The following is a 56806-nucleotide window of genomic DNA, read 5'->3' as shown; positions in this document are numbered from 1 at the left end:
CATCTCCGTCAGAGCGCCGCGGCTGGCCTCCGAGATGACCCGCAGCGCCTCGTAGGCGTGCTCGGGTGAACGCACGTGTGCGGCGTTGCCGGCCTGCACGGCGATCAGGGAGAGGTTGTGCGCCACCACGTCGTGCAGTTCGCGGGCGATGCGCAGGCGTTCGTCGGCGAGGGCCTGTTCGGCCGCTGAAGCACTCTCCCGCAGCTGGAACGAGCGGCGCAGGCGGGTCGTGTAGCCCATCGCCCACACCGCGCCCAGCACCGCGACGCCGACCAGCCACGTTTCGGGCTCGCCGCCGGAGACGCCCGACACGCAGACGGTCGCGAACACGAGGCCTGCCAGCGACCACGTGCGGGAACGGTCGACCGCGACCGTGTAGAGCGTGAAGCCGACCGCACCGACCGGGGCGCCCAGAGCCGGAACGGGGACCAGCTGGCTGATCACCACCGCCACCGTCGCCAGCGTGCTCACCACCAGGGAGGCCATCGGCCAGAACCGGCGCACCGCCACGGGCAACGCCACCAGGAACGCACCCGGCACGACGAGCCACCACGGTTTTTCCTGGTACTCCACCATGGCGTAGCCGACGAGCACGCCGATCACCACGCAGGCGGCCGCGTCGACCAGGTAGAGGTGCAGTCTCGCGATCACGAAAGCACCGTAGCGAGCCCTGAGCCGCACCACCTCGGACCACGGTCCGATTCCGGGGATCGGAGCACGGGCCGATCCGCGCGGGCCTCGAAGCCGGAACCCTCGTCGGCATGATCGAGGTGCGGAACCTGACGAAGAGATACGGGGACGTGAAGGCGGTCGACGACCTGTCGTTCACCGTCCACCCCGGACTGGTGACGGGCTTCCTCGGCCCGAACGGCGCCGGGAAGTCCACGACGATGCGCATGATCCTCGGCCTGGACCGGCCCTCCGGTGGTGAGGCGCTGATCGACGGCCGCCGCTACGCGACGCTCGCCCGGCCGCTCACGCACGTCGGCGCGTTGCTCGACCCGGCGGCGGTGCACCACGGGCGCGGGGCGCTCGACCACCTGCTGTGGATCGCCGCGAGCAACGGCATCGGCCGGAAGCGCGCCGTGGAGCTGCTGGAGCAGGTCGGGCTGGGAGGCGTGCGGCACAGGCGGATCCGGACGTTGTCGCTGGGCATGAAGCAACGGCTCGGCGTCGCGGCCGCGCTGCTGGGCGACCCGCGGACGCTGATGTTCGACGAACCGGTCAACGGCCTCGACCCCGAGGGCGTGCGGTGGATCCGCGACCTCATGCGCGGGCTCGCGAAGGAAGGCCGCACGGTCTTCGTCTCCAGCCACCTGATGAGCGAGATGGCGCTGACCGCGGACCACGTCGTGATCGTCGCAAGAGGACAGCTGGTCGCCGAGACGCCGATGGAGGCGTTGACCCGCAACGGTTCTCTGGAGGACGCCTACCTGGACCTCACCTCGGGGAGGGGACTGTGAAGAACGCGCTCGCCGCCGAGTGGCTGAAGCTGAGGACCGTCAGGGCGCCCAAGGCGCTCACCGCTGTGATCGGCCTGATGGTGCTGACCGGAGCGTTGCTGTCGTGGTTCATGGTCCGCGACTACGACACGTCGACGGCCGCGGAGCAGCAGACGTTCGCCTCCGCCGACGCCACCGTGGTGATCACGCCGGTGATCCAGTTCCTGGTCGCCGCGCTCGGCGCCCTGGTCGCCACCTCCGACCCCCGGCTCACCGCGCTCACCGCCGTGCCGGACCGGAAGCGTTTGCTGGCGGCCAAAACGGTGCTCGTCGCCGCCGCTGCCCTGGTGCTGGGCACCGTCGCGCTGGCCCTGAGCACCACGGCGAGCTGGCTGATCATGGGGGACCGGCCGCCGCCGATCGCGCCGTGGGACGGCCTGGGCGACGTGCTGCCGTGGCAGGGTGCCGCCGTGCTGTCGATCCTGGTCACCGGTCTGGCCGGGCTCGGGATCGGGCTCGCGGCGCGGTCGACGGCCGTCACGATCGTGGTCGTCGGCGTGCTGCTGTGGGGACTGCCGGCCATCACGCCGATGCTGCCGGACCCGTGGAACGTCGACGTGTCCGCCGTGATGGTGCCGTACCTGGTGTGGCAGGTCGCGGGCGTCATCGAGGACGCCCCGTTGAGCCCGTTGGCCGCCATCGCATGTTTGGCGATCTACGCACTGGTGACCCTGTGTACCGGAACTGTGACTCTTCTGCGACGAGACGCTTGACTCCCTCTTTAGGCGGCCCTATGGTCATCTATACCTTTAATCGGTAAGGAAACTTACCTAACTAACTCCGCCGCCGCAGTCCGAGAGGAGACGCTGAATGTCCTGGCAGAAGTCTGTGGTGGCGCTCGCCGCGGCAGTAGTGCTCCCGTTGACCGGTGCGATGGCGGGCAGTTCCGTCGCCGCCGCTCCCGAGGGTGACACCTTCGCCGCCGCCGCGCTGCCGCCGGGTTCGCCCGCGGCGGTCAACGGGCAGCTCAAGGTGTGCGGCGTCAAGCTGTGCAACAAGAACGGCAAGCAGATCCAGCTGCGCGGCATGAGCACGCACGGCATCCAGTGGTACTCGCAGTGCGTGAAGACCGCGTCCCTGGACGCGCTCGCCAACGACTGGAAGGCCGACGTCCTCCGCATCTCGATGTACATCCAGGAAGGTGGCTACGAGTCCAACCCTCGCAAGTTCACCGACATGGTGCACGGCTACATCGAGGAGGCCACGAAGCGCGGCCTGTACGCGCTGGTCGACTGGCACCAGCTCTCGCCGGGCGACCCGAACCACAACACCGCGCGCGCCAAGACCTTCTTCAAGGAGATCGCGCAGCGGCACAAGGACAAGACGAACATCATCTACGACATCGCCAACGAACCGAACGGCGTGACGTGGGCGCGGGTCAAGACCTACGCGGAGGCCGTCATCCCGACGATCCGCGCCGAGGACCCGGACAGCCTCGTGCTCGTGGGCACGCACGGCTGGTCGACGTTCGGCCTGTCCGACGGCCGCAACATCAACGAGGTCAGCCAGAACAAGGTCAACGCGTCGAACCTGATGTACACGTTCCACTTCTACGCGAAGGACCACCGCGACTCGTACCTCAACGCGCTGAAGACCGTGTCGAGCCAGGTGCCGGTCTTCGTCACCGAGTTCGGTTCGCAGGAGGCCTCCGGTGACGGTCCCAACGACTTCACCATGGCGAACAAGTTCATCACGTTCATGAAGGACGCCAAGATCTCGTGGACGAACTGGAACTTCTCCGACGACCACCGCACGGGCGCGGTGTTCAACAGCGGCACCTGCTCCGGCAGCAACTTCGCCGGTGAGGGTGTGCTGAAGGAGGCCGGCAAGTGGGTGCGCAACCACATCCGCACTGCCGATGACTTCTGATCTCTCTGGTTGACCGACCCCGGCGGGTCACGTGAACGGCGGTCCCTCGGGGCCGCCGTTTACCGTTGTCGGCATGGCTCAACTCGCGCTCGGTCTCGCCTCCCTCGGTCGTCCCGCGTACATCAACCTCGGGCGTGAGGGCGCGCTGCCGGCCGTGCGCGACGTCGAGTCCATGCGCGCGCAGTGCCACCGGGTGCTCGACACGGCCTACGAGGCGGGCATCCGGTGGGTCGACGCCGCCCGCTCGTACGGGCTGTCGGAGGACTTCCTGTCGTCGTGGCTGCCCGGCCACGACGACGTGACGGTCTCCAGCAAGTGGGGGTACGCCTACGTCGCGGACTGGCGGCCGGACGCCGAGGTGCACGAGGTCAAGGAGCACTCGCTCGCGCGCTTCACGCGGCAGTGGGCCGAAACCCGCGCGTTGCTGCCGCGCGTCGACCTCTACCAGGTGCACTCGCTGACCGCCGACAGCCCGTTGTTCGCCGACCGCGCATTGCAGGACGCGATGGTGGAGATCGGGGTGCCGCTGGGCTTCTCGACGTCGGGACCGCGCCAGTCCGACGCCATCCGCAAGGCCCTGGAGCTCGGGATCTTCTCGTCCGTCCAGTCCACTTGGAACGTTCTGGAGACCTCGGCGGGGGAGGCGTTGCGGGAGGCGCACGACGCCGGCCTGCGGGTGATCGTCAAGGAGGGCGTCGCGAACGGACGGCTCGTCGTGCAGCCCCCGCAAGCGGTTGCGGCACAGGCGGAGGCGCTCGGTGTCGGGCCGGACGCCGTCGCGTTGTCGGTGATCGCGCGGCAGCCGTTCGTGGACGTCGTGCTGTCCGGCGCGGCGAGCCCGGAGCAGCTGCTGTCCAACCTGGACGCGCTGAAGGTCGAGGCAGACCTGCCCGACCTGGCCGAGCCCGCCGAGCAGTACTGGAAAACCCGTTCCGGGCTCAGCTGGAACTAGTTACGGTGACGCCGTGAGCGACGCACCCCTCCCGGCCTTCGAACCCCCTTACTACGCGGCGATCTTCACGACCGTGCGCACCCAGGACCAGACCGGCTACGCCGAGACCAACGCGCGCATGGAGGAGCTCGTGCGCGACATCCCCGGCTACCTCGGGATGGACCACGCGCAGAACCCCGGCGGGCTCGGCATCACCGTCGGGTACTTCCGCGACGCCGAGGCCCTCGAGCAATGGCGCACCGACGCCGAGCACCGGGTGGCGCAGAAGCGCGGCCGCGCCGACTGGTACGAGAGCTACACGCTGCACGTGGCGAAGGTGGAGCGCAGCCACGGGTTCACCCGGTCGTAGTGCGCCGCAACCACTCTTGGGAGATGACCCGGCCATCCGGCACCAGCGCCCAGTCCGGGTCCTCGATCTTGCCGCGCAGCTCGGCGAGGTCCATCCACCCGCCCCAGGCGACCTCCTCGGGCTGGTGGGTGAACGGTCCGTCGGTGCGCGTCTCGTAGATCCACGCGTGGTAGCGCGTGAGCCCGTCCACGTAGGTGGTCTGGAAGAGGAACGTCAGCGGCGACTCGACGCCCAGTTCCTCGCGCAGCTCGCGTTTCGCGGCCACGGCGGGACTCTCACCCGCGTCGATCACACCGCCCGCGGTGCAGTCGTACAGGCCGGGGAACGCGTCCTTGGTGTCGGTGCGGCGGTGCACGTAGACCCGGTCGCCGTCGACGGACCTCACGACGATCGTGGCGCAGCCGTGCCAGAGGTTCTCGGCACGCATCCGCGCGCGCGTCACCTCGCCGATGACGTTCGCGTCCTCGTCGTAGAGGTTGATCATCCCCGTGTCCTCCTGTGGTCGTACGCGAGCTTGCTACCCCAGTCCGACGCCCGCTGATCGCCATTCTTCCTACCTTCGGGGACGTCAGACGTCACCGAGGAGGATTCGTGTCCACTTCCCTGCGGCTCGGCGTCGCCGAGTTCCGCGCCCGGCCGGGCCGCGCGCTGCTGCCCGGCGTCGCGCTCGTCGTCGGCGTGGCCTGCCTGCTGGCCGCCCTGGTGCTGAGCGACGCGCTCACCAGGTCGGTCGACGAGGGCGCGCCCCTCACCCCCTCCTCGGTCGGGCACGTGGTGGACGTGCGCAACGTGCAGGGCGGCAGTCCCGCGAAACTCGACGACGCCCTGATCGCCAAGCTCTCCGCGGTCGGCCGCGCGGTGCCCGTGCAGGTCGCGCAGGCGGACCTGCTCGACGGCAACGGACGCGCGGGGGAGCACCGCGCCGAGGTCAACGTCCAGCAGCCCGACCTGGTGCGCTGGCCGCTCGCCGAGGGCAGGCAGCCCGGCGCGGACAACGAGGTCGCGGTCGACAAGATCACCGCGTTCGAGCGCGGGCTCAAGCCCGGCGACAAGATCCAGCTCGCCGCGGCGGACGGCAAGCCGTTCGACGTGACGGTCAGCGGTGTCATGAAGCGCGGCGGGCTCGACTCGCGGCCGGTGCTGGTGTCCGGTCCGGACCTCGCGCGCAAGCTCGACCCGCAGCCCTTCACCAGGGAGGTGTGGGTGATCGGCGGGTCGCGCGAGGCCGTCACGAGCGCGGCCGGCGCGGCGTACTGGGTGTCGGACCCGGCGCCGGACGCCGACAAGATCGGCAACGACCTGACGTTCATCCTGCTGCCGTTCAGCGTGCTCGCGCTGGCCACGGCGGTGTTCGTCGCGGCTGCCACGTTCCGGGCGGTCTACGCGCAACGGCAGCGGCAGACGGCGCTGCTGCGGTGCATCGGCGCCCAGCGCGGGCCGTTGGTGCGCCGGAGCCTGTTCGAGGCGTTCGTGACGGGCGCGCTCGCCGGGGTGGGCGGGGCGTTGCTCGGCGGGCCGATGGCGTGGCTGCTGGCGCGGACGTTCGACGCGACCGGGATCTCCGCGCTGTTCGGGGCCGTGGAGCTCAGCCCGGAACTGCTGCCGTCGCTCGGGTACGTGATCCTCGGAGTCGTCGTCGCCGCGGTCTTGAGCGTGATGGCGGCCATCAGGCCCGCTGTCAATGCTGCTCGTGTGTCGCCTCTTGCTGCTCTGCGTGACGCCGACAGCGAGGTGCCGACACGGTCCGTGCGTCGCCTTCGGCTCGTGTTCGGCATTTTGTTCACGGCTGGCGCTGGGTTCCTCGCGCTGGTCGCCATCGCCGCCAAGGGGACCGTGGGTGCTCCGCTGGCCGTGACGTTCTCCGCGATCGCCGCGGTGACCGGGCTGTTCTGGATCCTCGGGCCCGTCACGGTGCCGTTCATCGCGCGGTTGTTCGGCAAGATCGGTGGCACCCAGTGGAAGCTCGCCGGCGCCGAGGTGCGCCGGATGCCGCAGCGGTCGGCCGCGGTGGCGCTGCCGTTGCTGCTGGCCAGTTCGATGGTGACGTTCTTCCTGGTCCTGCTGGGCGGCGCGCAGGAGATGACGTACTCGTTCGCCAACGAGCAACGGCCCGACGCGACCGTCGTGGACGCGGGGCAACGCCCGTTGCCGAACATCCCTTCGCAGCCCGGCGTCGAGGCGTCGGTGGCACTGCACAAGATCGACGACGGCGTCTCGGGCGCCGACCCCGCGCAGTTCAACGCGTGGCTGAAGGCGCAGGGCGTGACCGGTGCCGGACAGCTGACGGACGGCAACGCGCTCGCACCGGACTGGTACGACCGGCCGTTCGTGGAGGCGGACGGCAAGCAGTACAAGGTCGTGGGCACGATCCCGGGGCGGCTCACGGGCTACTCGTCGATCGTCGGCGGCCTGACCTCGAGCCCGGCGGAGAAGGTGCTGGTCGCGTTGAAGCCCGGCGTCGACCCCGCCGAGTTCCGGGCGGGACTGCAGGCCGCGCTGCCCGCCAACCCGACCGTGATCGTCGAGACCGACGCGGACGAGCGCGCCGAGGCCGAGCGGTACATGCACCTCGGCACCGTGCTGATGATGGTGCTGCTCGGACTGTCCGTGGCGGTCGCCGTGACCGGTATCGGAACGGCGCTGACGATCTCCGTTCAGGAGCGTCGCAAGGAGCTCGCGCTGCGCCGCGCCTTGGGCGTCACTCGGGGCGGGCTACAGGGCGGAGTCATCGCTGAAGCGATCATGTTGGCCCTCGTGGGCGTGATCGGCGGCGGCGTGCTCGGGTTCGGCTACGCGCAGATCGCGATTCTTTCGACGGGAATCGACATGTCACTGCCAGGACTGAAAGTCGTGTTGCCGCTGGTCATCGGCGCGGCGGCGGTCGTGGTGCTCGCGGTGGTGGCCGCGTTCGGGCCTTCTCGCGGCGCTTCGAGGATTCGGCCTGCAGCAGGATTGGCGTCTGGGTGAATAGGGTGTGGGGAGCTTCAACGCGAGGCTCCCCACACGCTTTTGCCGGGGTCAGGTCATAAGGTGTTGCGCATGCGGCGGATCATGGGAACCGAGGTCGAGTACGGCATCGCGGTGCCGGGCGACGCGACCGCGAACCCGGTGCTCACTTCGACACAGGTGGTTCTTGCGTACGCGGCGGCGGCGGACATACCGCGCGCCAGGCGGGCGCGCTGGGACTACGAGGTGGAGTCGCCGTTGCGCGACGCGCGCGGGTTCGACCTGGGTTCGCCCGGTGGTCACCCGGCCGACTCCGACGTGGAGGACCTGGGCGCGGCGAACGTCATCCTCACCAACGGCGCGCGGCTCTACGTCGACCACGCGCACCCCGAGTACTCGGCCCCCGAGGTCACCAACGCGCGGGACGCGGTGATCTGGGACAAGGCGGGGGAGAGGGTGATGGAGGAGGCCGCGATCAAGGCGGCGTCCGTGCCCGGCCAGCCCCGGCTGCAGCTCTACAAGAACAACGTCGACGGCAAGGGCGCGTCGTACGGCACGCACGAGAACTACCTGATGCAGCGGTCGACGCCGTTCACGGCCGTCATCGCCGGCCTGACGCCGTTCTTCGTGTCGCGCCAGGTCGTGACCGGCTCCGGCCGCGTGGGCATCGGGCAGTCCGGCGAGGAGTCCGGCTACCAGCTCTCGCAGCGCTCGGACTACATCGAGGTCGAGGTCGGCCTCGAGACGACGCTCAAGCGCGGCATCATCAACACCCGCGACGAACCGCACGCGGACGCGGACAAGTACCGCCGCCTGCACGTCATCATCGGTGACGCGAACCTGGCCGAGTACTCCACGTTCCTCAAGGTCGGCACCACCTCGCTGGTGCTCGACATGATCGAGGCCGGGCAGCGGTTCGACGACCTGCGCATGGTCGACCCGGTGCGCGCGGTGCACCAGATCAGCCACGACCCGACGTTGAAGACCAAGGTCGAGATGACCGGCGGGCGCAAGTTCACCGGCCTCGACGTGCAGTTCGCCTACCACGAGCGCGCGCTCGCGTTCGTCGAGAAGGAGGGCGTCGGCGACCGCGACGTCCTGCGGATCTGGGGCGAGGTGCTCGACGCGCTGGCCCGCGACCCGTCCGAGTGCGCCGACCGGCTCGACTGGGTCGCCAAGCTGCGCCTGCTCGAGGGCTACCGGCAGCGCGACGGCCTGGAGTGGGGCGCGGCCCGGCTCAACCTGGTCGACCTGCAGTACTCCGACGTGCGGCTCGACAAGGGCCTCTACAACCGTCTCGTCGCGCGCGGCTCGATGAAGCGCCTCGTGAGCGAGGAGGAGGTCCGCGCGGCCATCACCACGCCGCCGGAGGACACGCGTGCGTACTTCCGCGGCCGGTGCCTGGAGCGCTACCCGACCTCCGTCGCGGCCGCGTCGTGGGACTCGGTGATCTTTGATCTCGGTCGAGAGTCCCTCGTGCGAATCCCGACGCTGGAGCCCCTTCGCGGGACGAAAGCGCACGTCGGAGCCCTTCTGGAGGCCTCTGACACCGCCGAGCAGCTGGTGGACGCGCTGACTCGCGGGTGATCGTCTACCCGAGTGGCTCAGGATTTTTGTCGGTGCCGCTGGGTAGTGTTCTTGTCAGGCGAGTCAGTGGGAGGCCGAGATGTCCCAGGAACAGAAGCAGCGCCAGGGCGGTGGCGACGGCGACGACGGTGCGGACGACGCCGCCGGAGCCGGTCAGGAACGCCGCGAGAAGCTCGGCGAGGACGTGGACGCGATCCTCGACGAGATCGACGACGTGCTGGAAGAGAACGCGGAGGACTTCGTCCGCGCCTACGTGCAGAAGGGCGGTCAGTAGGCCTTCGGGGGCCTGCGGACCACCTCGGGGACGGGAGAACAACCAACACATGGACAACAGCTCGACCGGGCGTTACCCGGCCGCGGCGCTGCCCTCGGCGTACCTCACGCCGGGCTCGTCGTCGTTCACGGACTTCCTGCGGGCCCAGGCACCCGACATGCTGCCGAGCGCCCGGAAGCTCCCGGAGGGGACGATCCAGGCCCCGCACGGGACGACGATCGTCGCGGCCACCTACAAGGGTGGTGTCGTGATCGCCGGTGACCGGCGCGCGACCATGGGCAACGTCATCGCCCAGCGCGACATGAAGAAGGTCTTCGTGACCGACGACCACTCGGCCGTCGGCATCGCGGGCACGGCGGGCATCGCGATCGAGATCGTGCGCCTGTACACGGTGGAGCTGCGCCACTACGAGAAGATCGAGGGCGTGCCCCTGTCGCTCGACGGCAAGGCGAACCGCCTCTCCGCCATGATCAGGGGCAACCTCGACGCCGCCATGGCGGGCCTCGCCGTGGTGCCCCTCTTCGCGGGCTTCGACACCTCGGCCGCAGATCCCGACCGCGCCGGCCGCATCGTGTCCTACGACGTCACCGGCGGCCGCTACGAGGAGTCGCAGGGCTACCAGGCCGTGGGCTCGGGCTCCCTCTTCGCCAAGTCGGCGCTGAAGAAGCTCTACGACCCGGACGCCGACGTCGACACGGCCATCCGCTCCGTGGTCGAGGCGCTGTACGACGCGGCCGACGACGACTCGGCCACCGGCGGCCCGGACCCGGTCCGCCGCCTCTACCCGGTCGTGGTCACCATCAACGGCGCCGACGGTGCCGTCGAGGTGCCGGAGTCGCAGGTCTCCACGGTCGCGGACGCGGTCGTCGAAGGCCGTCGAGCTCGTCCCGCAGGCTGAGTCCCCCCACACGTTCGACGTCAGGAGCACCACCCATGACGATGCCGCTGTACGCATCGGCAGAGCAGGTGATGCGCGACCGCTCCGAGTACGCCCGCAAGGGCATCGCCAGGGGTCGCAGCGTCATCGTGCTGAAGTACGCCGACGGGATTCTGTTCGTAGCGGAGAACCCGTCCAGCACGCTGCACAAGGTCTCGGAGATCTACGACCGCATCGGCTTCGCCGCCGTCGGCCGCTACAGCGAGTTCGAGAACCTGCGCCAGGCGGGCATCCGGTTCGCCGACGTCCGCGGCTACCAGAACGACCCGCGCGACGTGACGTCCCGTTCTCTCGCGAACGTGTACGCGACCACGCTGGGCACCTACTTCACCGAGCAGATCAAGCCGTTCGAGGTGGAGATCTGCGTGGCCGAGGTCGGGGACTCGTCCGCTTCGGACACGTTGTACCGGCTGACCTATGACGGGTCCATTGTGGACGAACCTCAGTACATCGTGATGGGTGGCACCGTCGATGCCGCCAACACGGCGTTGAAAGAGGCGTTCGCGGACGGGCTCACCTTGGCCGAGGCCGTGCCGGTCGCGGTTCGGGCACTGTCGGCTGGGTCGCCTTCCACTGGGAACGGGTCGGCTGAGTTGTTGCCGGCCGCCAAGTTGGAGGTGGCGGTGTTGGAGCGGGCTCGGCCTCGCCGGGCTTTCCGGCGGATCGCCGGGGCTGCTTTGGACGCCTTGATGCCTGCTGCTGAGAAGGATGGCAAGGCTGTTGAGGACGTTGAGTTGCCTGCGGATCCGTCTGACGACGCTTCGAAGTAGCTTGGTTTGACGCTTTGGCCCCTGGGGTTCGCCCTGGGGGCCTTTGCATGTCGCCAGTGCGGTGGTTGCGTTTGGTGCAAAGACTTTGACGAGCGTGGTCGAGTCATCGCCGCTGCGCGACGATAGAGATTGGGGCTTGACTTCGGGGCCCTTGCGAGGCGCTCATCGGCCGTAAAAGCCGGGCTGAAAAGCGCCCGGCCGATCCGCGAGGTTAGCACCTCGCACCCAAAGTCAAGCCCCAATCTCGTTTGTGCGTGGCTGAGTTGGGCGGGCACGTCACCACACCGCTTCTGTGATGAGCTAGGAGTTTCGGGCTCGCCTTCGGCTTCGCGGTGCCTTGCGTCAGCCTGCGCAGGCGATCAGCAGGGCTGCCAGTTCTTTCGGTTTGCTCAGTGCGGCGCAGTGGCCTGCGGCCAGTTCCACTGGCGTGACTCCCGGCAGGCGGTCTGCCACCACCTTGCGCATGAACGTCGGTGTGAAGAACCTGTCCTCTGTGCACAGCACGAAGTGGGTCGGCACCTGCGGTAGGGCGTCCAGTGGCCATGGTGTTGCCATGCTCGCCTCGGACATGCCCCGTTCGCGTTTTTGGGCTTCTGCCACCAGGTCTGGTGGGACGTCGTGGAAGAACTGGTCCTCCAGGCCCGAGTCCTCGTAGCCCGTGTTCGTCCACCAGTCGCCTGGGGTTTCGCCTACGGCCGGGAGCATTGCCGTGACGTAGATCAGGCGGGCGTTGAGGCGGGCTGCGGCTATTGAGGCCACCAGGCCGCCGAAGGAGTGGCCCACGATTGCCACGTCTTCTGTGGACGGCAGGGCGTCTGTTAGGGCGGTGGCCCAGTCGGTCAGGGACTTGGTGTCGTCCTCGATGGGGAGGTCCGGGGCTACCGCGGTGTGGCCCTGGGCCTGGAGTTCGTTCACTACCAGGTGCCAGGACCAACCCACGTCGCCCCCTCCGTGCGCGATCGCGAAGGTGGTCATGGTCGGAGCTTATTCGCGGCGTTCGATCGGGAGGCGGGATCTGGTGAAGAGGGCCGCGCCCAGCATCGCCACCGCCGGGACCAGCAGAAGGGAGATTCCTATGGTGGGCCAAGGGATTGTCAGCGGGTTGAGGTCTGGTTGCGGCCAGATGTTTCGGTAGCCCTGGTTCAGCGCTGCCAGCAGGGCCAGGGCTGAGGCGGTGCCCGCTGTGGTGCCCAGGAGGCCGCCCAGGCCCGCGATCACTCCCGCCTGGCTCAGGGACAGGAGTTTGCGGAGGGTGGGTGTGGCTCCTACTGCGGCGAGCGTCGTCAGGTCCCGGCGGCCGTCTGCTGCTGCGAGGCCCGTGGCCAGGGCTGCTGCCGCGAGGGTGATCACGCCTGCCACCAGGCCGAGGATCGTCAGTGCTTGTTGGACGTCGGATTCCGTGGGGCGGGTGACTGTCACCTCGTACTCGCCGCCCAGGGCTGCCGTCAGGGCCTCCTGTTCGGAGTCTGTGGGCATTCGGGTTGTGGTGGCGTACATGGTGAACGTTGAGACGTTGTAGCCCAACGCGCGTGCGGTTTGTTCGGTCATCACGGCTAGAGGGGCGCCGCCCGAAGAAGGTGTTGCGTAGGCCGGGGCTTCGGTGGTGGTGGCGTTCGTGCCCGTTGCCAGGAGGGTTTTGTCGTTCTCCACCAGGGACGGGTCGTTGACGACGATCTTGCCCGCTTGCAGGGCCGCGGCGGCCGTGGCGGCTTCGGACGGCGTCAGGTTCAGCAGCGACTGGACGGATGCCGGGGGCGCTACCACCAGGAAGCCGTTCGGGGTGGTGTAGATGCCGAAGTAGCGGTGGGTTCTGTTCACGCCGGTGCAGCGGGGGTCGGCCAGGGCCTGTTGTTGTTCGGACTCCGTGGGGTCCCGGTGCAGTACGTCGAGGGTGTACGGGCACTCGCGCGCCGGTGGTGGGCGCAGGTGGGCGAAGCACGGGCCGCCGTCGCACGAGAGGAGCTTGAGTTCGTGGGTTTCGGCTGTGGGCATGGTGTTGCGCAGTGCGGTGGTGACGGAAGCAGGGATCGGGTTCGTGGTCGACTTCGTCAGGTCGTCCAGGCGGTAGACGGTCACGTCGCCCATGCCGCCGGCGACCTGGGAGGCCTCCTGCTGGGATTGGGAGGTGAGCATGACGCTCACGGCCACCGAGCCGATCACCGCTGCCATCACGGCGGAGATGGCCGGGGCCGCCGCTGTTCGGTTGCGGGAGGCGTCGCGCAGGGCTATGCGGAGCGGCACCGGGAGCCATCTGCCCGCGCGGGCCAGCAGACCCAGCAGGGACGGGGTGCAGAGGACCAGGCCCACCTCGGTGAGGATCAGGGCGACCAGGATGCCCGGCAGCAGCATGTTGATCGCGCTGAGCACCCCGGCCGCCACGCCGGTGGCGATGAGGATCAGGCCGAGCAGCAACCAGCGGCGGCGGGAACGCGTGATGCCTCGCCTGCCCGCCAGCGCGGTCACGACGTCCTGGCGGGACGAGATCCACGCCGGGACCAGCGCGGCCAGGACGCCGGTGATGATCGCCAGCAGGGCCAGTGCGGCCAGGGCCGACGGGAAGAAGCGTTGCGCGGCGAAGCGTTCTGCCAGCAGCCATTCGACCAGCGGGCGGGCGGCGACGGACGCGAGGACGCCCAGCAGGACGCCGCCCAGGGCCGCCGCGGTGCCCATGACCACGCCGTCGGCCAGGACGACCCGCCGGACGTGCGACGGGGAGCCGCCCACGGCCGCGATCAGGGCCAGATCGCGTTTGCGGCGGCGGGCTCCTACGGCCAGGGCCGAGCCCGCCAGCAGGGACATCTCCAGGACGGCCAGGCCTGCCACCAGGATGAGGATGTCCGCCGTCAGCTCGTTCGAGTCGGGGAGTTCCGGGTAGAGCTCGGACCGCGGCGGCAGGTTGTTCAGGACCTCGCGGGAGAGGACGGCGATGCCGGACCTGTTGAGGTCCTTGACCTTCGACCAGCTGAGCGGGGTCGTGGCCAGCCACGCGCGGTCGGTGGCGTCGAACGTGCCGGGCAGCGCCACGACGGTGGTGTTGTCGAGCCGGTCCGGTTCCTCGATCGCGCCCACGACCCGGAACGTGCGGCCGTCCTCGGTGGTCAGGGTGCCGTCGACCTGGGTACCGGTGCGGTCCAGCGCCTTGCGGGACAACGCGACCTCGCCCGCCGACGCGGGCGCCCGGCCCTCCAGCAGCGTGATCATGCCCTGGGTGAGCGGGTTCGCCAGGTCGAGCATGCGCACGCCCGCGCGGCCCACGCCCGCGGTGGTGCGGATGTTGACGCCGCCGCGGTCCACCGGCACCAGGTTTGAGCCGGGGAGCAGAGCGCGCAGCCGGGTCTCGGACGGCTCCTCGCCCTCGGTGTTGGTGGTGGGAATCGCGAAGTCCCTGGTGGGCTGCTGGATCACCGGGCCGCGGTAGGGCCAGCTCACCAACGCCTCGGCGGCGCCCATGCGGAGGTTCGCGTCCTCGGTCGGCGTCGGGGTGGTGGAGTCCTGGACGATCGCCGCGAACGACAGGGCCGCCACCGGGACCGCGATCAGGGCGATCACGAGCGCCGAACGGCCTGCCGACCTGCGGGCCTCGCGCCGGGCGATGCGCAGTGCCGCGCGCCAGCCGCTCACGGGGTGCTCAGCAGTTCTTCTGGCTGGTCGCAGGACGACACGTCGACCACCACGCCGTCGCGCAGGAAGACGACCCGGTCCGCCCAGGCCGCGTGCCGGGCGTCGTGGGTGACCAGCACGGCCGCGGCGCCGGCGTCCACCTTGGCGCGCAGCAGGCGCAGGACGGTCTCACCGGTGCGGGAGTCGAGGGCGCCGGTGGGTTCGTCGGCCAGCACGAGGCGGCGTTCGCCGATCAGGGCCCGCGCGATGGCGACCCGTTGCTGCTGGCCGCCGGACATCTCGTCCGGGAACCGGTCGGCGTAGCCGTCCAGGTCCACTTCGGACAGTGCCTGCTCGGCCTGCTGACGGGATCTGCGGACGCCGTCGAGGTCCAGCGGCAGCGCCACGTTCTCGGCGGCGGTCAGGCTCGCGATCAGGTTGAGGTCCTGGAAGACGTAGCCGATCCGCTTGCGGCGCCAGGCCGCGAGTTGCTTGCGGGACAACGACTGGAGGCTCGTCGCGTCGACGAGCACCTCGCCGCTGGTGGGGCTGTCGAGGCCGCCCGCGAGGTTCAGCAGCGTCGACTTGCCCGACCCCGACGGGCCCATGATCGCCACCAGTTCGCCGGGGGCGACGGTGAGCGAGATGCCGTTGAGAGCGTTGACCCGCGTCTCGCCGGTGCCGTGCACGCGGTGGACGTCGCGGAGCTCGAGCGCGGTCATCTCGGCACCTCGACGTCCGTCGCCATGGGCGCGGGGGCGGGGGTGTGGCGCAGGAGACTGGTCTCGCAGTGGTCCAGCCAGCGCAGCTCGGCCTCGGCCTGGAAGATCATCGCGTCCAGCACGAGGAGCCACGGCAGGTCGGCCGGCTGGGTCTTGAGCCGGGTGTACTCCTGCAGCGTGCGCATCGTGGCGGTGCGTTGCGTCATCACGACCTTGGCCACGTCGACGCCCGGCGTGGTGATCGCCAGCGCGAGCTTGATGGCCACCTCGTCGCGCGGGCGGTCGGCGCGCTGGACGGGCGTGGCGAACCACTTCTTCAGCTCGTCGCGGCCCAGGTCGGTGAGCTCGTAGGGGCGCTGGCCCTCGCTCTCCGGGAGGGCCGCCACCAGGTCGTCGCGTTCCAGGCGGGACAACGTCGTGTAGACCTGCCCGATGTTCAACGGCCACGTGCCGCCGGTGGCCGAGTCGAAGGCCGCGCGCAGCTGGTAGCCGTACATGGGTCCGCGCTTCAGCAGCGCCAGCAGACCGTGTTTGACCGACATACCTACTGAGTATGCATACTGAGTATGTTCCTGGCAACGGTGACCGTTCGAACGCACGTGCGGGCAGGCCTCGCATCAGGAACCCTGGACAGTGCCGGAGACGTCCGGCTGAGGTCAGGTGAACTTGGGGGACGTCGTGGTCGACGCCACGGGGAAACGAACTGGGGAAGTGCACTTGCTGGGAACATCGGGCCGGGCCGGGGTGACGCCGGGACTGCCCGCGGAGATCAGGAGCTACGAACCGGCGGACGAGGCCTCGTGGCTGAGGTGCCGGGTCCTCGGGCTGCTGGAGACGAACTACTACGACGACGTGTGGCAGTCCAAGCGCCGCACGGATCTCGAACTCGTCGCGCTGGAAGCCGGTGTGGTGGAGGGGATCCTGGACGTGACGGTGCCCGCCGGCGAGGCCACGATCGAGACCGTGGTCGTGCACCCGGACCACCAGGGCGCCGGGATCGCGACGGCGTTGCTGGAGGAGGCGGTCGCGCGGCTGGAACGGTGCGGGGTGCGCAGCCTCGACGCGTGGATCCTGGAGGACGGGGTCGCTCTGGACTGGTTCGCGCGCAACGGGTTCGTGAAGGCCGAGGCCTACGTGCGGATCCACGCGTCCATCGACGAGGTCGACACGGCCGTGATCGCGAGGCACGGGCTCGTGGTGTCCGGCGCCGTGCTGCACGCCCGGATCGAACGGGAAGCCGAGATGCGCCAACGGTTCGAGCGCGTGCACGTGTGCCGGAGGGTGGTGCGCGACCTCAGGCCGTGATGCCGGTGAGTCGCGGAATCGTCGCGGTGCGCCCGGCGAGCAGCATCACCAGCGCCTCGATCGGCCCGCTGATCTCGGCGCCCTCGCCCGCGGACCACTCCGCGTCGGTCGCGACGAGCCGGTGCCCCGCGAACCGGCGGCGCGCGTGGAACGGGAACCCGATCCGCCACAGGTCGGCGGCCGCGGCGACGGCGGCGTCGACCGGCATCGGCCGTTCGATCCCCAGCGGCAGCCGGATGTCCTGGGGGTGCACGAGCGTGTCCATCAGGCAGTTCAGCAACGTCTGACCGGGCGCGAGCCGACGCGACCCGGCGATGTCGCGCAGGCTCGCCACGATCTCGCCGGAAGGTCTGCGCGCCTCGGCCCTGGCGGTCTGGTCGACCATGCGGTTGAAACTCCCGCGGGCCCGCGCGAACGCGCCCAGCGTGGCGCCGATCCGCATCCGCGGCCCGAGCGTCAGGTGGGCGGCCACCTCGCGGACCGTCCAGCCCGCGCACAACGACGGGTGGGCCCACTGCGCGTCGCTCAGGCCCGCCAGCAGGTCCGCGGTCGCCGCGCGTTCGGCAGCGACGACCTGCCAGATCCGGGTCTCGTCCATGGTCTGCCTCCCGCTTGATTTGGTTCGAGAGACTGACTACTTTAATCAGAGTCTCTGACCAAAAGCAACGGGGGTCCGCGTGAACATCGGCCTGCTGCTCTTCATCCCGAACCGCGACGTGGAGAACCGCGTCCTGGCGGCGGTCAACGCGGCGGGCTTCGACGTGACGCAGGCCCAGGCGCGCGTGCTGATGCGGATCGATCCCGAAGGCACCCGGCTGACCGTGCTCGCGGAGGCGGCGCAGGTGACCAAGCAGACGGCGGGGTTCCTGGTGGACCAGCTGGAGAAGGCCGGGTACGTCGAGCGCGTGCCCGACCCGGCGGACGGCAGGGCGCGTCTGGTGAAGGTTACCGCGAAGGCGCTCGACGCCGTGCCCGTCGCGAACGCCGAGCTCGCGAAGATCGAGGCGGAGTGGGAGGAACACCTCGGCAGGCGGCGGATGACGCAGCTGCGGGAGGCGCTGGAGATGCTCGGCGAGATCACCGACCCGTACCGCTGAGCAGCGGCACGGGTCGGGAGGGTTGCTAGGAGGCGAGCAGCTCCGACACCCGCGACCGCACCTCGGGCGAGTCGAGGCCGCGCACCATCACGGTCGTGCGGCGGCGCAGCACGTCGTCCACCTCGGACGCCCACTCGGTGCGGCGCGCGTGCTCGACCTGCGCCCAGATGTCCGGGCCGTCCGGGTGCACGCGCTCCAGCAGCGCCGGGTTCTCCAGGCCCAGGGCGACGACCTCGTGCGACGTCGTGCCGTAGTGCGTGGCGAGGTGGCGGACCACGTCGTCGGGCAGCGCGTCGTAGGCGTGGCCCAGCACCGAGCCGACGGTGTCGGGCAGGGCCGATCCGGGCAGCGCGACGCCGTCCAGCGGGCCGTCGAACGTGCGGCCGAGCTCCGAGTTCACCCTGGCCAGCACGGTGGCACCGATCTTGCGGAACGTCGTCCACTTGCCGCCGGCCACGCTGATCATGCCGCCGGACCCCGCCGTGATCACGGTCTCGCGCTTGGCGTGGGAGGTGTCGCCGGGACCACCGGGCAGCACCCGCAGGCCCGCGAACGTGTACGCGATGCGCGAACGGTCCAGGCCCGTGACGGCCGTGCCCGCCTCGCTCAGGATCTGGTCGACGTCGGCGTCGGTGCACACGACCTCGGCCGGATCACCGTCGTACGCCTCGTCAGTGGTGCCGAGGAGGAGGTGACCCTCCCACGGGATGGCGAACGACACGCGCACGTCGTCGACGGGGATCGTCAGCGCGGCCTTCCACTCCGAGGTCTGCCGGAGCACCAGGTGTGAGCCCTTGGACAGGCGGATCGACGGGGCGGCGGCCGGGTCCTCCATGCGCCGCAGCACGTCCAGCCACGGCCCGGTGGCGTTGACGACGACCTTCGCGTCCACGCCGAACTCGCCGAGGGCGTCCTTCAGGTCCACGCCCGTGACCTGGTCACCGGTCTTGCGCAGACCCACCACCGAGATGTGGTTGAGCAGCACGGCACCGGCCTCGGCGGCGGCGCGCGCGGCGGTGATCGCCACGCGGCTGTCGTTCATCTGGTGGTCGTAGTACATCGCGGCCCCGCGCAGACCGTCGGCGCGCAGGTCAGGCACCCACTCCGCGGCCCTGCGCGCCGACAGCACCTTCCCCATGCCGTCGCCGAAACCCGACAGCGCGGAGTACAACGTGACGCCCGCTCCCAGCACGAACCGGCTGTGCGGGCCGCCCTTGTAGACGGGGACGAGGAACGGCAGCGGGCGCACCAGGTGCGGCGCGAGGCGGTCGCCCAGCGCACGGCGTTCCTTGTGGTTCTCGTGCACCATCGGCACGGCCGACGGGCCCATCGCGAGGTAGCGCAGGCCGCCGTGCACGAGCTTCGAGGACGCGGACGACGTGGCGCCCGCGAAGTCGCCGCTCTCGACCAGGGCGACGCGCAGGCCGGACCGCGCCGCGGCCCAGGTCGTGGCGATGCCCAGGATGCCGCCGCCGATCACGACGACGTCGAACCTGCCGTGCTGGAGCTCTTCGCGAGCGCGTGAGCGTTGTGCTGAGTCAGTCATCGTCCTCGTCCATCCACCCGACGGTCCGCTCGACCGCCTTCTTCCACTTCCGGTAGCCCTTCGCACGGGCGGCCGGTTCCATCGACGGCTCCCACTCGGCCGCCTTGTGCCAGTTGGCTTTCAGCTCGTCGGTGGAGCCCCAGTAGCCCACCGCGAGTCCCGCCGCGTACGCCGCGCCCAGGCACGTCGTCTCGGCCACGATCGGACGCACCACCGGCACGTCCAGCACGTCCGACAGGAACTGCATGAGCAGGTTGTTCGCCGTCATGCCGCCGTCGACGCGCAACGTCGTGAGGTCCACACCGCTGTCGGCGTTCATCGCGTCCACGACCTCACGCGTCTGCCACGCCGATGCCTCCAGCACGGCCCGTGCGAGGTGCCCGCGCGAGATGTAACCCGTCAGGCCCGCGATGACCCCGCGTGCGTCGCTTCGCCAATGCGGGGCGAACAGGCCGGAGAACGCGGGCACGAAGTAGGCGCCGCCGTTGTCGTCGACCGTGCGGGCGAGGGTCTCGATCTCCGCGGCCGAGCTGATGAGCCCGACCTTGTCGCGGAACCACTGCACCAGCGCGCCGGTGACCGCGACGGCGCCCTCCAGCGCGTACGCGGCCGGTTGGTCGCCGATCTGGTAGCCGACGGTGGTGAGCAGGCCGTTCTGGCTGTGCACGGGCTGGTCGCCGGTGTTGATCAGCAGGAACGCGCCCGTGCCGTACGTGCACTTGCCCTCGCCGGGCGCGAAGCAGGTTTGGCCGAACAGCGCGGCCTGCTGGTCACCGAGTGCCGACGCGACGGGGACGCCCTCGTAGCTGCCGTACACCTCGGAGGAGGACCGGATCTCGGGGAGCATCGCGCGCGGCACGTCCATGGCGGCGATGAGCTCCGGGTCCCAGTCGAGGGTCTCCAGGTTCATCAGCATCGTGCGCGACGCGTTGGTCACGTCGGTGACGTGCCGGCCGGTCAGGTTCCAGATCAGCCAGGTGTCCATGGTGCCGAACAGCACCTCGCCGCGTTCGGCCCTGTCGCGCAGCCCTTCGACGTTGTCGAGCAGCCAGCGGAGCTTCGGGCCGGAGAAGTACGTGGCGAGGGGGAGGCCGGAGCGCTCGCGGAACCTGTCCTGGTCGCCCAGTTGCTTGATCAGCGCGTCCGTGCGCGTGTCCTGCCAGACGATCGCGTTGTGCACGGGCTCGCCGGTCTCGCGGTCCCAGACGACCGTGGTCTCGCGCTGGTTGGTGATGCCGAACGCGGCGATGTCGGCGTACGTGAGCGACGCGTGAGAGAGGGCGTCGCGCACGACGGCCTGGACGTTCGTCCAGATCTCGGTCGCGTCGTGCTCCACCCAGCCCGGCTTCGGGAAGATCTGCCGGTGCTCGCGCTGGGCGACCGACACGATCCCGCCTGACTGGTCGAACACGATGCACCGGGACGACGTCGTGCCCTGGTCGATCGCAGCGATGTAGCTCACCTGGTCAGCACCTCTCTGTGCCGTTCGACAATGTCGAACGGTGTCAGGTTACTACCAGGAGAGGCCGCCGAGCTCCCTCGAAACGCTGCGAGCTGCCTCACGTACGTACGACACGAGCTCGAGGCGCGGCGGCAGGTCGGGGGAGTCGCACAGCCGCTCGACCGGACCGGAGATGCCGATCGCACCCACGACGACGCCCCGCCGGTCGCGGATCGGCGCCGCGACCGACGCCTCGCCCTCGACCAGTTCGTGCAGGTCGTAGGCCCAGTCGCGGCGCTGGACCTCGTGCATCGCGGTGGCCAGCTGATCGGTGTTCAGCGTGTGCGGGGTGAAGAGCGTGATCTCCTCGCCCTCCGGCCAGTCGTCGCTGAACGCCACCAGCGCCTTGCCCAGGGCCGTCGCGTTCCACGGCAGCAGCGAGCCGGTGTCGAGGGTCTGCCGGCTGTTGTCCGGCCGGAACACGTGGTGCACGACCAGCACGTGCCTGCCGTGCAGCACGCCGATGCGGACCGCCTCGCGTGCGCGCATCGCGAGCGTGTCCGACCAGTTCAACGCCTTGGCGCGCAGCTCGTTGCCGTCCAGGTAGCTCGTGCCGATCTGGAACAGCGCCGCGCCCAGGCGGTACTTGCCGCCCTCGACCTCCTGCTCGACGAACCCGACCTCCTGCAACGTGCGCAGGATGCCGTGGACCGTCGGTTTCGCGAGGTCGAGGGCGCGGGAGATCTCGCCGACGCTCAGCTGGTGCGCGCCGCCGTGCGCGAGCAGCTTCAGGACCTCCGCGGCTCGCTTGATGGACTGAATGGGTCCGGGCACGCACCCCACTCTAGCTGCGCACGTTCGACAATGTCGAACACGTAGCGGCATTGTCGAACGTGCGATGGCTGGTGGGTCAGGGCCGGTAGATGCCCAGAGCCGCCGCACGCGAGCGGAACTTGAAGTGGTTGGCCCTCTCGCGCACCTCGCCGTCCGTCGCGATCGAGATGGGCGCGCCGTGCACCTCGACGTTCAACGACGCCAGTTCGAGATGCGTGTACATGCGCGAGTGCTCCAACGCGCCGAGGAGCGCGCCGATGAAGAACCTGGTGCGCGAGTACTTGCGGTCCGCCCGGACGTACCGGACGTCCAGCAGCCCGTCGTCGAGGCGCGGGCGCATGGTCGGCGCGAAGCCCTTGGGCCGGTACGGCCCGTTGCCCACGAACAGCATCCACACGAGGTGCTTGTCGCCGTCGATGGTCATCTCGAGAGGCTTCGCGCGTTGCAGGACGCGGAACATCGCGATCGCGGCGGCCGGCCACTTGCCCCAGCGCTTCTCCAGCTTCTCGCGGATCCGCACCATGTCCGGGTAGCCGCCGAGCGACGCGGTGTTCACGAACCACTGGTCGTTGACCTGCGCGAGGTCGACCCGCACACCCACTCCGTCCGCCACGGCCTGCGCGGTGTCGTGCAGCCCGGTGATGCCGACGTCCCGTGCGAAGTGGTTCAGCGTGCCGGACGGGATCAGCACCATCGGCAGGTCGCGTTCGGCGGCGGCCGCGGCCACGGCGGCCACCGTGCCGTCGCCACCGGCCACGCCGAGCGCCTTCGCGTCCGGCAGGTCGTCGATCTCCTCGACCGACACGACCCGCGCCTTGGGCCACTCCTCGGTGATCTGCGGCGTCGGGTCAGGACCGACGCCGGAGAAAGGGTTGACCACCACGACCAGGCCCTCGCCGTCCTGCAGCGACGTCAGGTCGGCGTGTTCGTAGGCCGACGCGGGCTCGTTCAGGCCGAGCGGCCACCACCGTCGCGTCAGGAACGCCGCACCGACACCCACGGCAGCGCCGGCCGCGACATCCGTCGGCCAATGAACGCCCGTGTGCACGCGTGAATAAGCCACGGCGGCCGCGATCGGCGCGACCACCACACCTGCTTTGGGGGATTCCAGCGCCACCGCCGTGGCGAAAGCGGCCGCTGACGCGGAGTGACCGGACGGGAATGACGACGACGTCGGCCGCTTCGACAGCCGGCGCGGCATCGCGAGCAGATCCGCGGCGGGCCGGCGGCGCGGGAAAAGTGACTTCCCGACCAGGTTCGCGCTGGCAGAGGCCCCGGCGATGGCCGCGAGACCCCGCAGCGCACCCCGCCGGAACGGGCCTTTCCGCGCGGCCAGAATTGCCGCGATCACGAACCACAGCAGACTGTGGTTGGCGGCTTTGGAAAGTCTCTTCAAACCCCGGTCGAGCCTGCTCGGACGCAGTGCAGCCGAGGAGCTCATGAGCTTCTTGTCGAGAGCGCTGACCCGTTTCCACACCCCTCTGACACTAAACCGCAACCGGCGTGCCGCCCGAACGGATCACCCTGCTGCACCTCCACGTCGCCTACTGTTGAGGGATGCAGCGGCGGATCTTCGGCATTGAGACAGAATTCGGGGTGACCTGCACCTTCCACGGGCAGCGTCGTCTGTCCCCGGACGAGGTCGCGCGGTACTTGTTCCGCCGGGTCGTCTCCTGGGGGCGTTCTTCCAACGTCTTCCTGCGCAACGGTTCCCGGCTCTACCTCGACGTCGGCTCCCACCCGGAGTACGCCACGGCGGAGTGCGACGACCTGGCCCAGCTCGTCACGCACGACAAGGCGGGTGAGCGGATCCTCGAGGACCTGCTCGTCGACGCCGAGCGCAGGCTCGCCGACGAAGGCATCGGCGGCGACATCTTCCTGTTCAAGAACAACACCGACTCCGCGGGCAACTCGTACGGCTGCCACGAGAACTACCTGGTCGCACGGGCCGGCGAGTTCTCGCGCATCGCCGACGTGCTGCTGCCGTTCCTCGTCACCCGCCAGCTGATCTGCGGCGCGGGCAAGGTGCTCCAGACCCCGCGCGGCGCCGTCTACTGCCTCTCGCAGCGCGCCGAGCACATCTGGGAGGGCGTGTCGTCCGCGACGACCAGGTCCCGCCCGATCATCAACACCCGCGACGAGCCGCACGCCGACGCCGAGCGCTACCGGCGCCTGCACGTCATCGTCGGCGACTCGAACATGTCCGAGGTCACGACGCTGCTGAAGGTCGGCAGCGCCAACCTCGTGCTCGAGATGATCGAGCAGGGCGTCCAGTTCCGCGACTTCTCCCTGGACAACCCGATCCGCGCCATCCGCGAGATCAGCCACGACCTCACCGGCCGCCGCACCGTCCGCCTGGCGGGCGGCAAGGAGGCCTCCGCGCTCGACATCCAGCGCGAGTACTTCGAGAAGGCCGTCGAACACGTCGCCAAGCGCTCCCCGGACCCGATGGCGCAGCGCGTCCTCGAACTGTGGGGCCGCACCCTCGACGCCGTCGAGTCGCAGGACCTGTCCAAGATCGACCGCGAGATCGACTGGGCCATCAAGAACCGCCTGATGAACAGGTACATGGCCAAGCACAACATGGACCTGTCCAACCCGCGCATCGCGCAGCTCGACCTCGCCTACCACGACATCCGCCGCGGCCGGGGCGTCTTCGACCTGCTGCAGCGCAAGGGCCAGGTCGAGCGGGTGACCGACGACGGCGAGATCGAGGCCGCCAAGGACACCCCGCCGCAGACCACCCGCGCGAAGCTGCGCGGCGACTTCATCGCGGCGGCGCAGGCGGCAGGGCGCGACTTCACCGTGGACTGGGTGCACCTGAAGCTGAACGACCAGGCGCAGCGGACCGTGCTGTGCAAGGACCCGTTCCGGGCGGTGGACGAGCGCGTGGAGCGCCTCATCTCGTCGCTGTAAGGCTTGTTCGGACCTGAGCGGGCGGGACCTCCGGGTCTCGCCCGCTCAGTTGCTCACGTGGACTCCTAGTTGTTCACACCGGCCGATCACCTGAGCAGGTGTCCGCCGAGTGGCGATCGCCACGGCCAGAACCTTGCCGCAGGTGAACGTGTCGTCCAAGGAAGTGAACGGGGCTTGGGCATCCAGGTCGCGGCTCAGCAGAACCAAGTCTTCGCGGTCGACCTGACGCGGAAGACCCTGGGGATCCGCTGTCGGTATGCCGAGCGCGTCGATGCGCCGTGCTACATCCGCTGGTGACAATCCAGTCCTGCCCGCACAGATGAGCAAGTGCCTCCGGTCTGCCGGCTCGGAGCAGCTGAGCCAAGCAAATTCCCCCGAGTGTTCGTTCTGCCAGAGTGCGAGGTCTTCAACTCGACGCAGCAGTCTGCCGTCCAGTCCGTCGACCCGAGCTGGAAGGTCCGCAGGCTCGCAGAACAATCCCAGAGTCTCCAGCCGCTCGACCACCCCAACCGGACTCACACCGATGCGTGCGGCTGCAGCGAGCACGTGTCCAACAGGCAGTGTCGTACCAGGGCGTTGAAGCGCTGGATGGCCTGCATGAAGCCATGACCCGACACCTTCGAGATCAGCGCTCAGCAGGGTCAGGTCATCTCGGGCGCTTTCGAACTTCAGCCGGTGTTCCGGAGGGACGTCGAACCCGAGACGTGCGAGCCTGGCCCTCACAGCGAGCGGAGACAGCCGGGTCTGCACCGCCGCGATGGCGATGTGTTGCACAGAGATCGTCTGACCGACGGCGAGCCAATGATCGTTGTTCATCCTCCGAGACCTGAATGAGCCGATCTCCGAACTGCTCAGAATCAGGTCACCTTCTTTCACTTCGTCGGGAAGGTGACTCAGAGGAGGTCGCTCGAAGCCCAGTTCGGCAAGCCGAAGAGCTACTTCGGTGGGTGAGAGAGTGGTCTTGGAGGCAGCGCAGAGCACGTGTCCGACAGTGATCGCGGTCGACGCCGTGACGGGGCCGACGCTGTCACCTTGGCTTGTATAGCTGCGAGTGAGTACATGGTCAGACGGCTGAAGCACGGGCAATCTATCGCCCATGAGCACTCTGTGCCCTGCTGCTTCGAGTCGTGCTGAAACCCATGCGAGAGGCCTGCATGAGGCGATGGCCGTGAGCGATACCTGCGCGGGCGATACGATTTCGGGACGTAGGCACCAGCGTCTACGAAGACCTCGACGTCGTCGCGGTCGCGATCGTTTGGTAGATCATCCGTGGACGGGACGGAGTATCCGAGTTCGTCCAGGCGACGCGTCACCTCGGCTGGTGTCCGGCTTGAAGCGGTCGCTGCGATCAGGATGTGAGCCACTGGAATGGTCACATTGGGCTCCAACGCGCCATCGGGAATGCCGACAGGCCGGACCACCCTGCGGTCGGATGGATGGACGGTGGAGGGTAGTCGATGCTTCGACGGGATCCTGAACCCGAGCTCTTCAAGGCGTTTCACAACCCGATCAGGGGTGATCCCCGCCGCGATCGCGGAAAGGATCACATGGTCATGTGTGACTGGGTCGCCAGGAAGCAACCACGGGGGAGTGCCTGCATGTGACTTGCTGAGCAGGACTGGGTCAATGTCGGATGAGTCGAGAGGGAGCCTCTCGCAGTCGGACATGTCATGACCCAACACGTCGAGCCGCGCTGCTACTTCAGCGGGAGACAGTTGAGCACTGTGTGCGACCGACAGAATGTGCCCGAGGCTGGGGGGAGCTTCGTCAGGTAGCCATTCGATGCCGTCGTAGTGTTCGGTGTTGCCGGCCGAAAGAATGACTTCGTCTGATGGCCTCGCGGGCACCACTGCGACCGAGGTGACAGGTGCGATGTTGTTCGACCACCACGAGTGCAACGCGGACAGTCTCCAGCTGCCAATGCGTTTGCTCAACATCCGTGCTTCGCGTCCCGACTCCACGAATTCTGCGTCGCTGGGGAAGCAACCAGCCACCTCGATCGGAACGTCCACGCCAGCAATCCGCCATGGGCGAAATCTGGCTTCTATCGCGCGTTCGCAGATTTCATCCGCGAGTCGCGGCATGGAGTCGCTGAGTTCCGACAGCCACGAGTGCGACAGCGCCGATTCCGGTGCTTCCAACAACGCTGGGATTGCGGCTTGCAGGAGTCGCCCAACCAGTTCGCGGTCCAGGTCGATGATCGTCTTGCGGTCGACGGTGAGCCGCGGCGCGCTTGCCCTCGTGAGGTTCACGATCGCTCCGAACTGACCGGTTCCCGCCCAGAGTCCATCGGCGAGCACAGCGCCCTCGGTGTCGCACCACCAGACCACGCCGCTCGGAGCGGGCACGACCACGCCTGCTTCTCTGCGAGCGCCTGCGTCAAGCGCATCGCTGGAACCGATCGGAGCCATCTGTGACAGCTGGCGAGGTTCCCACGTCTGCTCACCACTCGCGTGGCCGGACGTGACGAGGAAGTCGCTAACCCAGAGAATCCGGCGCAGGAGGTCTGTGCACAGGACGCCGTTCTCGTCCTGGCGCAAGTGCAGTCGAACGGTCGTACCTACGTCCGAGTCCGTCCCCTGCCCCAGATTCTTCACCCGGAACAACGCGTAAGGACCTGCGATGTGCACCTTGAGCAGTTGCCCCGGCCGGCCTTCGCGGTTGAGTCGGCACGTCTTCACGGTGATCTCATCGGCCAGCATGAAGTAGCTGAGGACACCGATGCCGAATCGGCTGTTCGGATAGCACTCGATGTTCGCGCTAGCCCAGTCAGCTTGTTCTTCCAGGTACTCGGGCATTTTGGTGAACGTGACACCAGCCGTAGCGAACACATCGATCAGTTCACGATCGCTCATGCCGATGCCGTTGTCTTTGCAATCGAGGAACGGACGGCCGTTCTCCTCCCCCTGGCTGAAGGCGATCTCGCCTGTCCAATCCGGAAGACTCACTTTCACCCCTGAACTCGGGTGACGGAGGTAGGCCGTGCGCGCCTGCCGGTAACGGCAGGCGTCGAGTGCATTCTGGTACAGCTCACGGATGGCGAGCTCGGTCGAACCGTAGAGCTGTCTGCCCATGAGCAATCGCTGGATCTTGTCGTCGGCGAGCTGGAACCGATGCCCGAAGGAGGCGGGCGCGTGTTCCGCGTCGTCGCCCTGTCTGATCGTGAGCCCGTCCGCAGAGGCGTGGGCGGGCATGGCTTCGAGGGGCTTCAGATGCCCAGGCTCCTCGGAGACGAAGGCGATCTCGGCCAGCACCGCGTCCACCTGCACTGCGTGTAGGCGCAATGCCCTCGCCGTAGCCGGATGGGTGCACACAGTGGTCAGCACTCTGGTCCGGCCGCTCGGCCACCCCGCCTTGCGGATCGATGTCAGCACCTCGTCCAGGCGCACTCCTTCGTTGTCGATGCCGATGTGGTCGACGATGTCGTTCGGCAGCGTGATCGGATCGATCGCTGTGCGATGGGCGACCACCAGCAGGTAACCCAGCAGTTGCTCCCGCAGGTACTGCTCGTGTCTGCTGCCGCCGTTGAAATGCTTGATCGACTCGAGCCGCGAGCGACGGTCCGCTCGCCGCAGGAAAGCGGAGTCGATCTGTACGACGCGCATCAACTCGGTCAACCTGCTGGGGGTCAGAACGTCGTTGAGGGGCTCTGGGATGGTCGGGGGAAGCATCGCGGCAATGTTCTTGGGGCTGTAGCACTCGGGGTTCTCGACGAGCCAGCGTCGAAACAGCTACCACGCGATGGCATGTGCGGCAGGATCGCCGGCTTCGAAGAGACGGGCACCCCTCCGGTGCAACAGCTCGTGCTCTGCCGCGAACGCGCTGAACTTCCGCAGCTCACCTGTGCTGGCGAACGCCTCGACGGCTGGATCCGCGCCTTGCAACGTTGCCGTCGCGAGCTTTGCCCAGAAGGTCTGGTGGAGGTAAGGGAAGGTGACGAGAAGCGCGGTTTCGACATCGGATGCCTCCGATGTCGCCGACGTGAAGACCAGCTCTCTCAACCACTCGAGCCGCACGTTGAACCGTTCCGCGAACTCGCCGTCCAGCCACGGGTCTTCTGTACGGTTGCGTTCCCAGTCGGAAGCCAGGTGGGCAATCACGGCAACGCAGGCCTTCAGTTGCGTGTTGTTCGGGCCGAGGTAGTCCCGCGTTGCCGTAACCCACGGATGTGGTGTTGTGGTCTCGACAAGTGATCGAGTTGGGGTTGTTGCTCCGATCACGATGTGCGGGCCGCTCTCCTGCATGCGGACGATCCTCTGCCGTGTCCAAGCGGAAAGGCACGATCGACGCGACTAGGTCACCCGTTCAGCCGTGTCCGGCCGATCAGCGGGTAGGAAGTGGACACCGGCTGGACCAGAGTGTCCGCATGAGGATCATCGCGGCGGCGCTCGCCGCATTGCTGGTTCTGCCGGGAGTCGCGCAGGCCGACTCCTACTGGGAGCTCAAGCCCACCGGCACCGATGCCCGCTTCCGGGGCCTGTCCGCCGTCAGCGGCCAGGTCGCCTGGGTCAGCGGGTCCAAGGGCACCGTGCTGCGCACCACCAACGGCGGGCGGACGTGGGAGTCCGTCGGGCCGCCCGGGACCGAGGCGTTGGAGTTCCGCGACATCGAGGCCTTCGACGCGCGCAACGCCGTGGCGTTGTCGATCGGTGAGGGGGAGTCGTCGCGGATTTACCGCACGGCCGATGGTGGCAAGTCGTGGCAGGAGGAGTTCCGGAACACGGATCCGAAGGCGTTCTACGACTGCGTCGCGTTCTTCGACCGGTTTCGCGGGTTGGCGTTGAGCGATCCCGTCGACGGCAAGTTCCGGGTCCTCAGGACGTGGGACGGTGGGCGGTCGTGGCACGTCAACGACACGAAGGGCATGCCTGAGGCGTTGCCGGGCGAGTTCGCGTTCGCGGCGTCCGGGCAGTGCGTGACGACCAGTGGTAATCACGCGTGGATCGCTACCGGCGGCGGGGCGAAGGCACGGGTGCTGGAGTCGCGCGACGGTGGGCGGTCGTGGAAGGCGTCGAAGGTGCCGTTGCCCTCCGGGGAGGCCGCCGGGGTGTTCGCGGTGGCGTTCAAGACGCCGTGGCGCGGGGTGGCCATCGGGGGTGACTACCTGAAGCCGACCGATCCGACGCCGGCGTTCGCGACCAACGACGGGCGCGGGTGGGTCGCCGGGAAGCAGGCGCCGGTCGGGTACCGGTCCGGGATCGCCTATCGCGGGAACGGGCTGGTGGCGGTCGGGCCGTCGGGCACGGACGTGTCCCAGGACGGGAAGACCTGGAAGGTGGCGGACGGCGGGAGCTTCGACACCGTCGACTGCGTCGGGTTCACCTGCTGGGCGGCGGGGGAGAAGGGGCGCGTCGGCATTCGCCGTTGAGTCCATGCGGACTGGAAACAATTCGGGTCGAGGGGCCGGTTGGCAAGTGTGCAACCGGTCCCTTGTGATGTTCCGGCGGGGGCGGATACGGTTTTTTGAAAGGCGTTACCCGCTGGGGGCGGAGGGGTAATCGTTCTGTTTCTCGGGGGCAGTTCTGCCTGTCGCCGAACAGGGAGGATCGCGGTGAAACGCAAGGTCGTGGCGTTGCTCGTCGTCGTGTTGTCGGTGCTCGTGGTGGCACCCGCGCGGGCGCAGGAGATCGCGCCCTTGGTCGATGTGGTCGGATACATGAGGAACAACAACGGCAGATGTCTGGACGTCGAAACGGTAGGCGGGCGTCTCGGTACTCGAATGCTGCATTCCGCCTGCCATTTCGGGGACACCCAGAGGTTTCGGTTCCGCAAGGACTCGGTGCTGAACCGGTGGACGATCAGGCCGGAGACGGCGAACAACACCTGTGTTGACGTGTTCAACAACGCCGGGCCCGACCTGGTGCGGCACCCGTGCCACGGGGGCAACAACCAGGCGTGGGCGCTGGACGGCGACTTCTGGGTGTCGTACCTGAACAACCACGTGCTCGACGCGTCCGGCACCGACCGGAGGGCTCTCAACTGGCCGTACAACGGTGGTGCGAACCAGCGGTGGACGATCCTCCCGCAGAACTCCCCGCTCGTGTTCCAGATCTGATCGGAGCGGGTGGTAACGCTTGCGGGGGCTGCAGCGAAAGAGCGTGTGTCGGCCGCACTTCGCGGGGGTAACCCCCAGTAGGTGAACGAAGACTCTCGGACGCGTTGCAGGGACGCCGAAGAGGTTTTGCCGAGCGTGAGGACCGGTGGTGCAGGGCCACCGGTCCTTCTCGTTTTCCGGAGTCGTGTCCACTCGCGCCGCAGACCCAGCACCGCCGTCCGTTCTGAACGGACCGTTGACGGCAGGTGGTGATGAGGTTTCGGTGCGCGCACGCGTTAGGGTTTGTCCGTGGCCATCGCACGCGCCGAACGCCTCGTCAACCTGGTGCTGTGCCTGCTGTCGACTCGTCAGTACCTGACAGCGGAGCGCATCCGCGCCATCGTCCCCGGCTATCACGAAGCCCCCACGGACGAGGCGTTCTTCCGCATGTTCGAACGCGACAAGTCCGAGCTGCGGGACCTCGGCGTGCCGCTCGAGACCGGGCGCCAGTCGAACGCCGAGGGCGCGGAGGACGGGTACCGGATCGCGCGGCGCGACTACGAGCTCGGCGACATCGACCTCGAACCCGACGAGGCGGCCGCCGTGGCGCTGGCCGCGCGGCTCTGGGACTCGCCGCAGCTCACGGGTGCCGTGCACGGCGCGTTGATCAAGCTGCGCGCGGCCGGGGTGGACGTCGACCAGGACACGCCCGCGGCCGTCGAACCCAAGGTGCGCGCCAGCGAGCCCGCGTTCCCGCCGCTGCTGCAGGCGGTGCAGGCGGGGCAGGCCGTGTCGTTCGGCTACCGCAAGCCGCCGCCCGGTGGTCAGAAGGAACGCACGGTCGAGCCGTGGGGCGTCGTCGCGTGGCGCGGCAAGTGGTACCTCGTGGGCTGGGACCGCGAACGTGAGGACACGCGGTGCTTCCGGCTCTCACGGGTCGTGGGCGCCGTACGGCCCGTGGGCAAGCCCGGTGCGTTCACGGTGCCCGAAGGCACGGACCTGATGAGTCTCATCGCGCGCACCGAGGTCGATCCGCACCACACGGCGCCCGCGCGCATCTGGGTCGCCAAGAACCGGGCGCAGGGCGTGCGCCGGCACGCCAAGGTCGTCGAGGAACGCGACGGCGGCGACGTCGTCGAGATCGACCTGAAGTTCCCCGACTCGGCGGCCAAGTGGCTCGCCGGGTTCGGGCCCGACGTCGTGGTGCTGGAGCCCGAGGTGCTGGCCAAGTCCGTCCGGGACCGCCTGCAGGGCGCACTGGAAGGAGCGCGGTGACCGCGTCGAACGAACGGCTGCCGCGCCTGCTCGCACTCGTGCCGTACCTGCTCAACCGGCCCGCCATCACCGTCAAGGAAGCCGCCGCCGACTTCGGCATCACGCCCAAGCAGCTGCGCAAGGACCTCGAACTGCTGTGGATGTGCGGCCTGCCCGGCTACGGCCCCGGCGACCTCATCGACCTGTCGTTCGAGGGCGAGACGATCACCGTGTCGTTCGACGCGGGCCTGGACCGGCCGTTGCGGCTCACCGCGGCCGAGGCGGCGTCGCTGCTGGTGGCGCTGCGGGCCCTCGCCGACACGCCCGGCGTGGTCGACGCGGACGCGGTGCAGCGGGCGCTCGCGAAGATCGAGTCGGCCGTCGGCAAGGCGCAGCCCGCGGGCATGGTGGTCGGGCTCGGCGCGTTCGAACGGGGCGAAACCACCGAGGTCCGGTCCGCTGTGCAGGACGCCGTGAAGCGCGAACGGGCCGTGCGCATCCGTTATTACTCGCAGTCACACGACGCGATGAGCGACCGTGTCGTCGACCCGATGCGTCTGCTGCTCGTCGAAGGGCGCGGCTACCTCGAAGGATGGTGCCGATCGGCGCTCGGCGTGCGGTTGTTCCGGCTCGATCGCATCGACGAGGTGCAGGTGCTGGACGAGCCGTCCGCGCCGCCGCCGCACGCCCAGCTGACCGATACGTCGGAGGGGTTGTTCCAGCCGAGGGAGGATCAGAAGATCGCCGTCCTCCTGCTCGAACCGGACGCGCACTGGGTCGCCGAGTACTACCCCGTTGATCACTCGGCGGAGCTCTCGGACGGCCGCACGCGTGTCCTCATGCGCTACGACGACCCGTCCTGGATGGTCCGCCTGCTCCTCGGGTTGGGCGGTGACGTGCACGTAGAGCAGCCCGCGGAACTCGCGCAGGAGGTCGTTCGGCAGGCGGCGGAGGCGTTGCGGCGGGCAGATCACCTGTTGTCCACCTAAGACGTATAACGTGTGCTTGTGCCGTCCACACCGACCCTGGCGCTGATCGTCGTCGCCCTGATCGTGCTCGTCATCGCCGCGATCCGAGTCCTCCGATCCTTGCGCCGATTCGCCCGCACCCGCACTCTGGTGAGGGACAGGGTCGGGGACCGCGTCGGTCTGCTGAAGGCGCGATCCGCGGCGCTGAAGGTGGCCCTGGCGGAGCGGCGCACCACGGAACAGGCCCGCACCAGGGCGAACCCCGCGTACGATCGTCGTGGCGGGGCAGACAGGAGGATCACCAATGGGTAACCTCGGACCCACCGAGCTGATCATCATCGCTGTGGTGATCATTCTGCTGTTCGGTGCGAAGAAGCTTCCCGACATGGCGCGTTCGCTCGGCAAGTCGGCCAAGATCTTCAAGGCGGAGACCAAGGGTCTGCGCGACCAGGACTCGTCGGACGACGCGCCGGTCCAGCAGCAGCCCGTGCAGCAGCCGGTGCAGCAGCTCCCTCCGGCCCAGCCGCAGCCGCCGGCCCAGCAGGCGCCCCAGGTCGCTCCTCCCATCGAGCAGACCACCCAGAACAAGGCCGCCAACAACTGACCTTCCGGTCCCCTGACTTCTAAGGACGGTCTACGCGGTGGCGAGTCCGTTCCGGTGGTTCGCTGAACGCCGGGAACGCGGCAGGCGCCGTCGGGGCAACGCCGACGGCACGATGTCGCTCAAAGATCACCTGTACGAGCTGAGGTACCGGCTCGGCATGGCGATGCTGATCGTCTCGATCGGCGCCATCTTCGGCTTCATCTGGTTCGAGGTGCGCCTCGGCCCGATCCCGTCGCTCGGTGACATCCTCACGGGGCCGTACTGCCAGCCCGACCTGGCGCAGTACCGGGCGGAGATCAGCAACAACGGCAAGTGCGCGCTGTTGCAGACCGAGCCGTTCGAGATCTTCATGGTCCGGCTGCAGGTCGGTACGGCGGCGGGCGCGGTGCTGCTCAGCCCCGGCTGGCTGTACCAGATCTGGGCGTTCATCACGCCCGGCCTCTACCAGAAGGAACGCAAGTTCGCGCGGCTGTTCGTCAGCGCGGGCGCGTTGCTGTTCGTGGCCGGCGCGGTGCTCGCGTACCTGGTGGTGCCCGAGGGCCTGAAGGTCCTGCTCGGCTTCGGTGGCGACAACTGGGTCACCGCGCTCACCGGCAGCAAGTACATCAACTTCGTCATCACGATGTTGTTCATCTTCGGCGTGAGCTTCCTGATCCCGCTGGTCGTGGTGATGCTGAACCGCGCGGGCGTGCTCTCGTACGAGCGGCTGGCGAAGTGGCGGCGCGGCCTGATGATGGGCCTGTTCGTCTTCGCCGCGATCGCGACTCCGGGCACCGACCCGATCTCGATGGTCGTGCTGGCGCTCGCGCTGGTGCTGCTGTTCGAGATGGCGATCCAGATCGCGCGCGTCCACGACAAGCGCAAGGCCAAGCTGCGCTCGGCCGACGGCTGGGACGAGCTCGACGACGACGAGGCGGCGCCGTTCAACTACGTCGCGTCCGACGCGGACGGCAACGACCCCGGTGAGAAGGCCCTCGCTGCGGAACCCGCGAAGCCCGCGGACACCCCGAAGCGCGTGAACTACGACGACGCCACGTGACGCGGGCAGCCTTACTGGTCTGCCCCGCGTCGGGCAAGGGGCGGGCGGCCCGGATGGCCGGGTCGACCGCCGCGGCGCTGAGGCCGCACTTCTCGTCGTTGACGCAGCTCGTGGCGCACGACGCCGAAGGCGCTCAGGAGATGGCGCACCAGGCCGTCGCCTCCGGCATCGACCTGCTCGTCGTCCTCGGCGGTGACGGTGGCGCTCACCTGGGCATCCAGGCGTGCGCGGGCACCTCGACGGCGCTGGGGATCGTCCCGGCGGGCACCGGCAACGACCTGGCGGCGGCCATCGGGTCGCGGTCGGTCGAGGACGTCGTGCTCGGCACCCGCAAGACGCTCGACCTCGGCCGGTTGTCGACCGGGCAGTGGTTCGCGACGGTGCTGTGCGCCGGGTTCGACTCCGCGGTGAACGAGCGGGCGAACGCGATGCGCTGGCCCGCCGGTCCCCGTCGCTACGACCTCGCGATCCTGGCCGAGCTCGCCTCGCTGACGTCGGCGCCGCTCCAGGTGACGACCGAGGACGGCACGTTCGAGCTCGACGCCACGATGGTCGCCATCGGCAACACGCCCAACTACGGCGGCGGCATCCCCGTGTGTCCCGGGGCGGACGCGCACGACGGGCTGTTCGACGTGACGGTCGTCGAGCACGCCACCCGGTCGATGCTGGTGCGGATGCTGCCGACGTTGCGCACGGGTACGCACACCGACCATCCGGCCGTGCGGACGTTCCGCGCGCGCGAAGTGTCGTTGACCGGTGGCAACGGCTGGATCGCTTACGCCGACGGCGAACGCATGGAGGCCCTGCCCGTCACCGTTCGGACGGTTCCGGACGCTCTCACCGTCGTGGGTCGCTAAGTTAGACGGCTGTTCGGTCCGTTTTTCGTTCTTCGGTAGGGATTCATGGAGACGCTGGAGTTTCAGTCCGAGGCGCGTCAGCTGCTGCAGCTGATGATCCACTCGATCTACTCGAACAAGGACACGTTCCTGCGCGAGCTGGTCTCGAACGCCTCCGACGCGCTGGACAAGCTGCGACTGGAGTCGTTCCGCGACAAGGACATGAGCGTCGACGTCGACGACCTGCACGTCGTGATCGAGTCCGACCCCGCCGAGCGCACGCTCACCGTGCGGGACAACGGCATCGGCATGACGCGCGAGGACGTCGTGCGGCTCATCGGCACGATCGCGAAGTCGGGCACGGCCGAGTTCCTCAAGCAGCTCAAGGAACAGCAGTCGGGCAACACGTCCGACCTGATCGGCCAGTTCGGCATCGGCTTCTACTCGTCGTTCATGGTGGCGGACAAGGTCACCCTCGTGACGCGGCACCCGCACGCCGAGAAGGGCGTGCGCTGGGAGTCCGAGGGCGCGGCCACGTACACGATCGAGGACGTCGACGACGCGCCGCAGGGCACCTCGGTCACGTTGCACCTCAAGCCGTCCGACGACGAGGACCGCCTGCCCGACTACACCGAGCCGGCGAAGATCCGCGAGATCGTCAAGCGCTACTCGGACTTCATCACCTGGCCGGTGCGCCTGGGCGGCGAGGAGATCAACTCCCGCAAGGCCCTGTGGGCGCGCCCGGCCTCCGAGGTGACGGAGGAGGAGTACGCCGAGTTCTACCGGCACATCAGCCACGACTGGAACGCGCCGCTCGAGACCATCCGCATGCAGGCGGAGGGCACGTTCGAGTACCAGGCGCTGCTGTTCCTGCCGTCGCAGGCCCCGATGGACCTGTTCATGCGCGACGGCAAGCGCGGCGTGCAGCTCTACGTGAAGCGCGTGTTCATCATGGACGACTGCGCCGAGCTGATGCCGGAGTACCTGCGCTTCGTGAAGGGTGTCGTCGACGCGGCGGACCTCTCGCTGAACGTGTCGCGCGAGATCCTCCAGCAGGACCGCCAGATCCAGCTGATGCGCCGCCGCCTGGTGAAGAAGGTGCTGTCGTCGGTCAAATCGTTGATGGGCTCCCGTCCCGACGACTACGCGAAGCTCTGGGGCGAGGTCGGCGCGGCGCTGAAGGAGGGCCTGCTCTCCGACGGCGACAACCGCGACGCGATCCTGGAGATCTGCTCGTTCGCCTCGACCGAGTCCGAGACGGAGCTGACGACGCTCGCCTCCTACGTCGCGCGGATGAAGGACGGCCAGGAGCACATCTACTTCATGACCGGTGACTCGCGGGTCGCCGTCGAGAAGTCGCCGCACATGGAAGCCCTGCGCGCCAAGGGGTACGAGGTCCTCGTCCTCACCGACCCGATCGACGAGATGTGGGTCGACTCCGTGCCGTCGTTCGACGGCAGGCAGCTCCAGTCCGTCGCCAAGGGGCAGGTGGACCTGGAGACGGAGGAGGAGAAGACCGCCAACGAGGCGAAGGCGGTCGAGTTCTCCGACCTCCTCACGTGGCTGGGCGAGCAGCTGGCGGACGACGTCAAGGAGGTCCGCCTCTCCTCCCGCCTGACCACCTCGCCCGCGTGCGTCGTCGGCGACGCCCACGACATCACTCCGACCCTGGAGAAGATGTACAAGGCGATGGGGCAGGAACTGCCGAAGATCAAGCGCATCCTGGAGCTCAACCCGGCGCACCCGCTGGTGGAGGGGCTGCACGGGGCGTTCGCGGCGGGCGAACGCGACTCGCTGGCCGGCACGGCGGAGCTGATCCACGGGCTGGCGCTGCTGGCGGAGGGCGGCGAGCTGGCCGATCCGTCCCGCTTCGTGACGCTGGTGGCGGACCGGGTGCAGCGCACGTTCTGACGAAACCGCAGGTGGAGGGCGATGTCGTGGAGGCATCGCCCTCTGTCGTTTCAGTGTTGGTTGAAGTTAATCTATCTCGACGGCAATTGTCGGTGTGATGTGAAAGCCTGATGGGGTGTCAAGTGCTTCGCGGTCCCCGGCCGAGGCCTACGCCGACTCCCGGCGTCGTGCCGAACGGCCCAAGCTGACCGACTTCCTGTCCGTGATCTCGTTCGAGCTGGACCCGTTCCAGCGCCAGGCCTGCGAGGCCCTGGAGGACGGCCACGGAGTGCTCGTCTGCGCCCCCACCGGTGCCGGCAAGACGGTGGTGGGCGAGTTCGCCGTGCACCTCGCGCTGACCGAGGGCCGCAAGTGCTTCTACACGACGCCGATCAAGGCGTTGAGCAACCAGAAGTTCGCCGACCTCACCGCGCGGTACGGGCCGGAGAACATCGGCCTGCTCACCGGCGACACGAGCGTGAACGGCGGCGCGCCGGTCGTGGTCATGACGACCGAGGTGCTGCGGAACATGCTGTACTCGGGTTCGTCCACACTGGACGGTCTCGCGTACGTCGTGATGGACGAGGTGCACTACCTCGCCGACCGGTTCCGCGGGCCCGTGTGGGAAGAGGTGATCCTGCACCTGCCCGAGCACGTGCAGGTCGTCGGTCTGTCCGCGACGGTCAGCAACGCCGAGGAGTTCGGCGAGTGGCTGGTCGAGGTGCGGGGCGACACGACGGTGGTCGTGGACGAGCACCGGCCCGTGCCGTTGTGGCAGCACATGATGGTCGGCAACCAGATGCTCGACCTGTTCGAGGGCGACCAGACGCACGCGCGGATCAACTCCCAGGTGCTGCGCAAGACCGAGGAACTGGCGCGGTACCACGTGCCGTTCAGCCGCGGCCGCAACCGCAGCGGCGGCACGGGCCGGCCGTCGCGCAACAGCGGGTACAAGCCGCCGTCGCGCACGGACATGATCCAGCGGCTCGACAACGCGTCGCTGCTGCCCGCGATCGTGTTCGTGTTCAGCCGGGCTGGCTGTGACGCGGCGGTTGCGCAGACGGCCCGCGCGGGGCTGCGGCTCAACACGCCGGAGGAGTCCGAAGAGGTCCGCCGGATCATCGACGAGAAGACGCGCGACCTGCCCGAGGCCGACCTGATGGTCCTCGGGTACTGGGAGTGGCGGGAGGCGCTGGAGCGGGGCATCGCGTCGCACCACGCCGGGCTGCTGCCCGCGTTCAAGGAGACCGTCGAGGAGCTGTTCGTCCGGGGTCTCGTGAAGGTCGTGTTCGCGACCGAGACGCTCGCGCTCGGCATCAACATGCCCGCGCGGACGGTCGTGCTGGAGAAGCTCGTCAAGTACAACGGCGAGGCGCACGTCGACCTCACGCCCGGTGAGTACACGCAGCTCACGGGCCGTGCGGGCCGTCGCGGCATCGACGTCGAGGGGCACGCGGTCGTCGTCTGGCAGCCGGGCATCGACCCGAAGTCGGTCGGCGGGCTCGCGTCCACGCGCACGTACCCGCTGCGGTCGTCGTTCCGGCCCGGCTACAACATGGCCGTCAACCTCGTGCACCAACTCGGCGCCGAGTCCGCGCGCGTCATCCTGGAGCAGTCGTTCGCGCAGTTCCAGGCCGACCGCTCGGTCGTCGGGCTCTCGCGCCGCATCGACCGCAACAAGGAGGCCCTGGAGGGCTACTCCGAGTCGATGACGTGCCACCTGGGCGACTTCAGGGAGTACGCGTCGCTGCGCCGCCGCATCGGCGACCGGGAGAAGCAGCTCGCGAAGCAGAACACGAACGCGCGCCGCATCGAGACCGCCAAGTCGCTCGAACGGCTGCGCAAGGGCGACGTGATCGCGGTGCCGTCCGGCCGCCGGTCGGGTCTCGCCGTCGTCATCGACCCCGGCATCGAGCCGCTGGGCGAGGCGCGGCCGCTGGTCGTCACCGAGGACCGCTGGTCGGGCCGTCTCACGTCGGCGGACTTCCCGGCGCCCGTCGAGGTGCTCGGGCACGTCCGGCTGCCCCGGCAGGTCGACGTGCGCTCGCCCAAGTCGCGCCGCGACCTCGCGTCCACGATCCGCAACACGGGCATCACCGTGCCGTCGCGGGGCCGCAGGCAGACCACGGCGGACGACGACCCCGAGCTCGCGACGCTGCGCCGGGCCCTGCGCGCGCACCCGTGCCACGGCTGCGACCAGCGCGAGGACCACGCCCGCTGGGGAGAGCGCTACCACCGGCTGCTGGCCGAGACCGAGCAGCTCGAACGCAAGGTCGCGGCGACGACGCACTCGCTCGCGCGGCAGTTCGACCGCATCCGCGCGTTGCTGCGCGAGCGCGGCTACCTGAGCGAGGCCGAGGAGGTCACCTCCGACGGCAAGCGCCTGACCAGGCTCTACAGCGAGTCGGACCTGCTAGCGGCCGAGTGCATCCGCAACGGCGTGTGGAAGGGCCTCAAGCCGGAGGAGCTGGCCGCGGTCGTGTCGTCGCTGGTCTACGAGGCGCGCCGGGACGGTCCCGTCGAGGCGCGGCTGCCGCAGGGCCCGGTCGCGGACGCGATGCTCAAGACCGTGCGGCTGTGGGCGGAGATCGAGGACGACGAGCGTCGCCACAAGCTCGAACGCATCACCCGCCAGCCCGACCCCGGCTTCGCGTGGCCGGTGTACCGCTGGGCGCGCGGCGAGTCGCTGGAGAAGGTGCTCAGCGCGGCCGAGGCGGGCGGCAACGAGCTCGGCGCGGGCGACTTCGTGCGCTGGTGCCGGCAGGTGATCGACCTTTTGGACCAGATCCGTGAGGTGGTCGGCCGACAGGACCCGGTCGGCGCGGCCGCGGCCAAGGCCGTCGACGCGCTGCGGCGCGGAGTTGTGGCGATGATGTGACATGGGCCTGACGAAGGTTTTGCGAGTCGGAGTAAAGACTGGCCTGCACGGTGTGATTGGATTTCGCCGCAACGTCGTACACACGGAGGTCGACAGATGAGCAGCCCGTACGGACCGTCCGGAGGGAACGATCCGCAGCAGCCCTGGGGCCAGCAGCCGCAACCGCCGCAGCAGCCCTATGGAGGCGGTTTCCCTCCCGGCACCCCGTCCGGCGGGTTCCCGGCCCAGCAGCCGGGACAGAACCCCTACGGCCCGCCGCAGCCCCAGCCGGGTCAGCAGCAGCCGTACCCGGGCTTCGACCCGTCGCAGCAGCAGACGCAGCAGTACGGCGTGCCCGGTCAGCAGCCGCAGTCGAACCCGTACGGCACCCCTGCCCAGGACCCGTACGGCCAGCAGACGCAGCAGTACGGCATGCCGGGCCAGCAGCAGCCCAACCCGTACGGCCAGCAGCCGGGCTACGGCCCGCCGATGCCGCCGAAGAAGAAGTCCAGCGCGGGCATCTGGGTCGCCGCGGTGGTCGTCGTCCTGCTCGTGGGCGCGGTGCTGTTCACCGGGTTCGTGGCGCCGGCGTTCTTCAAGAAGAAGATCTTCGACAACACGGCCGTGCAGACCGGCATCGTCCAGATCCTGAAGGACGAGTACAAGATCTCCGACGTCGGCGCGGCGAGCTGCTCCGGTGAGAACGAGGTCAAGCCCAACACCTCGTTCGAGTGCAAGGTGCAGGTCGGCGGCAAGGACAAGAAGGTCAAGATCGTCGTCAAGACCGAGGACGGCGAGTACGAGGTCGGCCAGCCGACCGGCTGATCTGTTTCTTCGCGCTAACCTCCCTCAAGGTGACCTTGGGGGAGGTTTCGTGTCTGTGCGGTATTTCGTGGTCCGCGCCGAGGAGACGACGTGGTGCCCGGTCGCTGGAGTGGGGGCCGCCGGACCTGTCGGCGCGGCTGAGCGGTGAGCCGACCTTCTTCGAGATCTCGGCCGACGACGCTGAGCAGATGCTCGTCGACCTGATCGTGGACGTGCGGTCAGAACGGAACGAGAAGCCGTACAGCAGGTGGACCACATACGTGTGGTTCGAGCGGCGGTCCGATGTCTTCGACCTGGACAAGGCGTCCGTGCTGTACCGCACGAACCAGGACGTCAAGGAGGTGTTCATCCATGACAGGACCTGGGCACCCACGCGCGCGGGATCGCCTGGGCGCCGCGCTGGTTCCTCCTGCCGGCCGACGACGTGACACCGCGTCGCACGGGAGCACGCCGACGGTGCCACGGAGGTGTTCACCGACGAGTTGCGCTGGGAGCCGTTCGACTGGGCCGGACCTCGGGAGTTCGTCCGGGCGGTGAATGCGATGGCGGTGTGCGCGGAGACGCGTGAACGGGTGCGCACGGCCCAGTGGGACGGCGTCTACGCGTTGGTCTTCGAGGAGTTCCAGCAGTGCGGCGACCTGATGCGCGCCAAGTACCTGCTGCGGTACCCGGACGGGACCCGGGCGGTCGAGGAGGAGTGGCGGGGCGGCGGCGACTGGGGCATGACCTTCCGGCAGCGGGACGTGATCCGGGAGCACAACTGGTACGACGTGGAGTTGCCGGTCACGGAGGCCGAGGCGCGCGAGTACATGCGGCTGCACGACGAGTGGTCACGACTACAGCGCCGTGCGTACGGGCGGCCCGGAAACTGACGTGCGTTCCGTCGCGCCCTGAGCGACGATCGCGGGCGTGACGGAGATCCGCGTTCTCACCGACGATGCGCAGTACCGCGCCCACAGCACGCTCTTCCGCCGGGCGATGCACTGGGGCCCGCCCACCGACGACCAGTGGAAGGTCACCCAGCCGTCCTACGAGCCGGGGCGCGTGCTCGCCGCGTTCGACGGCGACCTCATGGTCGGCTCGACGCAGACGTTCGGCGGCACGATGGTCGTGCCCGGCGGTGCCGTGGTGCCGCACTCCGCTGTGTCACGAGTAGGTGTGCGTGCGGACTACACGCGCCGTGGCGTCCTGAGCGGTCTGATGCGCGAGCAACTCTCGACGTTGCCCGATCCCGTCGCCACGCTGCGCGCGTCGGAGGGCCGCATCTACGGCCGCTTCGGTTACGGCCTGGCCGGTCGGGTGCGGTTCCTGCGCGTCGACGCCCGCAAGGCCGTGATCCCCGGCTCCCCGGTCGGCCGCGTGCGGATGGTGGACTCCGACACCGCCGAGAAGGTGCTGCCGGAGCTGCACACCGCGTTCGGTCTCGGCCGCCCCGGCCAGATCTCCCGCTGGCACGGCTGGTGGGTCAGGGCGTTCGACCGCAAGGGAGACTTCGAGAACCTCGTCACCGTCGTCCACAGTGGACCGGACGGCGACGACGGCTACGTCAGCTACAAGGTGACCGAGGACAAGGAGTTCAACCACCACATGGAGGTCGAGGATTTCGCCTGCGCCAACGCGGACGCGTGGCGCGACCTCTGGATCTACCTCACGCGCCTCGACCTGGTCGACACGATCTCCGTCGACGCGGCGCTGGATGACCCGGTCAACTGGCTCTTCGAGGACCCGCGCGTCGTGGTCACGAAGGACGTCTTCGACCAGATCTGGCTGCGGCTGGTCGACGTGCCGCGCATGCTCGCCGCCCGCACGTACGGGCCGGGCTCGGTGGTGATCGAGGTGCACGACAAGCTGTTGCCCGCGAACGACGGCCGCTACCGGGTGTCGTCCGACGGCGTCGAACGGGTGGACGCGCCCGCCGACATCACGATCCCCGTCGACCTGCTGGGCGCGGTGTACCTGGGCGACACGAAGTTCTCGCACCTCGCGGCCGCCCGGAGGATCGAGGGGTCGCGGTTCGACGAGGCGGACGCGGTGTTCGCGAGCCCCGTCGCACCGCTCTGCTCGACGTTCTTCTAGGCGAGGGTCCAGCTCGACGCGCGGCCGTCGCCGTGCCGCACTACCCAGGTGCCGTCGCCGGGGAGCTGGACGTAGGCGTCCTCGGGGACTTCGATCTCCCCGAGGAAGGCGCCGGTCGTGAGGTCGAGGATGTGGAGCAGCACGTGCACGCCGTCCGGGGTGCGGTTCGTGGATCGCACCCCAGACGACGGGGCGGGTGGTCCACAAAGGTCACGCGCGGAGGTCAGCGGTCAGGGGCGTCGTTCCATCGCGTTCACCAGGCGCGGCACCGAGCTGCCGAGGCCCCAGCGCTGCGTGAGCTCCCGCAGCCGGTCGGGGTCGGCGGGCACGCGCGGCACCTCGTCGGACCGGTCGAGCACGACCGGGGCGTCCAGGGCGGTGCGGACGACGACCGGGGCGACGGCGAGGTAGTCCTCGGCAGCGATGAGGGCGTTGCGGGCCTTGGTGGTGAGCTTGCGGTCCATCGGGTCGCCCACGGCCTTGAGGACGGCGTCGAGGGAGCCGAACTCGGTGATGAGCTTCGCCGCCGTCTTCTCGCCGATGCCCGCGACGCCCGGCAGGCCGTCGGACGGGTCGCCGCGCAGCACGGACATGTCGGCGTAGGCGGAACCGGCGTTCTCGACGGGCAGCGAGTACTTCGCGGCCAGCTCCTCCGGGCCGAGCACCTCGGCCTTGTTCCAGCCGCGGCCGACGTAGACGACGTGCACGGGGGTGGGCTCGAAGCGGACGACCTGGAACATGTCGCGGTCGCCGGTCACCACCTCGACCGGGGACTTCTGCTCGCGGTGGGCCAGGGCGCCGATCACGTCGTCCGCCTCGTGGCCCTCCGCCTCGCCGGTGCAGATGCCGGCCGCGTCGAGGACGTCGAGGATGATCGGGATCTGCGGCGTGAGGGTGTCCGGGACCTCTTCGGAACCGTCGGTGGCGTCCTCGGCGACGCGGTGCGCCTTGTAGGACGGCAGTGCCTTCACGCGGAACTCCGGGCGCCAGTCGGCGTCGAGGCAGGCGACCAGGCGGGCGGCGCCGCGTTCGGTGATGACGCGGGCGATCGTGTCGACGAACCCGCGCACGGCGTTCACCGGCGTGCCGTCGGGCGCGGTCATCGAGTCCGGCAGCGCGTAGTACGACCGGAAGTAGAGGCTCGCGGAGTCGAGGAGCACGAGGGGAGAGGCCACGAAGGGACAAGTTACTAGTGCACGGGGTGGTGATGCCTGCTGGGCGCGCCTGGCGTGGCGGGGAAGTAGCGGCGAGAGGCGGAGGGCGCGGTAGAGGGGAGCGGCGGCAGGTGGCGGCCGATGTGGTGTGGGAGCGGCGCGGGTGGTGGGTGCGTGGCGGCAGGGCGGTGGTCGCGAGGGTGCGCGTGGCGGGCGAGAGACGGCGCGCAGGGAGCCGTTCCGGCGTTCGGGCGTGTCGTACGCGCGCGGCGGGCGGACCGGCGCACGCACTAGGCTTTCGGCCATGGCAACGATCACCGGACCCATCGACGTGTCCGCGCTGCGTGCGCGGCTCGACCGCGCCACCGCCGCCGCCGAGCAGGCGGGCGTCGACGCCCTCCTCATCTCGCCCGGCTCGGACCTGCGGTACCTGATCGGTGCCGGTGGCGACTCCTTCGAACGCCTCACCTGCCTCGCGCTGCCGGTCGGTGGCACGCCGCGGCTCGTGGTGCCGAAGCTGGAGCAGCCGGGCTACGCGGCGATCCCGACCGACGAGCTCGGCGTCGAGGTCGTCACGTGGGTGGACGGCGAGGACCCGTACTCGCTGGTCAAGGCCGCGCTCAAGGGCAAGAACACCGCCGTGGCGGACATGATGCCCGCGCTGCACACCATCAAGCTGAACAACGCGATCGGCGGCACGCAGGCGCTGGCCGGGCCGATCATCCGCGAGCTGCGGATGCGCAAGGACCAGGCCGAGATCGACGCCCTGCGCAAGGCCGGTCAGGCCATCGACCGGGTGCACGCGCGCATGGGTGAGTTCCTGCGAGTGGGACGCACGGAACGGGACATCGCCAAGGACATCGCGGCCGCGATCGTCGAGGAAGGCCACACCGTGGCGGACTTCGTCATCGTCGGGTCCGGGCCCAACGGGGCCTCGCCGCACCACCGCGACTCCGACCGCGTGGTGGAAGCGGGCGAGGTCGTGGTCATCGACATCGGCGGCCCCGTCGCCGAGGGGTACAACTCCGACTCGACCCGCACGTACGTGATGGGCGAGCCGGCCTACGACGACGTCTGGGAGACCTACGCCGTCCTCGAAGCAGCGCAGAAGGCCGCCGTGGAGGCCGTGAAGCCCGGTGTGACGTGCGAGGAGATCGACGCCGTCGCGCGCAAGGTCATCACCGACGCGGGTTTCGGCGAGTACTTCGTGCACCGCACCGGCCACGGCATCGGCCTGGACGTGCACGAGGAGCCTTACATCGTCAGCGGCAACTCCCTGCCGCTCGAAGCGGGCATGGCCTTCAGCGTGGAGCCCGGCATCTACCTGCCCGGCCGCTGGGGCGCGCGCATCGAGGACATCGTGGTCGCCACGCAGGACGGCGTCGAGTCCTTCAACAACCGACCTCACGAACTGGTGGTGCTTTGACCCTCGAACAGATCGACAGAGCGATCCTGAAGGAACTCGCCTCGGACGGCCGGTGCAGCTTCACCGACCTCGCCGAGCGCGTGGGGCTGTCCGTGTCGGCCGTGCACCAGCGCGTGAAGCGCCTCGAACAGCGCGGCATCGTCAAGGGCTACGCGGCCCGCCTGGACGGCGCGGAGATCGGCCTGCCGATGTCCGCGTTCATCTCGCTCTTCCCGATCAACCCCTCCGAGCCCGACGACTACCCGAAGCGCCTCGAGCACCTGCCGGAGATCGAGGCCTGCTACTCGGTGGCGGGCGACGCCTCCTACGTGCTGCGCGTGCGGGTGTCCTCGCCGGTGGCGCTGGAGGAACTGCTGCAGAAGATCCGCGAGTCGGCCAACGTGTCGACGCGGACGACGGTGGTCCTGTCCACGCCTTACGAGGACAGGCCTCCGGCGGTCTGAACCCGTCCGTCGGCCAGCACGAGCACCCGGTCGGCGATGGCGTGCACGGCGTCGTGGTGCGTGGCGATCAGCACCGCGGCGCCCTCGTCCGCGACGCGACGCAGCAACCCGACGGCGGCCACGGCGCTCGCGGCGTCCAGGTGCGCGGTGGGCTCGTCCGCGAGCAACGCGGCGGGCCGTGCCACGACGGCACGCGCCAACGCCGCCCGTTGCTGCTGACCGAACGACACCTGCCCCGGATACCGGGCGCCCAGCCCGGAGATCCCCAGCTCCGCCAGCAGTTCCACCACCCCGGCGACCTCGCGCCCGGCCAGTCGCAACGGCAGCGCGACGTTCTCCTCCAGCGTCAGCTCGGACGCGAGCCCCAGCGACTGCGGCAGCACGGCGCACGCGGACCAGGACGCGAGCCCCGGCAGCACCGACCCGCTGTCCGGGAAGTCGAAGCCGCACAACAACGACAGCAACGCGGTCTTGCCCGAACCCGAAGGCCCGCTCAGCGTCACCAGCTCACCGGCGGCCACGGCCAGGTCCACCCCGCGCAGCACGGACACCCCGCCGAACGCGCGGTGCACCCCGTCCGCCCTGATCACGACGCGGCCAGCGGGATGCACAGGTCCGCCAGCGACACCAGCCGCGGGTCGTGCGACGCCACCACGGCGGGCACCGGCAACGACCGCAGCGTCTCCAGCACGAGATCGGCGGACCGCACGTCGAGCTGCGACGTCGGTTCGTCCGCCACCACCACGGAAGCGCCCCGGGCCAGCGCGCACCCGAACGCCAGACGTTGTTGCTGCCCACCGGAAAGCGCGCCGATCCGCCACGTCGCGGACCCGCCCAGCCCCAGCCGGTCGAGCAACGAGTAGTCGTCCGCGCCGGCCGCCCGCAGGTTCTCCCCGACGGTCAGGTGCGAGATCAGGTTGTCGGCGGGGTTCTGGAACACCACGGCGATCTCCTTGCGCCGCAACGCCCTCAGGTCCGACCACGACAACGCCGACGTCGGCACGTCCCGGATGAACACCTCGCCCAGCGAGGGCCGTTCCACCAGCGACAGCACGCGCAACAGCGTCGACTTCCCGGACCCGGACGGTCCGGAGAGGACGGTGAGACCGGGCGCGATCGACAGCGACACGTCCGACACGGCCCGCACCGGACCGTAGGACACCCCGACGCCACAAGCGCGGATCACCTGAGCAACTCTCCCATCCGCGCGGTGCGCACACCGCGCAACGCCAACCAGGCCGCGACCACGACCACCAGCGCGCCACCCGTCAGCATGAATCCCAGCAACGGCAGGAGATCCGGCAGCATCGGCGCCGGGTTCATCCACGGCGCGGGGTCCAGGCGCGGCACGGCCGCCCCGGCGCTCGCGAACGACGCGACCACGCCGATCCCCATCGCCAGCAACGCCAGCGCGCCCACTTCGAGCAGATGACTCGACCACAGCACGGACGGGCGCATGCCCATGCGGGTCGACAACGCACCGGACACCGCGTTCTGGCGCCGGCGGACCTCCACGGCCAGCAACAACGCCACGGCGGCCACCACGGCCAGCACGACACCGATCGCCGCCACGAACCCGAAGGTCCACTCGACCGTCAGGAACGGCAGCCCGTCCAGCACCTTCGCGCGGTCGGCGACGTTCGTGTAGTGGATGCCCGCGGACTGCAACGCGGAAGTCAAGGCGGGCAACGGAAGTGACGACCACAGGTGCCACGAGCCGACCTGCTCCACGGCGGGCACCGAGTCCTTCGCCACCACGTACCCGCGCGTGCCGAGCTTCGGGAACGACGGCACCTGCGCCACCGGCTTCACCAGCGGCAGGCCCGGGATCTGGATCTCCTGGTTCGCCGACCGCCCGATCCGCAACGCCGGTGCGACCTCGCCCTCGCGCTTGAGCCCGGACAGCAGCGTCCGCACCGAAGCGGCGTCGTCCAGCACGGCCGCGTCCGTGAACGTGGCCGGGTCCACCACCAGCGCACCCGTGCTCACCCCGACGAGAGTGGTGTTGCCCCGCAACGAGGACGGCAGCGCGACCCGGCCCAGCGCGACGTCCTGCGACACCTGCACCGTGCTGTTCGCGCCGACGAACACCCCGGACTTCGACTCCAGCGCCGACTGCTGAGCCCCCGCCACGGCACTGCCGACCGCGATCGTGCCGACCGCCAGCACCCCCACCAGCAGCACCCCGGTCACCGGCCCGACGGCGGCCGCGAGCCGGCGCAACGCGAGCTGCGCGGCCGGCACCCGCCACCACTGCACGCGGTGCGACCAGCCGAGCGACCAGCGCAGCAGCCGCGTCGCGAGCAACGCCGCCGCGAGCACCACGAGCAACGGGAACGCGAGCGCCGCCACGTCGATGCGCGGCAACGTGCCCAGCTTCGGCGACGTGCCCAGCCCGTTGGCGGACAGGCGGAACCACGCGAGCACCGCGAGCCCGGCGACGACCAGCTCCCACGGCACCAGCCCGAGCCGCCGCGACCGCGCCTGCCGCTGGAACGTCCGGTGCACCCGCCACGCCGCCACCAGCACCGTCACCGCGAGGCTCAGCGCCACCACGGCCAGCACGAAACCCAGCGCCAGCCACAACGTTCCCGGCGCCAGCACCCCGCCCGGCGCGTACAGGGGCAGCAGCGACCGCGCGGCCACCAGCCCCAGCACCCCGCCTGCGACCAGCGGCAGCCCCAGTTCCAGCACGCCGCGGAAACCCAGCGCCAGCGGACTCGCCCCGCGCACCCACAGCAGCCGCAGCTCGGAATGCCTGCGCTGCGCCCACTGCACGGTCACCGTGCCGACGCCGGCGAGCCCGACCAGCACGCTGATGATCACCAGCGGCAGCAGCGCCGACGACACGTTGCGTTCGGAGGTCTGGGCCGCGGTGATCGCTCCGGACAGCAGGTCGGTGCGCGTCAACGGCAGCCCGAGGGCCGCGAGCCGCGCGTTCCCGGCGTCCCGCAACGCCTCCGCCCCGGCGATCGTGGCGGGCGCGGGAGCAGCGAACCGCAGCGTCACCGTCGCGTCCTGGGCGAACTCCGCCGGCAGCCGCGCGAGGTCGTCCGCCGACGGCACCCAGATCACCGACGTGCTCGCGCCGTCGCCGCCCAGCGGGTTCGGCACCACGGTCTGCGCCTCGGAACACCACCAGCCGTCCACGGGCTGCGCGAGGTCGGCGTAGATCGCGGTCACCACCAGCGGTGACCCGGTGAGCCGGTCGCCGACCTTCACCTTCGCGGCCGTGGCGATCGACTGCGGCACCCACAACCCGGTGCCGCCGCCCTGCACGACCGTCAGGTGCGCAAGCGCGTCCGGCCGGTACCCGAACCTGCCGTAGGTCGCGAGACCGTTGAAGTCGGGCCTGCCGATGCGCGAGTAGGCGCCGCCGAGATCACTGCGCGCCGCCATCGACGCGGCCGTGGACAGCGGCAGCCCGTCCCCGTCCAGCGCCGGGTGCACGGAATGCGGGCACATCCGGCTCTGCTGGTAGGCGAGTGCGGCACTGCCGGCCGCCGAGGAGTGCAGGGCGGCCGCGGCCACCACGAAGCCCAGCAGCAACGTCGTCGCGATGCTCACCACCAGCGTGAGCGGGTTCGACAGCGCTGCCCTGGGCGCGGCTCTCCACGGCAACTGCACCAGCGCACGCTAACCGGCGTCTCAGGATTTGGGGAGGCTTTCGGTGGTAACAGAACGCATGACCCCGAAGCGCGCTCCGAACGGGTCGACGAGCACCGCGATCCGGCCGACGTCGTCCAGGTCGTGCGGCGCCAGCAGGACCGGCGCCGAGGCCGCTGCCTGATCCACATCGGCCACCTCGAAGTACGGCAGCCAGAACGCCTGGGTGTCCGCGACGATCGCGCCGAACATCCGGCCGGGGCCCGCACCCGCCGGCGCCAGGAACTGTCCGGGCGCGCCGGGGATCAGCGCGATCTCCCAGCCGAAGAGCGAGCGGTAGAACGCCGCCGACGCGCTGGGCGCGGGGGAGTGGAGCTCGATCCACGTGAGCGAACCGGGGGTGGACACCGCGCCGAGCCCGGCGGACTCCACCGTGGCGGCCCACACCCCGACTTCCACGCCGTCAGGATCGGTCAACCGGTCAGGTCCGGGAGCCGCGGCGGCGAAGTGGACGGTCCACGAGGTGCCCTGCGCGGCCACGTGCCCCGCGACCGCCAGCCCTCCTCGCGTGAACACGCCGCTGCCCGGTGTGCCGGCCGGGTGGTACTCCCAGCCCAGCAGGGCGCCGTAGAACTCGGCCGCGGCCGCCTCGTCGGACGTGCCGAGCTCGAGCCACGCCGGGGCGCCGGGAACGAAGTCCGTGGTGATCACCTATGCCCACCTCCAGCGGATACCTACCCAGTTCACCGACACATCAGTCTCGAAGTGGTGCACGGAGCAGGTGTGGTCGGGGTTCAGGTCGATCGTGCGGTGCGGTTCCTGCTCCTCCCAGTCCTGCAGGTACACGTGCGGGTCGACGGGCATCGCGGCCGGGTCGAAGTGCACCTCGATCAGGCTCTGCGCGAGGAAGCACCGCACGCCGTGCGCGTACTCGATGCTGTCGAGCTTCGTCGGGTCGTGCGCGGTGTACTCGAAGACCCAGGTCTCGCCCTCCCGCAACGTCCGGTCGAACAGGAGCTCGGTGACGACGACGCGTTCGTCCTCGTTGCGGGTGATCTTGCCGAGACGGCAGTTGCGGACGGGCTCCTGCCGCAGGTCCGCCGTCTCCACCGAGTCGTCGCAGAAGTAGTGCGCGTGGAAGCGGTCGACGCCGTCGGTGCGTGCGCGAACCACCACCTGCGCCTCGACGCGGGACGCGTGCCGTTCGGCGTCGACGAACACCCGGTCGTGCCGGGAGAGGATCTCCAGGTCGTTGGCGTTGAAGCCGGGCATCATGCCGGGCACGACGTCCGGCCAGCCGCTCGGGCCGGTGTGCTCCAGCAACGTCAGCAGGGACCGCGGCGGCACCTCGAGGAGCTCCTCCAGCACCGCCACGGCCCGCAGCGACTTCGGGGACACCGGCCGGACCCGGCCCTGCTGCCAGTCGCTGAGCGTCGACAGCGCGACCGCCACGTCCTGCTGCGCGAGGCGTAGCCGGAGCCGTTCCAGCGTGAGCCCGCGGCGGCGGATGGCCGCGCGCAGTGCCGAGTGGAACGGTCCGATGCGCAGCAGCGCTTCCAGACTGGGCGTCGTTGTCACGGACTTGACTGTAGTGACTACCCGGTGACTAGAGCGCGAATCCCTCCGGAAACGGATCGGTCTCGTCCAGGAAGTACTGGCCCATGCCCGTTATCCAGGCACGACCGGCCACAGTGGGCACTACGGCGGTGCGGTCGCCCAGCGAGACCTCTTCCAATAGGCGGCCGATGAACCTGGTTCCGATGAACGACTCGTTGACGTAGTCGTCGCCGATCGCGAGCAGGCCGCGGGCGTGCTGCTGGGCCATTCGGGCGCAAGTGCCTGTGCCGCAAGGGGAGCGGTCGAACCAGCCGGGGTGGATCGCCATGGCGTTGCGCGAGTCGGCGCCGTCCTCGCCGGGCGCGGTGAACTGCACGTGCTTGCAGCCGTTGATCGCCGGGTCGGTCGGGTGCACAGGACGGTTGGTGGCGTTGATCTCCTCCATGATGGACAGACCCGCGGCGAGGATGGTGTCCTTCTCGGCCCGGTCGAACGGGATGCCGAGCTGGTCGAGCGGCAGGATGGCGTAGAAGTTGCCGCCGTACGCCATGTCGTAACGGATCTCGCCGAGGCCGGGCACGGTGACCGTCGCGTCCAGCTCGTGCGCGTACGCCGGGACGTTGCGGATCGTCACGAGCTTGGTGCGGGTGTCGTAGTCGGCGAGCACCAGCCCGGCGGGCGTGTCGAGCCGCACGGTCGTGACGGGCTCGGTCACCTCGACCATGCCGGTCTCGACCAGCACCGTGGCGACGCCGATCGTGCCGTGGCCGCACATCGGCAGCAGGCCGGAGACCTCGATGAACAGCACGCCCCAGTCCGCGTCCTGCCGGGTCGGCGGCTGCAGGATCGCGCCGCTCATCGCCGCGTGCCCGCGCGGTTCGTTGACCAGGAGCTTGCGGATGTGGTCGTGGTTCTTGATGAAGTTGAGCCGCTTCTCGGCCATCGTCTCGCCGGGGATCACGCCGACACCGCCGGTGATGACGCGCGTCGGCATGCCCTCGGTGTGCGAGTCGACGGCGCTGAAGTACTTCTTGAACCTCATGACGTCGCCAGCTTCATGTCGGCGTCGACCTGGGCGAGCTGCTCGGGGCTCAGCGGGCCGCGCGGGGGACGGCACGGGCCGCCGTACCGGCCGACGTAGTCCATCGAGCGCTTGATGGCCTGCACGAACTCGGTGCGCGAGTCCCAGCGGAACGCCGGCACGAGCTTCTCGTACAGCGCTCGCGCCTCTTCCAGCCTGCCTTCGCGCGCCAGGGTGAAGAGCGTGTTCGACTCGGCCGGGAACACGTTGGGGTAGCCCGCGAACCAGCCCGTGGCGCCCATCAGCAGGCTCTCCAGCACGACGTCGTCCGCGCCCGCGACGATGGTGAGGTGCGGGGCCGCGGCCTTGATCTCCAGCACCCGCCTGACGTCGCCGGAGAACTCCTTGACCGCCACGACGTTCTCGATCTGGCCGAGCTCGGCCAGCAGGTCCGGCGTCAGGTCGACCTTGGTGTCGATCGGGTTGTTGTAGACCATGATCGGCAGCCCGGCCTTCGCGACCTCGCGGAAGTGGTGCACGACCTCGCCGCGGTTGGCCCGGTACATGGTGGGCGGCAGGCACAGCACGCCGTCCGCGCCGTCCTCGGCCGCGAGCTCCGCCCAGTGCCGTGCCTGGTGGGCGCCCACGCCGTGCACGCCGATGACCGCGATGCCCTTGTCCTTGACGGCCGCGATGGCCGTCTGCGCGACCTCGCGGCGTTCCTGATCGGTGAGGGAGGAGTACTCGCCCAGCGAGCCGTTCGGGCCCACGCCGCGGCAGCCGTTCTCGACGACCCAGCGGCAGTGCTCGGCGAACTTGTCCAGGTCGGGGCGCAGGCCCGCGGGGGCGTTCGGGTCCTCGGCGTAGGGGAGTGCGGTGGCGACGATGACGCCGTCCAGGCGTTCGGTCATGACTCTTCCTCCGGGATGGTGGCCAGTTCGCCTAGGGGGATGGGGATCGCGATGACCCGGCGCTGGGTGTCGAACGGGACGCCGGTGAGGTCGGCGGCGTTGCGGGCGCAGATGCGGCCCTGGCACCTGCCCATCGCGACGCGGCTGGTGAGCTTGAGCTCGCGCATGGTGCCGGCTTGGACGAGGTCCTGTTTCCTGACCTGTTCGCAGCGGCAGACGGTGGTGTCGTCGTTCAGCCACTCCTGCCAGCCCGGTTGGACGGCGTGGGCTCTGGAGAGGGCTTGGGCGAAGAGGCGGCCTTGTTTTACGGCTTCCAGGGCGTGTTTTGGCGGTTGTTGTCCTGCTGCGGCTGCTCCGGCCACCACGCCTTCGGCTTCGGAGAGGTCGGCGCCGCCGATTCCGGTGACCTCGCCGGCCGCGTAGATGTGCTCGATGCTGGTCTGCTGGCGATCGTCGACGTCAAGGAAGTCGTCGGTGCGGGCGGCGTCCGGGACGAGGTCGGTTCTGGGGAGGAAGCCGTAGCCAATGCAGACGAGGTCGGCGTGTTCGGTGCGGTGGGAGGTGGGGCGCCACTGGCTGTCCAGCTTGGCGACGGTGACCTTGCTGCCGTGTTTGCCGATGACGGCGGTGCGGGTCTCCAGGTGGGGCAGGACCTTGCGGTAGCTCGCCAGTTCGCCGATCTTGTGGCGGTTGGCGGCGATCGCCCTCGCTTCGCGCAGCCACCTGGTGGGGGAGGAGGCCTCGTAGACGCCCACCAGGGTGGCGCCGAGGTCTTGCAGCGCTGTCGCGACTGGGAGGAGGAACGGGCCGGAGCCGCTGACGATCACGCGTTCGGCCAGGGTGACGTCCTGCTTGGCCAGGGCCTGGGCGGCGCCCGCGGTGATGACTCCCGGGCCGTCCCAGCCGGGGAAGGGGAGCGGGCGGTCGTAGGCGCCGGTGGCGATGACCAGGGCGTCGAACGTGAGGAGCCTAGGCGCTTCCGTCTCGTTGGCTGGGCCGCGCAGGTGGAGTGTCTGGCCCTCGACCAGCCACGCCTCGGTGTTCTTGAGGTGAGTGACTTTGGCGTGGCTGAACTTGGCCCGGCCGCGCAGGTACTGGCCGCCGGCCTCGGGTTCGGAGTCGACCATGGTGACTTCCGCGCCCGCGTCGGCCGCTGTTCGCGCGGCGGCCATGCCGGCTGGGCCCGCACCTACTACTACGACCCTCATGGCTGGGTCCTGATCTCGTCGCCGTCGTGGAGCTTGTGCCGGCACGCGCGCACCTCGGGCACGCCGTTGATCTCCGCGACGCAGCCGAAGCACACGCCGATGCCGCAGAAGAACCTGCCGGGCAACAACTCCGCGACGTGCGCGACCTCCCTCGGCAGGCCGTTGAACGTCACCTTCACACCATCACCTCCGGCCGGTCGACGCGGAACGGTTCGGGGTCCGTGAGCGGCGTGGCGCCGGTCATCAGGTCGGCGAGCAGGTGGCCGGTCGCCGGGGCCAGGCCGACGCCCGCGCCCTCGTGCCCCGTCGCGTGCCACAGGCCGGGGGTGCGCGGGTCCTCGCCGATGATCGGCAGGTGGTCCGGTGCGTACGGGCGGAAGCCGCCGTACGCGCGCATGACCGGGACTTCCGCCAGCATCGGGAACATCGCGATCGCCTTCTGCGCCAACGCTTTCAGCACGCGGCTCTCGATCGTGCCGTCGAAGCCCTTGCGCTGGCGGCTCGACCCGATCAGCACCGTGCCCGCCTGGGTGGACTCGACCACGCCGGACGTCTGGAGGTCGGCGTCGCCGCTCGCCACCGCGCCCACGTAGTCGGCGTCGTAGACCTTGTGCCGGATCCGGCCGGGGATCGGGGTCGTCACCAGCACCACGCCTCTTCTCGGGAGGACGTTGACGCCGAACGTGCGCGCCCACGGGCCGGTGGCGTTGACGACGGCGCCGCAGCTGATCACGCCGTGCTTCGTGGTGACGCTGCGGCCGTCCGTTGTGGACACCTCGGTTTGGTGGAACTTTATGCCGCGCAGGAGTGTTCGCGTCGCCTTGACCGGGTTGAGCTGGGCGTCTTCCAGGTAGTGGACGGCGGCCGTGATCCCGGGGTTGAGGTGGGGCTCGTGGTCCAGGGCTTCCGTCGTGCTGATTTCGCACGCGTCGATGCCCGCCTTGCGCTGGGCGGCGGCGAAGGTGTGGAGTGGTTGGGCGGCTTCGGGGGTGGTTGCTACTACCAGTCCGCCCTTTTCCTCCCATTCGGCGTTTTCCGCGAGGGCGGGCCAGAGTGCGCGACTAGCCCGGGCGAGCGTCAGTTCCGGGCCGGGTTCCTTGTCGCTGACCAGGACGTTGCCCTCGCCCGCGGCACTCGTGCCGGACGCCGGTCCGTGGCGGTCGATCACGAGAACGGAGAGGCCGCGGGCGTGCAGCGCCTGGGCGCAGGCCGCCCCGATGATGCCCGCGCCCATGACCACGACGTCCGGGTGCATCTTCCACCTCCGTTCAATAGAATGAACGTTAGTGCTTCGGGTACTCCAGCACCAGTACCGAGCTGACTTCGCCGTCGATCGTCTCGTAGAGGTGGGGGACCGAGCCGGGGAAGCAGACGTAGTCGCCGGGGCCCAGTTCGTACGGCTTGTCCGTGGGGCCGACTTTGAGCTGACCGCTCGTGACCAGCACGTGTTCCTTGCCTGGGTGGCCTTCGGTGGTCTGGGTGGCGCCTGGTCTCACCCGCTGGTCGTAGATCTCCAGGACGGTGTCGCCGATGTCCATGCGGCGCATCAGGCGCAGGTCTACGGCGCTGCTGCTGAGGGTTTCGACGTCCCTTGCTCTGACCAGGACTACGTCCGGGGGCGTTCGTTCGGTGACGAGTTCCGAGACGGGGACCTTGAGAGCGTTCGACAGACTGAACACTGTCTCGATGGTGGGGTTGCCTGTGCCGCTCTCCAGTTGCGAGAGGGTGCCCTTGGCGATGGAGGACCGCCTGGCCAGTTCGGACAGGGACAGCCCTTGTTGTTCGCGGAACGCCCTGATGTTGGCGCCTAGCACCTGACCCGCACTCATGTCGCCGATCGTTGCACAGGGTGGCGGTCGGTCGCCGGTCGTTGTGCGGGGCGGTGTCATGTCGCTGGTTGGTGCCTGGGGCGGCCTAGGCTTGGGGGCATGAGTGCGTACACGGAGGCGGAGGGGCAGATCCTTCGCACGGCCGTTTTCGGTGCCATGGTGCTGGTGTCCACTGCGGACCCCGGGGCGGTCGATGTGGAGAGCCACGCCGGGATTCGGGCGATCACGTTGCTGACGGATGACTTGCGGGCGATTGTCTCTGCCGCGCCGCCTTCGTTGCCGGCTGGGTCGGCTGAGGACGTGGAGGCCGGGGTGCTGGCGGCTTTGCGGTCTTCGGTGGAGATCGTTGAGGCGCATGAGCCTCGGGATGTGGCGATCTTCCGGGCTGCCGTTACGGAGATGTGCCGGTCTGTGGCTGGGGCTGATGGGGAGGTTGCGGTGGCTGAGCGGGCCATGGTGGGGAAGGTTGTTGAGGCGCTCGGCTGATTTTCTGTCACCTTTGTGCGGTGGTTGCGTTGGGGTGCAAAGACAACTGCGGACGAGGTCTGGTTGCGTCATCGCCGCTGGCGCGTCGATAGCGCCGCGACGACGGCGGGGTACCAGCGGCTCTCGATCTTCTGG

The 56806-nt window shown here is 69.3% G+C and carries 56 protein-coding genes and 1 pseudogene (1 of these 57 cut by a window edge); 30 read left to right on the top strand and 27 right to left on the bottom strand.

Annotated elements, in window-relative coordinates; all coding sequences use genetic code 11:
- Window positions 1-651: the 5' portion of a sensor histidine kinase gene (locus ACFWNN_RS23330; protein WP_382442036.1), read on the bottom strand. 417 nt of this gene lie to the left of the window's left edge; 651 of the gene's 1068 nt are visible here — the first part of the coding sequence; it begins with the start codon at window positions 649-651; its stop codon lies off the left edge, out of view.
- A 110-nt stretch (window positions 652-761) separates the two neighbouring features.
- Between ACFWNN_RS23330 and ACFWNN_RS23325 the strand changes: the two are divergent.
- From ACFWNN_RS23325 to ACFWNN_RS23305, 5 genes and pseudogenes are all read left to right on the top strand, one after another.
- Window positions 762-1409 (top strand): annotated as a pseudogene (locus tag ACFWNN_RS23325) (ABC transporter ATP-binding protein); the annotation flags it as partial.
- 50 nt (window positions 1410-1459) lie between these two features.
- Complete coding sequence (locus ACFWNN_RS23320) at window positions 1460-2215, top strand: ABC transporter permease (RefSeq protein WP_382442035.1); 756 nt, start codon at window positions 1460-1462, stop codon at window positions 2213-2215.
- Between the two features lie 97 nt (window positions 2216-2312).
- A complete protein-coding gene (locus ACFWNN_RS23315) occupies window positions 2313-3371 on the top strand; it encodes a glycoside hydrolase family 5 protein (RefSeq protein WP_382442034.1) in 1059 nt (352 codons plus the stop codon).
- A gap of 73 nt (window positions 3372-3444) precedes the next feature.
- Window positions 3445-4323 (top strand): aldo/keto reductase, encoded by an 879-nt coding sequence (locus tag ACFWNN_RS23310; protein WP_382442033.1) that lies wholly within the window; start codon window positions 3445-3447, stop codon window positions 4321-4323.
- A gap of 13 nt (window positions 4324-4336) precedes the next feature.
- A complete protein-coding gene (locus ACFWNN_RS23305; protein ID WP_382442032.1) occupies window positions 4337-4672 on the top strand; it encodes an antibiotic biosynthesis monooxygenase family protein in 336 nt (111 codons plus the stop codon).
- On the opposite strand, the gene ACFWNN_RS23300 is transcribed toward ACFWNN_RS23305, so the two are convergent.
- Window positions 4659-5156: an NUDIX hydrolase gene (locus tag ACFWNN_RS23300; RefSeq protein WP_382442031.1), complete on the bottom strand. Its 498-nt coding sequence runs from the start codon at window positions 5154-5156 to the stop codon at window positions 4659-4661. The genes ACFWNN_RS23305 and ACFWNN_RS23300 overlap by 14 nt on opposite strands.
- A gap of 107 nt (window positions 5157-5263) precedes the next feature.
- On the opposite strand from ACFWNN_RS23300, the gene ACFWNN_RS23295 reads away from it, so the two are divergent.
- The 5 genes from ACFWNN_RS23295 to prcA all read left to right on the top strand — a co-directional run bounded on the left by ACFWNN_RS23295 (window position 5264) and on the right by prcA (window position 11186).
- On the top strand, window positions 5264-7639 hold the full coding sequence (locus ACFWNN_RS23295) for an FtsX-like permease family protein (RefSeq protein WP_382442030.1): 2376 nt from the start codon (window positions 5264-5266) through the stop codon (window positions 7637-7639).
- 72 nt (window positions 7640-7711) lie between these two features.
- Window positions 7712-9205 (top strand): depupylase/deamidase Dop, encoded by a 1494-nt coding sequence (gene dop, locus ACFWNN_RS23290; RefSeq protein WP_382442029.1) that lies wholly within the window; start codon window positions 7712-7714, stop codon window positions 9203-9205.
- Between the two features lie 79 nt (window positions 9206-9284).
- Window positions 9285-9479 carry a ubiquitin-like protein Pup gene (locus tag ACFWNN_RS23285; RefSeq protein WP_030471529.1) on the top strand — a complete coding sequence of 65 codons (195 nt, stop codon included), beginning with the start codon at window positions 9285-9287 and terminating at the stop codon, window positions 9477-9479.
- Between the two features lie 49 nt (window positions 9480-9528).
- Window positions 9529-10377, top strand: a complete 849-nt coding sequence (prcB, locus tag ACFWNN_RS23280) for a proteasome subunit beta (protein WP_382442028.1) — start codon at window positions 9529-9531, stop codon at window positions 10375-10377.
- A 35-nt stretch (window positions 10378-10412) separates the two neighbouring features.
- Complete coding sequence (prcA, locus tag ACFWNN_RS23275) at window positions 10413-11186, top strand: proteasome subunit alpha (protein WP_382442027.1); 774 nt, start codon at window positions 10413-10415, stop codon at window positions 11184-11186.
- Window positions 11187-11528: 342 nt separating this feature from the next.
- Here the strand turns inward: prcA and ACFWNN_RS23270 are convergent, their stop codons facing one another.
- From ACFWNN_RS23270 to ACFWNN_RS23255, 4 genes are read right to left on the bottom strand one after another with little or no spacing between them, the layout of a single operon-like run.
- Entirely contained in the window at window positions 11529-12161 is a 633-nt protein-coding gene (locus ACFWNN_RS23270; RefSeq protein ID WP_382442026.1) for an alpha/beta fold hydrolase, read from the bottom strand.
- 9 nt (window positions 12162-12170) lie between these two features.
- The gene (locus ACFWNN_RS23265) at window positions 12171-14807 is read right to left on the bottom strand and encodes an FtsX-like permease family protein (protein WP_382442025.1); all 2637 of its coding nucleotides are present in this window, start codon (window positions 14805-14807) and stop codon (window positions 12171-12173) included.
- Window positions 14804-15508 (bottom strand): ABC transporter ATP-binding protein, encoded by a 705-nt coding sequence (locus tag ACFWNN_RS23260; RefSeq protein ID WP_382442024.1) that lies wholly within the window; start codon window positions 15506-15508, stop codon window positions 14804-14806. The genes ACFWNN_RS23265 and ACFWNN_RS23260 overlap by 4 nt, the downstream gene beginning before the upstream one ends.
- Window positions 15505-16050 carry a PadR family transcriptional regulator gene (locus ACFWNN_RS23255; protein WP_382442023.1) on the bottom strand — a complete coding sequence of 182 codons (546 nt, stop codon included), beginning with the start codon at window positions 16048-16050 and terminating at the stop codon, window positions 15505-15507. Before ACFWNN_RS23255 ends, ACFWNN_RS23260 begins: the two co-directional genes overlap by 4 nt.
- Window positions 16051-16225: 175 nt before the next feature.
- On the opposite strand from ACFWNN_RS23255, the gene ACFWNN_RS23250 reads away from it, so the two are divergent.
- The gene (locus ACFWNN_RS23250) at window positions 16226-16813 is read left to right on the top strand and encodes a GNAT family N-acetyltransferase (protein WP_382442022.1); all 588 of its coding nucleotides are present in this window, start codon (window positions 16226-16228) and stop codon (window positions 16811-16813) included.
- Here the strand turns inward: ACFWNN_RS23250 and ACFWNN_RS23245 are convergent.
- Complete coding sequence (locus ACFWNN_RS23245) at window positions 16803-17411, bottom strand: maleylpyruvate isomerase family mycothiol-dependent enzyme (protein WP_382442021.1); 609 nt, start codon at window positions 17409-17411, stop codon at window positions 16803-16805. The two genes, ACFWNN_RS23250 and ACFWNN_RS23245, sit on opposite strands and share 11 nt — an antisense overlap.
- 79 nt (window positions 17412-17490) lie before the next feature.
- On the opposite strand from ACFWNN_RS23245, the gene ACFWNN_RS23240 reads away from it, so the two are divergent.
- Window positions 17491-17910 carry a MarR family winged helix-turn-helix transcriptional regulator gene (locus tag ACFWNN_RS23240; RefSeq protein WP_382442020.1) on the top strand — a complete coding sequence of 140 codons (420 nt, stop codon included), beginning with the start codon at window positions 17491-17493 and terminating at the stop codon, window positions 17908-17910.
- Window positions 17911-17935: 25 nt separating this feature from the next.
- Here the strand turns inward: ACFWNN_RS23240 and ACFWNN_RS23235 are convergent, their stop codons facing one another.
- The 4 genes from ACFWNN_RS23235 to ACFWNN_RS23220 form a co-directional block, all read right to left on the bottom strand.
- Entirely contained in the window at window positions 17936-19456 is a 1521-nt protein-coding gene (locus ACFWNN_RS23235; RefSeq protein ID WP_382442019.1) for an FAD-dependent oxidoreductase, read from the bottom strand.
- On the bottom strand, window positions 19449-20918 hold the full coding sequence (glpK, locus tag ACFWNN_RS23230) for a glycerol kinase GlpK (RefSeq protein WP_382442018.1): 1470 nt from the start codon (window positions 20916-20918) through the stop codon (window positions 19449-19451). The genes ACFWNN_RS23235 and glpK overlap by 8 nt, the downstream gene beginning before the upstream one ends.
- Window positions 20919-20969: 51 nt before the next feature.
- Complete coding sequence (locus tag ACFWNN_RS23225) at window positions 20970-21731, bottom strand: IclR family transcriptional regulator (RefSeq protein ID WP_382442017.1); 762 nt, start codon at window positions 21729-21731, stop codon at window positions 20970-20972.
- Window positions 21732-21807: 76 nt separating this feature from the next.
- On the bottom strand, window positions 21808-23172 hold the full coding sequence (locus ACFWNN_RS23220; protein ID WP_382442188.1) for a bifunctional phosphatase PAP2/diacylglycerol kinase family protein: 1365 nt from the start codon (window positions 23170-23172) through the stop codon (window positions 21808-21810).
- Between the two features lie 116 nt (window positions 23173-23288).
- Here ACFWNN_RS23220 and pafA point away from each other — a divergent pair, with 116 nt between their 5' ends.
- A complete protein-coding gene (gene pafA, locus ACFWNN_RS23215) occupies window positions 23289-24647 on the top strand; it encodes a Pup--protein ligase (protein ID WP_382442016.1) in 1359 nt (452 codons plus the stop codon).
- Window positions 24648-24692: 45 nt separating this feature from the next.
- On the opposite strand, the gene ACFWNN_RS23210 is transcribed toward pafA, so the two are convergent.
- The 3 genes from ACFWNN_RS23210 to ACFWNN_RS23200 form a co-directional block, all read right to left on the bottom strand.
- Window positions 24693-25628 (bottom strand): hypothetical protein, encoded by a 936-nt coding sequence (locus ACFWNN_RS23210; RefSeq protein ID WP_382442015.1) that lies wholly within the window; start codon window positions 25626-25628, stop codon window positions 24693-24695.
- Window positions 25583-28264, bottom strand: coding sequence for a hypothetical protein (locus ACFWNN_RS23205; protein ID WP_382442014.1), 2682 nt, complete (start codon window positions 28262-28264; stop codon window positions 25583-25585). Before ACFWNN_RS23205 ends, ACFWNN_RS23210 begins: the two co-directional genes overlap by 46 nt.
- A 114-nt stretch (window positions 28265-28378) precedes the next feature.
- On the bottom strand, window positions 28379-28891 hold the full coding sequence (locus tag ACFWNN_RS23200) for a hypothetical protein (protein WP_382442013.1): 513 nt from the start codon (window positions 28889-28891) through the stop codon (window positions 28379-28381).
- A 122-nt stretch (window positions 28892-29013) separates the two neighbouring features.
- On the opposite strand from ACFWNN_RS23200, the gene ACFWNN_RS23195 reads away from it, so the two are divergent.
- From ACFWNN_RS23195 to ACFWNN_RS23130, 14 genes are all read left to right on the top strand, one after another.
- Window positions 29014-30015, top strand: a complete 1002-nt coding sequence (locus ACFWNN_RS23195) for a WD40/YVTN/BNR-like repeat-containing protein (RefSeq protein WP_382442012.1) — start codon at window positions 29014-29016, stop codon at window positions 30013-30015.
- Between the two features lie 183 nt (window positions 30016-30198).
- Window positions 30199-30702 (top strand): RICIN domain-containing protein, encoded by a 504-nt coding sequence (locus ACFWNN_RS23190; protein WP_382442011.1) that lies wholly within the window; start codon window positions 30199-30201, stop codon window positions 30700-30702.
- A 288-nt stretch (window positions 30703-30990) separates the two neighbouring features.
- Entirely contained in the window at window positions 30991-31956 is a 966-nt protein-coding gene (locus ACFWNN_RS23185) for a helix-turn-helix transcriptional regulator (RefSeq protein WP_382442010.1), read from the top strand.
- Complete coding sequence (locus ACFWNN_RS23180; protein WP_382442009.1) at window positions 31953-32924, top strand: helix-turn-helix transcriptional regulator; 972 nt, start codon at window positions 31953-31955, stop codon at window positions 32922-32924. Before ACFWNN_RS23185 ends, ACFWNN_RS23180 begins: the two co-directional genes overlap by 4 nt.
- An 18-nt stretch (window positions 32925-32942) precedes the next feature.
- Window positions 32943-33215 carry a bacteriophage holin gene (locus ACFWNN_RS23175; RefSeq protein ID WP_382442008.1) on the top strand — a complete coding sequence of 91 codons (273 nt, stop codon included), beginning with the start codon at window positions 32943-32945 and terminating at the stop codon, window positions 33213-33215.
- Complete coding sequence (tatA, locus tag ACFWNN_RS23170; RefSeq protein ID WP_382442007.1) at window positions 33208-33507, top strand: Sec-independent protein translocase subunit TatA; 300 nt, start codon at window positions 33208-33210, stop codon at window positions 33505-33507. The genes ACFWNN_RS23175 and tatA overlap by 8 nt, the downstream gene beginning before the upstream one ends.
- 112 nt (window positions 33508-33619) lie before the next feature.
- Window positions 33620-34546 (top strand): twin-arginine translocase subunit TatC, encoded by a 927-nt coding sequence (gene tatC / locus ACFWNN_RS23165; protein ID WP_382442187.1) that lies wholly within the window; start codon window positions 33620-33622, stop codon window positions 34544-34546.
- Window positions 34543-35403 (top strand): diacylglycerol/lipid kinase family protein, encoded by an 861-nt coding sequence (locus tag ACFWNN_RS23160; protein ID WP_382442006.1) that lies wholly within the window; start codon window positions 34543-34545, stop codon window positions 35401-35403. The genes tatC and ACFWNN_RS23160 overlap by 4 nt, the downstream gene beginning before the upstream one ends.
- Window positions 35404-35448: 45 nt before the next feature.
- Window positions 35449-37293, top strand: coding sequence for a molecular chaperone HtpG (gene htpG, locus ACFWNN_RS23155; RefSeq protein WP_382442005.1), 1845 nt, complete (start codon window positions 35449-35451; stop codon window positions 37291-37293).
- 115 nt (window positions 37294-37408) lie between these two features.
- Complete coding sequence (locus ACFWNN_RS23150; protein WP_382442004.1) at window positions 37409-40150, top strand: DEAD/DEAH box helicase; 2742 nt, start codon at window positions 37409-37411, stop codon at window positions 40148-40150.
- Between the two features lie 96 nt (window positions 40151-40246).
- Window positions 40247-40954, top strand: a complete 708-nt coding sequence (locus ACFWNN_RS23145; RefSeq protein ID WP_382442003.1) for a DUF4333 domain-containing protein — start codon at window positions 40247-40249, stop codon at window positions 40952-40954.
- A gap of 29 nt (window positions 40955-40983) precedes the next feature.
- Window positions 40984-41382: a hypothetical protein gene (locus ACFWNN_RS23140; protein ID WP_382442002.1), complete on the top strand. Its 399-nt coding sequence runs from the start codon at window positions 40984-40986 to the stop codon at window positions 41380-41382.
- 39 nt (window positions 41383-41421) lie between these two features.
- On the top strand, window positions 41422-41826 hold the full coding sequence (locus ACFWNN_RS23135) for a hypothetical protein (RefSeq protein ID WP_382442001.1): 405 nt from the start codon (window positions 41422-41424) through the stop codon (window positions 41824-41826).
- Between the two features lie 37 nt (window positions 41827-41863).
- Entirely contained in the window at window positions 41864-43030 is a 1167-nt protein-coding gene (locus tag ACFWNN_RS23130) for a GNAT family N-acetyltransferase (protein ID WP_382442000.1), read from the top strand.
- On the opposite strand, the gene ACFWNN_RS23125 is transcribed toward ACFWNN_RS23130, so the two are convergent.
- Window positions 43027-43209, bottom strand: coding sequence for a hypothetical protein (locus tag ACFWNN_RS23125; RefSeq protein ID WP_382441999.1), 183 nt, complete (start codon window positions 43207-43209; stop codon window positions 43027-43029). The genes ACFWNN_RS23130 and ACFWNN_RS23125 overlap by 4 nt on opposite strands.
- A 51-nt stretch (window positions 43210-43260) precedes the next feature.
- Complete coding sequence (locus tag ACFWNN_RS23120) at window positions 43261-44205, bottom strand: 5'-3' exonuclease H3TH domain-containing protein (RefSeq protein WP_382441998.1); 945 nt, start codon at window positions 44203-44205, stop codon at window positions 43261-43263.
- Window positions 44206-44488: 283 nt separating this feature from the next.
- Between ACFWNN_RS23120 and ACFWNN_RS23115 the strand changes: the two genes are divergently transcribed.
- Both ACFWNN_RS23115 and ACFWNN_RS23110 read left to right on the top strand, forming a co-directional pair.
- Complete coding sequence (locus ACFWNN_RS23115) at window positions 44489-45610, top strand: M24 family metallopeptidase (RefSeq protein ID WP_382441997.1); 1122 nt, start codon at window positions 44489-44491, stop codon at window positions 45608-45610.
- Window positions 45607-46053 (top strand): Lrp/AsnC family transcriptional regulator, encoded by a 447-nt coding sequence (locus ACFWNN_RS23110; protein WP_089911942.1) that lies wholly within the window; start codon window positions 45607-45609, stop codon window positions 46051-46053. The genes ACFWNN_RS23115 and ACFWNN_RS23110 overlap by 4 nt, the downstream gene beginning before the upstream one ends.
- On the opposite strand, the gene ACFWNN_RS23105 is transcribed toward ACFWNN_RS23110, so the two are convergent.
- The 11 genes from ACFWNN_RS23105 to ACFWNN_RS23055 are packed head-to-tail and all read right to left on the bottom strand — an operon-like array spanning window position 46026 to window position 56185.
- Window positions 46026-46640 carry an ATP-binding cassette domain-containing protein gene (locus tag ACFWNN_RS23105; protein ID WP_382442186.1) on the bottom strand — a complete coding sequence of 205 codons (615 nt, stop codon included), beginning with the start codon at window positions 46638-46640 and terminating at the stop codon, window positions 46026-46028. The two genes, ACFWNN_RS23110 and ACFWNN_RS23105, sit on opposite strands and share 28 nt — an antisense overlap.
- Window positions 46640-47239, bottom strand: a complete 600-nt coding sequence (locus ACFWNN_RS23100) for an ABC transporter ATP-binding protein (protein ID WP_382441996.1) — start codon at window positions 47237-47239, stop codon at window positions 46640-46642. Before ACFWNN_RS23100 ends, ACFWNN_RS23105 begins: the two co-directional genes overlap by 1 nt.
- Entirely contained in the window at window positions 47236-49680 is a 2445-nt protein-coding gene (locus tag ACFWNN_RS23095; protein WP_382441995.1) for an ABC transporter permease, read from the bottom strand. Before ACFWNN_RS23095 ends, ACFWNN_RS23100 begins: the two co-directional genes overlap by 4 nt.
- Window positions 49681-49701: 21 nt before the next feature.
- Window positions 49702-50370: a hypothetical protein gene (locus tag ACFWNN_RS23090; RefSeq protein WP_382441994.1), complete on the bottom strand. Its 669-nt coding sequence runs from the start codon at window positions 50368-50370 to the stop codon at window positions 49702-49704.
- Complete coding sequence (locus ACFWNN_RS23085) at window positions 50371-51237, bottom strand: hypothetical protein (RefSeq protein WP_382441993.1); 867 nt, start codon at window positions 51235-51237, stop codon at window positions 50371-50373.
- Window positions 51238-51265: 28 nt separating this feature from the next.
- Window positions 51266-52258 (bottom strand): proline racemase family protein, encoded by a 993-nt coding sequence (locus tag ACFWNN_RS23080; protein WP_382441992.1) that lies wholly within the window; start codon window positions 52256-52258, stop codon window positions 51266-51268.
- On the bottom strand, window positions 52255-53148 hold the full coding sequence (locus ACFWNN_RS23075; RefSeq protein WP_382441991.1) for a dihydrodipicolinate synthase family protein: 894 nt from the start codon (window positions 53146-53148) through the stop codon (window positions 52255-52257). The genes ACFWNN_RS23080 and ACFWNN_RS23075 overlap by 4 nt, the downstream gene beginning before the upstream one ends.
- A complete protein-coding gene (locus tag ACFWNN_RS23070) occupies window positions 53145-54356 on the bottom strand; it encodes an FAD-dependent oxidoreductase (RefSeq protein ID WP_382441990.1) in 1212 nt (403 codons plus the stop codon). The genes ACFWNN_RS23075 and ACFWNN_RS23070 overlap by 4 nt, the downstream gene beginning before the upstream one ends.
- Window positions 54353-54535 (bottom strand): 2Fe-2S iron-sulfur cluster-binding protein, encoded by a 183-nt coding sequence (locus ACFWNN_RS23065; protein WP_382441989.1) that lies wholly within the window; start codon window positions 54533-54535, stop codon window positions 54353-54355. The genes ACFWNN_RS23070 and ACFWNN_RS23065 overlap by 4 nt, the downstream gene beginning before the upstream one ends.
- Window positions 54532-55611 carry an NAD(P)/FAD-dependent oxidoreductase gene (locus ACFWNN_RS23060; RefSeq protein ID WP_382441988.1) on the bottom strand — a complete coding sequence of 360 codons (1080 nt, stop codon included), beginning with the start codon at window positions 55609-55611 and terminating at the stop codon, window positions 54532-54534. The genes ACFWNN_RS23065 and ACFWNN_RS23060 overlap by 4 nt, the downstream gene beginning before the upstream one ends.
- A 28-nt stretch (window positions 55612-55639) precedes the next feature.
- A complete protein-coding gene (locus ACFWNN_RS23055; protein WP_382441987.1) occupies window positions 55640-56185 on the bottom strand; it encodes a helix-turn-helix domain-containing protein in 546 nt (181 codons plus the stop codon).
- A 99-nt stretch (window positions 56186-56284) separates the two neighbouring features.
- On the opposite strand from ACFWNN_RS23055, the gene ACFWNN_RS23050 reads away from it, so the two are divergent.
- Complete coding sequence (locus tag ACFWNN_RS23050; RefSeq protein WP_382441986.1) at window positions 56285-56671, top strand: hypothetical protein; 387 nt, start codon at window positions 56285-56287, stop codon at window positions 56669-56671.
- Window positions 56672-56806: the final 135 nt, after the last annotated feature.

Source organism: Lentzea sp. NPDC058450 (assembly GCF_042721395.1).
Classification (GTDB): Bacteria; Actinomycetota; Actinomycetes; order Mycobacteriales; family Pseudonocardiaceae; genus Lentzea.
Note: the sequence above shows the minus strand (reverse complement) of the source record. Positions and strands in the feature narration are given on the sequence as shown.

Excerpts from the sequence above, each read along its gene's own strand:
- pafA (WP_382442016.1), top strand. The coding sequence starts at position 23,289 with ATGCAGCGGCGGATCTTCGGCATTGAGACAGAATTCGGGGTGACCTGC.
- tatA (WP_382442007.1), top strand. The coding sequence starts at position 33,208 with ATGGGTAACCTCGGACCCACCGAGCTGATCATCATCGCTGTGGTGATC.
- htpG (WP_382442005.1), top strand. The coding sequence starts at position 35,449 with ATGGAGACGCTGGAGTTTCAGTCCGAGGCGCGTCAGCTGCTGCAGCTG.
- tatC (WP_382442187.1), top strand. The coding sequence starts at position 33,620 with ATGTCGCTCAAAGATCACCTGTACGAGCTGAGGTACCGGCTCGGCATG.
- ACFWNN_RS23050 (WP_382441986.1), top strand. The coding sequence starts at position 56,285 with ATGAGTGCGTACACGGAGGCGGAGGGGCAGATCCTTCGCACGGCCGTT.
- ACFWNN_RS23270 (WP_382442026.1), bottom strand. The coding sequence starts at position 12,161 with ATGACCACCTTCGCGATCGCGCACGGAGGGGGCGACGTGGGTTGGTCC.
- ACFWNN_RS23115 (WP_382441997.1), top strand. The coding sequence starts at position 44,489 with ATGGCAACGATCACCGGACCCATCGACGTGTCCGCGCTGCGTGCGCGG.
- ACFWNN_RS23145 (WP_382442003.1), top strand. The coding sequence starts at position 40,247 with ATGAGCAGCCCGTACGGACCGTCCGGAGGGAACGATCCGCAGCAGCCC.
- ACFWNN_RS23315 (WP_382442034.1), top strand. The coding sequence starts at position 2,313 with ATGTCCTGGCAGAAGTCTGTGGTGGCGCTCGCCGCGGCAGTAGTGCTC.
- ACFWNN_RS23195 (WP_382442012.1), top strand. The coding sequence starts at position 29,014 with ATGAGGATCATCGCGGCGGCGCTCGCCGCATTGCTGGTTCTGCCGGGA.
- ACFWNN_RS23245 (WP_382442021.1), bottom strand. The coding sequence starts at position 17,411 with ATGGACGAGACCCGGATCTGGCAGGTCGTCGCTGCCGAACGCGCGGCG.
- ACFWNN_RS23300 (WP_382442031.1), bottom strand. The coding sequence starts at position 5,156 with ATGATCAACCTCTACGACGAGGACGCGAACGTCATCGGCGAGGTGACG.
- ACFWNN_RS23075 (WP_382441991.1), bottom strand. The coding sequence starts at position 53,148 with ATGACCGAACGCCTGGACGGCGTCATCGTCGCCACCGCACTCCCCTAC.
- ACFWNN_RS23070 (WP_382441990.1), bottom strand. The coding sequence starts at position 54,356 with ATGAGGGTCGTAGTAGTAGGTGCGGGCCCAGCCGGCATGGCCGCCGCG.
- ACFWNN_RS23200 (WP_382442013.1), bottom strand. The coding sequence starts at position 28,891 with ATGCAGGAGAGCGGCCCGCACATCGTGATCGGAGCAACAACCCCAACT.
- prcA (WP_382442027.1), top strand. The coding sequence starts at position 10,413 with ATGACGATGCCGCTGTACGCATCGGCAGAGCAGGTGATGCGCGACCGC.
- dop (WP_382442029.1), top strand. The coding sequence starts at position 7,712 with ATGCGGCGGATCATGGGAACCGAGGTCGAGTACGGCATCGCGGTGCCG.
- ACFWNN_RS23080 (WP_382441992.1), bottom strand. The coding sequence starts at position 52,258 with ATGAGGTTCAAGAAGTACTTCAGCGCCGTCGACTCGCACACCGAGGGC.
- ACFWNN_RS23220 (WP_382442188.1), bottom strand. The coding sequence starts at position 23,172 with ATGAGCTCCTCGGCTGCACTGCGTCCGAGCAGGCTCGACCGGGGTTTG.
- ACFWNN_RS23055 (WP_382441987.1), bottom strand. The coding sequence starts at position 56,185 with ATGAGTGCGGGTCAGGTGCTAGGCGCCAACATCAGGGCGTTCCGCGAA.
- ACFWNN_RS23235 (WP_382442019.1), bottom strand. The coding sequence starts at position 19,456 with ATGACTGACTCAGCACAACGCTCACGCGCTCGCGAAGAGCTCCAGCAC.
- prcB (WP_382442028.1), top strand. The coding sequence starts at position 9,529 with ATGGACAACAGCTCGACCGGGCGTTACCCGGCCGCGGCGCTGCCCTCG.
- ACFWNN_RS23310 (WP_382442033.1), top strand. The coding sequence starts at position 3,445 with ATGGCTCAACTCGCGCTCGGTCTCGCCTCCCTCGGTCGTCCCGCGTAC.
- ACFWNN_RS23260 (WP_382442024.1), bottom strand. The coding sequence starts at position 15,508 with ATGACCGCGCTCGAGCTCCGCGACGTCCACCGCGTGCACGGCACCGGC.
- ACFWNN_RS23255 (WP_382442023.1), bottom strand. The coding sequence starts at position 16,050 with ATGTCGGTCAAACACGGTCTGCTGGCGCTGCTGAAGCGCGGACCCATG.
- ACFWNN_RS23060 (WP_382441988.1), bottom strand. The coding sequence starts at position 55,611 with ATGCACCCGGACGTCGTGGTCATGGGCGCGGGCATCATCGGGGCGGCC.
- ACFWNN_RS23285 (WP_030471529.1), top strand. The coding sequence starts at position 9,285 with ATGTCCCAGGAACAGAAGCAGCGCCAGGGCGGTGGCGACGGCGACGAC.